The following is a 56,920-nucleotide window of genomic DNA, read 5'->3' as shown; positions in this document are numbered from 1 at the left end:
TGGGTCCCCACCCGAGCATCAGTGCGACGACCGCTCCGGGCGCGGCGTTGAGGACGGCGTCGACGACACCGGCCATCCACGACCGCCGCAGGCCGGTGACGAGTTCCGACGCGGTGTACTCGAGCCCCAGCAGCAGCAGGAGGAGGACCACCCCGATCTCGCTCGCCAGGTGGCTGAACTCGCTGATGTCGCCGAGGTTGACGAATCCGCCGCTGCCGAAGCACAGGCCTCCGAGGAGATAGAACGGGATCGGCGACATCCCGAATTGAGCTGCCAGACGGCCCAGCAGGCCGAGCGCGAAGAACACCGCGCCCAGTTCGATGAGCGCGAGCGTGGTGGTGTTCACGGGTCTGTCAGCCGTTGGCCAGGAGCTTGGCTGACGCGTCCAGTCCGTCTGTGGTTCCGACGGCGACCAGCAGGTCGCCGGAGGTGAGCAGGAAGTCGGGCTTCGGCGACGGGTACACCTGGCCCGCCCGCATGACCGCGACGATCGAGACACCGGTGCGCGTGCGCATCGCGGTGTCGCCGAGCGGGCGGCCGTCGAACCGGGAGTCTTCCTTGATGTACAGCTGCTTGGTGCGGATGCCGGGCAGGTCCCGGTGTTCCTCTTCCAGCTGCGCCACCAGTTGCGGTGCGCCGAGCAGATTGCTGAGCACGGCCGCTTCCTCGGTGGTGAGCGGCACCGACGCGGCACAGGCGTCGGGGTCGTCGGCCTTCGACACGATGAGGTCCGTGCGGCCGTCGCGATGGGTGATGACACCGATGCGGCGACCGGCGGCGAGTTCGAAGTCCTTACGCACCCCGATACCGGGTAGTGGCGTCACTTCAACGTTCATGCCTCCACGGTAGTCCGATGGGGGTGACCAACCGCGGAAGGCTCGCGTCAGTGCCGGGCGGGGAACGTTCCGTCGGCCTCGGGGCGGTACTCCTCGACGGCGGTGACCGCCGCGACGGGCAGCGGCCCGTACAGGTGCGGGAACAGCATCGACGCCGGATCGGCCGGCACGCCCGGCTCCCACGTCACCGGCGAACCGAGGGCGTCGGGGTCGAGTCTGAGGAGGACGAGGTCCGTGCGTCCGGCGAACAATCGGTTGGCGGGCAGGTGCACCTGGGCGGGTGTGGACAGGTGCACGAATCCGTCCGCGGCGTACGTGGCGGGCACGCGAGCGCCTTCGCGTTCCGCGGTGCGCCATTCGTCGCGGCTGCAGATGTGAACGAGCTGGTCTTCGGATTTCACAGGGCGAGACTAGCGTCACGCCCGAAATCGAATCAGCTGTCAGCGAACTCGGACCGATCGGTCTGTTCGCATCGGTGCTCGTCACGTCGTTGTCCGCACGTTTCGGGCCGATTTCGTGTGTGATGCAACACTGAGAAACGCCGTCGGGAACAACGCGTAAACCCCAAACGTCTGACAGAGTAGATCCACCGCGCCACCCCCGACGCGGCGGACCAAGGCCCCAGGCACTCGGCATCAGTCGAAAAGCCAGTACGGAGGAGTCATGCCCGGAACACTGACCAGCCCCCCGTTGACCGCAGCCGACCGGTGCGACCGGTGCGGTGCGGGAGCCCGCGTTCGCGCGGTCCTTCCGACCGGAGGAGAGTTGCTCTTCTGCGGTCACCACGCCAACGAGCACGCAGACCGTCTTCGCGAGATGAACGCCACGATCGTGTCCGAAGCCGAAGCTGCAATCTGATACGTCAGCCCGGGTGACCCGTCCCAGGCTCACCTCTTTCAGCACCAAGAGACCGGCGAGTGCACCGCACTCGCCGGTCTCTTGCGTCTCGCATCATGCGGTGACGGCGGTCACCACTGCCGCAGGGTGGAAATCCGCTCGGTGAGCTGCTCGACGGTGGCGATGGCCGTCGGCGGTCCCCCGCAGACCCGGCGGAGTTCGCCGTGGATGGTGCCGTGCGGCTTGCCCGTCCGGTGGTGGTGCATCGCGACGAGACTGTTCAGTTCGCGGCGCAGTTGCGCGAGCTGACCGGCGGCCGCCACCCGGTCCGCGACCTGCGGAACCGGCGTGTGCACGGGCGCCGGAGCGGGCTCCTGCTTGTCCAGCTGCTCCGACTGACGCTGACGCAGCAGGGCGCGCATCTGGTCGGCGTCGAGGAGACCGGGCAGACCCAGGTAGTCGGCCTCCTCGTCGGAGCCCGAGAACGTGGCCGTCCCGAAGGACGAGCCGTCGTAGATCACCTGGTCGAGCTCGGCGTCGGCACCGAGCGAGGTGAACGCCTTCTCCTCCTCGCCGAGTTCGTCCTTCTGCTTGTTCGCGTCCGCGAGCAGGTCGTCGTCGAAGCCGTCCTTCTCCCGGTGCGGCTTGCCCAGCACATGGTCGCGCTGCGCCTCCAGCTGGCTGGCGAGGTCGAGCAGCACCGGCACCGACGGCAGGAACACGCTCGCCGTCTCACCCTTGCGGCGGGACCGCACGAAACGACCGATCGCCTGCGCAAAGTAGAGCGGGGTGGACGCACTGGTGGCGTACACGCCGACAGCCAGGCGGGGGACGTCGACGCCTTCCGACACCATGCGGACGGCGACCATCCACTTCTGGGTGCTCGCGCCGAACTCGGCGATCCGCTTGGAGGCCGTCGGGTCGTCGGAGAGGACCACGACCGGGTCTTCGCCGGTGACCGCCTTCAGGGTCTGCGCGTAGGCGCGGGCGACGGTCTGGTCGGTGGCGATCACGAGGCCGCCCGCGTCGGGCATGCCGCCGGTGCGCAACTGGCCGAGACGGGTGTCGGCGGCGTGCAGGACCGCGGGAATCCAGTCGCCCGACGGGTCCAGGGCCGTGCGCCACGCCCGGGCCGTCTGTTCCGCACTGAGCGGCTCGCCGAGCCGCGCGGAGAACTCCTCGCCGGCGTTGTTCCGCCAGCGTGCCTCGCCGGAGTACGCGAGGAACACGACGGGCCGGACGACGCCGTCCGCGAGCGCGTCGGAGTACCCGTACGAGTGATCCGCCTTCGAGCGCATCAGACCCTCGCGGTCGGGTTCGTACGTCACGAACGGGATCGCGCTGTCGTCGCTGCGGAACGGCGTACCCGTCAGGGCGAGGCGGCGGGTGGCGTCACCGAACGCCTCCCGGATGGCGTCACCCCAGCTCTTCGCGTCGCCACCGTGGTGGATCTCGTCGAGGATGACCAGCGTGCGCCGGCTCTCGGTGCGGACCCGGTGCTTGAACGGGTGGGAGGCGACCTGCGCGTACGTCACCACCACACCCTGGTAGTCGCTGGACGTCTGCCCGGTCGAGTTCGAGAAGTACGAGTCCAGCGCGATGCCGTTGCGCGCCGCGGACTCGGCCCACTGGTGCTTGAGGTGCTCGGTCGGTGCGACCACCGTCACCTGGTCGACGGTGCGGTCGCGCAGCAACTCGGACGCGACCCGCAGCGCGAACGTGGTCTTACCGGCGCCCGGCGTCGCGACCGCGAGGAAATCCTGGGGTCCGGTGGACAGGTACTTGGTCAGCGCACGACGCTGCCAGGCACGCAGTGACCCCGCGGGCCTGGCTGGTTCGGTCTGTGCGAGGTAGGCCTCGGTGCCCACGATCTGCGCGGCCTCGGTTTCCACTGTCGGCGCCGACTGGGAGCCCACTGTCTCAGCACTCACGGGCTGCCCTCCGCTGGCATGGCACTGTTTGCTCGCACTCCTCGGTATCGATCGACACGTCCGGTCCACACCCGAAGGCGCTGTCCGTCAAGGAGCCTAGCGCCCGGATCCGACGCGAACCGCATTCGCGAGTTCCGATAGTGACAGATTTGTCGCGACACGAGGACAGCAGCGGTGGGCAACCGGGCGTGTCGTCAGGGATGCTGGAAACATCATGACCGAAACACCCTCGACAACACCGCAGAGTGGCGGTGATCCGCCCCGGTCCGGGTGGCATCCGCTACGTCGCGCACTGAGCGTGATCGGTCGCACAGCAAGCAAGGCGTGGGACGATTCGATCTTCGGGAAGGCGGCCACGGCGGCGTTCTGGCAGACGCTGTCGCTGCCCCCGCTCCTACTCGGACTGCTCGGCATGCTCGGCTACGTCGGCGGGTGGTTCGGACCCGACACCGTCGACATCATCCAGTCGAAGATCGTCAACTTCAGCGGGACCGTGTTCAGCGACAGCGTGGTCGAACAGATCATCCGCCCGACGGTCGGGGACGTCCTCGAACGGGGACGTCCCGAGATCGTGTCCCTGAGCTTTCTGCTGTCGCTCTGGGCGGGTTCGTCGGCCATCTCCACGTTCGTGGACTCGATCGTCGAGGCCCACGGCCAGCAGGAGGCGCGGCACCCGGTGTGGCAACGCGTGTTCGCGTTGCTGCTCTACGTGATGTTCCTGATTCTCGCCGTGTTCACCCTGCCGCTGGTCGCGCTGGGGCCGACGCTCGTCGGGAGGGTGCTTCCGGAGGCGTGGCGCACCATCGGGACGGAGATCGTCGACACGTTCTACTACCCCGGTGTGGGACTGCTGCTCATCGTCGGCCTGACGACGCTGTACAAGGTGGCGCTCCCCCGGTCGCTGCCCTGGCATCGGCTGCTCGGCGGCGCGCTCGTCGCGGGAGTGTTCTTCCTCGGAGCGAGCACCTGTCTGCGCCGCTACCTCTCGTGGGTCGCGGGAACCGGATACACGTACGGGGCGCTGGCCACGCCGATCGCGTTCCTGCTGTTCACGTTCTTCCTGGGTTTCGCGGTGGTGCTCGGCGCCGAGTTCAACGCCACCGTGCAGGAGTTCTGGCCTGCCCGGGCGACCCGGATCGACCAGATGCGGGACTGGATCGCCGCGCAGGCCGAGAGTTCACCGTCGACGGGTCCGGTGACCAGCCTCACGCGTCGCATCGCCACCGGCCCGATCAAGGTCGTCGGCGACCGTGCCCGGCCGGAGCCGACCGCACCGGGGTCGGGGAACGACGAAAAGCCCGACGGCCCGGTACGCGAATCTCCCGAGCCACCGGGTGTGCGACGAGCGCCGGCGAAGCCTCAGTCGCCCTTGCGCAATCCTTCGTAGATCTTCTTGCAGTCGGGGCAGACCGGCGATCCCGGCTTCGCGGATTTCGTCACCGGAAACACCTCGCCGCACAACGCGACGACGTGAGTGCCCATGACGGCGCTCTCCGCGATCTTGTTCTTCTTCACGTAATGGAAGACCTTGGGAGTGTCGTCATCGGTCGACTCGTCGGTGGTGACGTCGGGCCGTTCCTTGGTTTGAGTGCTCACCCCTCAATAATGCCGCAACCGGCCGGCGATCCCACCCCCCGTGTGCATTTGCCGGCCGACAGTGGAACAGTGGAGACATGGCACGAAGTGCAGGGTTCGGTGGGTCCCACGACGCCGGCTCACCGAGTAATCCGGTTCTCATCACCGAGGCAGCGCGATCCATCGAGGATCAACACCGTGCCCGTGTCCGCAAGTACCTGCTCATCATGTCGTTCCGGTTCCCGGCGCTGATCTTCGCGGCGGTGGCGTACGGCATCTGGGAGAACCCGTGGATCTCGATGGCAATCATCGGCGTGTCGATCCCGCTGCCCTGGATCGCGGTCCTCATCGCGAACGACCGGCCGCCGCGCACCAAGGACGAGCCCAGCCGGTACGACCACCGCGAGTCGCCGTCGACCGCCCTGCCCGCGCCGCCGCACCACACGATCGAGGGCTGACGCCGTCGGGCGTCCTGCAACAATGCACGGGTGAACCGTGACGAACTGCTGTCGATCTGCCCGTCTCTGCGTGCGGCCCTCCTCCGCAATCGGTACGACACGGACACCTTGCTCGATGTGCTGGGCCCCGAGGTCCATGCGGCGTTGAGCCGCAACGAGCCGGTCCCGGTGCGCCGGGCCAGCGCGTCCTGCGGCGAACTCGGCACCCTGATCCGGCTGTTCCTGCTCACCGACGACTGCCCCGCCGGCGAGGTGGCAGCGGCGCTGTCCCCGCTCGCGGTCGACGACGCCGTCGCCGCAGGACTGCTCGAATCCGACGGCGACGTCGTCCGGGCCGCCCTCGACCTGCGGCCGCTGCACATCGGCGGCGGCAACCGCTGGGTGCTCTCCGACCTCGACGGTTCCCTCCGCCCCCGCGAGACCCCCGTCGATCACGTCATCGGCGTCGGGCACGCGTCGCTGTCGCTGCTGCAGGCCACCCCGACCGCACCGGTCGGGACGTTGCTCGACATCGGGACGGGGTGCGGCATCCAGGCCCTGCACGGCGCCTCCTACGCCGACTCGATCACGGCGACGGACCTGAACGTCCGGGCGGTGGACCTGGCGGCCGTCACGGCAGCGCTCAACGAGCAGGAGGTGGAACTGCTCGCCGGGTCGTGGTTCGAGCCGGTCGAGGGCCGCACGTTCGATCAGGTGGTGGCCAATCCGCCGTTCGTCGTGAGCCGCGCCGCAGTGGGCCACACCTACCGCGACTCCGGCCTCGACCTCGACGGCGCGAGCGAACTGATGATCTCCCGGGTGGCCGGCTACCTCGCGCCCGGCGGCACCGCGGCGCTGCTGGCTTCTTGGATCCACGTCGAGGGCGAGGACTGGCGTGCCCGGGTGGCGTCCTGGCTGCCCGCCCACGGGATCGACGCGTGGGTGGTGCAACGGGACGTCGCGGACCCGGCCCTGTACGTCGGCACCTGGATGCGGGACGGCGGCCTCGACACCCGGGATCCGGCCACCGCGACGGTCGCCGAGGACTGGCTGGACCACCTCGCGAGCGCGGACGTGGAGGGAGTCGGTTTCGGGTTCGTCTACCTGCGCCGGACCGGCGCACCCACCGACCTCATGGCGGAGGACCTCACGCACGGCTTCACCGATCCGCTCGGCGCGGAGGCTCTCGCGTACTTCGAGCGGGTGGCGTGGCTGCGCGACCACGACGTGCTCACCTCCCGGTTCCGGGTCGAGGAGAGCACCGCCCTGGAGCGGGTGTTCCTGCCCGGCGACGAGGGATGGACGCAGGTGGTCGCCCGGTTGCACCGGGGGAACGGCCCGGCGTGGCAGCACGAGGTCGACGATCTCGTCGCCTCGCTCGTCGCGGGCATGCGCGGCGACGGCCTGGTGCTGGGCGAACTGATCGAACTCCTCGCCGCCGCGCACGGGGTCGACGCCGAAGAACTCGCGCAGTCGGCGGTGCCGCTCGTGCACGCCCTCGTCCGGCACGGACTGGTGCTCCCCGCGTAGCCGCCGGGTTCCCGATCCGTCCCCCTTATACGTGTTCTCAGCAACTTCTCAGGACCGAATCGAGAAACCCGCAGGTCACAGCCTCTTCGTAAATTACCGGCCGGGAACTTTCCCGGGCCGTCGGTGCGTTGATCCATATGAGACACCACCGATGAGGAGGCAAGTCATGACAAGCCCCAGCACCACTACTCGCATTCGCCCCAGCGCCGCCGATCTGGACGCCCAGAGCCCCGCTGCCGACCTGGTCCGCGTCTACCTGAACGGAATCGGCCGCACAGCTCTGCTGACGGCCGCAGACGAGGTGGAACTGTCCAAGCGAATCGAGGCTGGGCTGTACGCCGCGCACATCCTGGAGACCGGGAAGCGCCTCTCCCCCGCCAAGAAGCGCGACCTCGCGACGATCGTCCGGGAAGGACAGTCCGCCCGCGCGCACCTCCTCGAGGCCAACCTGCGGCTCGTCGTGTCGCTCGCGAAGCGGTACACCGGACGCGGCATGCCCCTGCTGGACCTCATCCAGGAGGGCAACCTCGGCCTGATCCGCGCGATGGAGAAGTTCGACTACGCGAAGGGGTTCAAGTTCTCGACGTACGCCACCTGGTGGATCCGTCAGGCGATCACCCGTGGCATGGCCGACCAGAGCCGCACGATCCGGCTGCCAGTGCACCTCGTGGAGCAGGTCAACAAGCTGGCCCGCATCAAGCGGGAGCTGCATCAGCAACTCGGGCGTGAGGCGACCGACGACGAACTGGCCGAGGAGTCGGGGATCCCGGCGCACAAGATCGCGGATCTGCTCGACCACAGCCGCGACCCGGTGAGCCTCGACATGCCGGTCGGCAACGACGAGGAGGCCCCGCTGGGCGACTTCATCGAGGATTCCGAGGCCACGTCCGCGGAGAACGCCGTGATCGCCGGTCTCCTGCACAGCGACGTGCGCACCGTGCTCGCCACCCTCGACGAACGTGAGCAGCAGGTCATCCGCCTGCGGTACGGCCTCGACGACGGCCAGCCCCGCACCCTCGACCAGATCGGCAAGCTCTTCGGGCTCTCCCGCGAGCGCGTCCGGCAGATCGAGCGCGAGGTGATGGGCAAGCTGCGTCAGGGCGACCGCGCCGAGCGGCTGCGTTCCTACGCGAGCTGACCCCCAAGTCCACCACCGATTCAGCGCCGGTGCCGGTCGTACGCGACCGGCACCGGCGTTGTGCTCTGCGGGGACCTTCCGTCTGCGGGACCGTGAGACGGGTCAGCGCAGCCGGCGGGGTCCGAGGTCGGCGACGCTGGGCTCCGGGCCGATCCGCACGCGCGAATCGGTGACCTGCGCACCCTCGGCGGACGCGAGCACCGGTTCGCAGGCCAGTTCCCGTACCTCCGGGAGGTCGTCGGCGAGAGCGGAGATCCGCTGCACGAGGTCGACGAGGGCCGACTTGTTCACCGGCACCGCGCTGCGGTATCCGGACAGCAGCGGCGCGGCCTTCGGTGCGTCGATCAGCTCCGCTGCGGCGTCCTCGGTGAGGGGCAGCACCCGATAGGCGCGGTCGCCGAGCAGGTCGGAGATCACGCCGGCGAGCCCGAACGAGATGAGCGAACCGAACGACGGGTCGTCCTGCACGCCGACGACGCAGCCGATCCCCTTGGTGGCCATCCGCTGCACGTGCAGCAGGGGTTCACCGGATGCGGCGGCGAGGTCGCGGTAGGCCCGGCGGACCGAGTCCGGTGCGACCAGGTCGAGGCGGACCCCGCCGAGGTCGGGCCGGTGCCGCCACTGTTCCCCCGTCGCCTTCACCGCGACCGGGTATCCCAATTCCTCCGCGGCCTGCACGGCCTCCTCCTCGGTGGTGGCGGACCGGAATTCCACGACGTCCACGCCGTAGCACGCGAGGAGTTGCGACGCCTCGAAGTCCGACAGCCAGCGTCCGGACGACGCCCCGAGCCAGCCGTCGACCAGCGCTTTCGCCCGCTCCGGATCGATCCCGTTGGGGCGCAACACTTTCGAAGACGGCTTGCTCTTCCAGGCCGAGTACCGCCAGGCCCGTGCCAGGGCCAGCGCCGCCCGTTCCGGACCGGGATAGGACGGCACCGAACCGCGCGTCGGATGCCCGTCCTCACCGCGGACCGCCAGGACGTCGGGCACGCCCTCCGCCGCGAGGAACGTCGTGAGCACGGGTTTGTCGGCGTCCCGCACCGCTTCCCGCAGCGCCTGGGCATAGGGTTCGGCGGGGACGGCGACCGGGGGAACGAACACGGCGATCACCGAATCGACGTCGAAGGACGCCAGTGCCGTCCGCACGGCCGTCGCGAATTCCTCGGGACCGGCCTGCGGGCCGAGGTCGACGGGGTCGCCGACCTGCAAACCCTCGCTGCGGGCCGCGTCGGCGGCGAGGACACCGAGCGCGGTGGAGTTCCCGACCACGGCCAGTCGCGGGCCCGCGGGCAGCGGCTGGTACCCGAACAGCAGCGCACAGTCGAACAGCTGGGAGATCGACCCGACCTGCACCACTCCGGCCTGCTCGAAGAGGGCCCGCACGATCGAGTCGTCCATCTCGCCGCCGCTGGCCGCCAGCGCGGGCGGGACGGCGTGCCGCCCGCTCTTGACCGCGACGATCGGCTTGTTCCTCGCCACCCTGCGCGCGATGCGCGAGAACTTGCGGGGATTGCCGAAGCTCTCCAGATACAGCAGCACCACCTCGGTGGCCGGGTCCGAATCCCAGTACTGCAGCAGGTCGTTGCCGGAGACGTCGGCGCGGTTGCCCGCGGAGACGAACGCGGACAACCCTATTCGGCTCCGCGCGGCCTCGTCGAGGATGGCGATGCCGAGTGCGCCGGACTGGCAGAAGAATCCGACGTTGCCGGGACTCGGCAGCACCGGCGCGAGGGTGGCGTTCAACGACACGTCGCGGTCGTTGTTGGCCACGCCGAGCGCGTTGGGACCGATCAGCCGCATCCCGTGCGCGCGGGCGGCGTGGACGAGGCGGCGCTCGGACTGCCGTCCGTCCGTTCCGGTTTCACTGAATCCCGAGGACACGACGACGAGGGCCTTGACTCCCTTGTCCAGGCAGTCGTCGAGGACGGCGTTGATCGATTCGGCGGGGACGGCGACGACCGCGAGGTCCACCTCGTCGGGAATGTCTCGGACCGTCGGGTACGCCCGCACCCCGTGGACCGAACGGTGCTCCGCGTTGACCGGATACACCGGGCCGGTGAATCCCGCCCGCAGCAGGTTGGTCAGGACGGCGTTGCCGACCTTCGCCCGGTCGGTGGACGCGCCGATCACCGCGACCGACCGCGGGCTGAGCACGTTGCGCATGCTCCGCGCCTCGGCGGCACGCTCGCGGGAATTGCGCACGGACACCATCGCTTCGGTGGGGTCGATCGCGAACTCGAGCCTGAGGACGCCGCCCTCGAAGCTGCGGCTCACCTGATATCCGGCCTCGCGGAATACGGTCACCATGTTCCGGTTCTCCGCGAGGACCTCGGCGACGAACATCGTCAGACCGCTCTCCGCGGCCGCCGCGGCCAGGTGCTCGAGCAGGATCGGCCCGAGTCCGCGGCCCTGGTGTGCGTCGGCGACGACGAATGCCACTTCCGCGGATTTGCCGTCCCCCTCGCCGGTGAGCCGCTCGTACCGGCCGACGGCGATGATCTCGTCCCCGAGCAGCACCACGAACGCCACCCGGTCGTGGTGGTCGACGGTGGTGAAGTGCACGACGTCCCGTTGCGACATGGTCGGGTAGGGACCGAAATACCGCAGGTAGCGGGTGCGTTCGGACAGCTTGGAGTGGAACGTCACGAGTTTGTCGGCGTCCTCGGGCACGATCGGCCGCAGCGCGACCGCCCCGCCGTCCGCGGCGAGCACGTCGGCGACCCAGTGCCGCGGGTAGTTGTGCGCGGGGTCGGGTTTCCCCGTCGCCCCGGCATTGGCCGACGACTCAGTGCTGCCCGTCTCTGCACTGCCCGACGACTCAGTGCTGCCCGTCTCTGCACTGCCCGACGACTCCGTGGCACCGGTGGTTTCGTTGCCGTCCGCCTGCTCAGTCACGGGGATCCTCCGGGTCGAGTCCGAGTAGGGGGAAGCAGGCACGCCGGGTGGCGATGACGGCGGAGTCGATCCGCGTCAACGCGCGGTCGACCGACGGAATCCCGGTTTCCGGTGTGCCACCGGGACCGTCCCAGGGCAGGTAGTCGACTTCCCCGCCGTCGCCCATCGTGTCCGGCAGGTCGACGCTGGGCGCGAGGGCGTGAGCCCGCTCCTGCCAGGCCTCGGGTACCGCACGGGCGGTGTCGATCTCGCGGTCGAGCGCCGCGGCGATCAGGTGGGTCCACGCCCGCGGGACGACGCGGACGAGGCCGTACCCGCCGCCGCCGACGGCGAGCCAGCGTCCCTCGGCGTACCGGTCGGCGAGGTCGCGCATCGCGAGGAACGCGGCCCGCTGGCCGTCGACGGTCAGCGCGAGGTCGGCCAGCGGGTCCTCCCGATGGCTGTCGACACCGCACTGGCTGATCACGATCTGCGGCCGGAACGCGGCGAGGGCTCCGGGCACGACGGCGTGGAAACCGCGCAGCCACAACGCATCGACGGTGCCGGGCAGCACGGGGAGGTTGATCGCCGTGCCCTCCCCCGATCCCTCGCCGACTTCGCTCGACCACCCCGTGTTGGGCCAGAGCGTTGCCGGGTGCTGGTGCAGGGAGATCGTCAGGACCCGCGGGTCGCCCGCGAATGCGTGCTGGACGCCGTCGCCGTGGTGTGCGTCGACGTCGATGTAGGCGATCCGGTCGAAACCGTTGTCCAGCAGCCAGGACACGGCAATGGCGACGTCGTTGTACACACAGAAGCCGGAGGCCCAGTCGGGCATGGCGTGATGCATGCCGCCGCCGATGCTGACGGCGCGGCGGGTGCGGCCCGCCGCGATTTCCTGCGCCGCGGCGAGGGAACCGCCGGCGAGGATCGCGCTCGCCTCGTGCATCTGGGGAAAGACGGGATTGTCCTCGGTGCCGAGCCCGTGCGGCGCCTCCGCGCCGAGCACGCCCGACGTCGCGGAGTGACCGGCCTGTTTGACCGCTTCGACGTACGCGGGAGTGTGGATCCGCAACAGATCTGCGTCCGAGGCGGCGGCGGGCCGCAGCAGTTCGACCCCCTCCAGCGTCCCGAGGCTGCGCGCGAGCGACATGGTCAGCTCGAGCCGCGTGGGATTCATCGGGTGGTCCGCACTCCACCGATAACTGAGATAGTCCGGACTCCACACGACTGCACGGTTCGATACCAGTGCAGCCGAATCCTCCCCGGAACTGAACGACGCGGTCATGGACTCACGCTACTGGTCCCCCGTGGAGGGTGTCAGCAGACCCCGCCGGACCGTCACCGACGCGCGGCGGGGACGGACGGCGCCGGTGCCGGGCAATCACCGGTAGAATCAACCGAGACGAAGGGGTGTGAGTGTGAAGGATCTGGTCGACACCACGGAGATGTACCTCCGGACGATCTACGACTTGGAAGAAGAGGGCGTCGTCCCACTTCGAGCACGTATTGCCGAACGACTCGAGCAGAGCGGTCCGACGGTCAGCCAGACCGTTGCCCGGATGGAACGCGACGGCCTCCTCCTGGTCGCCGGTGACCGCCACCTGGAACTGACGGAGAAGGGCCGCGAACTCGCGGTGTCCGTGATGCGGAAGCACCGCCTGGCCGAACGACTCCTCGTGGACGTCATCGGTCTCCGGTGGGAAGAGGTTCACGCCGAGGCGTGCCGGTGGGAGCACGTCATGAGCGAGGAAGTGGAGCGGCGCCTGGTGGAGGTGCTCAACAATCCCACCACCTCGCCGTACGGCAACCCGATTCCGGGACTGGCTCTGCTCGGGCTGGACCGCCCGGTCGACCCCCCGGAGACGCTCATCCGCCTCACGGACGTGCCGCCCGGCAAGCCGACCGCGGTCGTCGTCCGCCGTCTCGCCGAGCACGTGCAGTCGGATCCGGACGTCATCGGACAGTTGCGGGAGGCGGGCGTCGTACCGGACGCGCGCGTCACCGTGGAGACCAAGCCCGGGTCGGTCACGATCACGGTGCCCGGCCACAGCGGGTTCGATCTGTCCGAGGAGATGGCGCATGCCGTCCAGGTGAAGCAGGTTCAGGGATAGTCGATGAAACTTCTGGTCACCGGCGGCGCCGGCTATGTCGGCAGCGTCTGCAGCACGGTCCTGCTCGAACGAGGACACGACGTCGTCGTCATCGACGACCTGTCGACGGGTAACGCCGACGCGGTGCCGCTCGGTGCCGAGTTCATCGACGGCGACGTCGCGGACGTGGCGGCAGACGTGCTCGGTACGAGCGGCACTCCCCGGTTCGACGGGGTCCTGCACTTCGCGGCGCAGTCGCTCGTCGGCGAGTCGGTCCAGTACCCGGAGAAGTACTGGCGCGGCAACGTCGTCACCACGCTCGAACTCCTCGAGGCCATGCGGCATTCGGGGACGCGGAAACTCGTGTTCTCGTCGACGGCCGCCACGTACGGCGAACCCGAGCACTCGCCGATCACGGAGGCCGATCCGACGCGTCCCACCAATCCGTACGGGGCGACGAAACTCGCGATCGACCATGCCATCACGTCCTACTCGATGGCACATTCGCTCGCGGCGACCAGCCTGCGGTATTTCAACGTCGCGGGAGCGTACAAGTCGGCCGGCGAGAACCGGGTCGTCGAAACGCATTTGATTCCTCTCGTGCTCCAGGTGGCGCTCGGCCAGCGGGAGAAGATCTCGATCTTCGGCACCGACTGGCCGACTCCGGACGGAACGGCGATCCGCGATTACATCCATGTGCTCGACCTCGCCGAGGCGCACGTGCTGGCCTTGGAGTCGTCGATCGAGGGCAGGCACCGCATTTACAATCTCGGTAGCGGCGCGGGTTTCAGTGTGCGCGAAGTCATCTCGGCGTGCGCGCGGGTCACCGGGCTGCCCATCGCGGTCGAGGACGCACCGCGCCGGGCCGGCGACCCCGCCGTGCTGGTCGCGTCGAGTGATCGTGCGATCGCGGAACTCGGGTGGCGACCGGAACACACGGACCTCGACGAGATCGTCGCCGACGCCTGGACGTACCTGCAGGAGCTGGGCGACCGGTCGCACGCGGCGCGTCGCTGACGCAGGCTCAGCCGGCGAGGGGCGGGGGCAGCACGACACCGACCGCGCTCGCGCGTTCGTAACCGACGTCGGCCAGTCCCCGCACCTCGCCGGGCCGCATTCCGCTGTGCAGTGCACCGTCCAGCAGGGTGGCCAGCCTGTGTCCCGGCTCCGAGTCCAGGGCGGCGGCCAACGCGATGCCGGCGAACGGCCCGTCCCCCCGCAGGTAGGCGCTGTAGCCGAGCAACGCCGCCGGGTTCGCGCGTTCCGGGTCGGGGAGGTTGCGGGCCAGGAGAATCCACAGTTGCTCGGCATCCTCGGCGTACGGGCCCACGGCGAGTGCGAGCACGCTGTCCCGGACGGTGACGTTGTCCAGTGCGAGCGCGAGTTCCGCGTACTCGGGCGCGAGGAGCCTCTCGCCGGACGAGACCCGGGCCACGTGTGTCAGCACCAGTTCGAGCTCGAGCCGGTGGCAGCGATCGGGCACGGTCGACCGCTCGGCCAGCTGCCTTCGCAGTAGCGAGGAGGGGCGGCCACGTTCGATGAGGGCGGCAATCTGCAGGCGCTCGAGCACCGGCCCGACCTCGATGGTGGCCTCCATCTCCTCGCGCGAGGCGCGGATGGGTTTGCCCTCGAGGACCCGCGCGAGCGCGACGCGGGACGATGCCGGATCGGACTGGACACCGTAATTGCCGCCGAAGAGGCTGAACCATGCACCGCCCGACGCGATCTCCGCCGTGAGGAAGACGTCGAGAAGGTCGGTGGGCGTGAATTCGAGAAGGTCCTCGAATTCTTCGACGATCGCGGACATTTCGTCGACACAGAGCGCGGTAGGGCTGGTGACACGGTCGTCGACGAGAACCAGGATCACCCCGCCGGCACGGTCACGCTCACAGACGGTGGCGAACTGGCCCAGCGCCGCGCACATCGTCGGGGTCGGCCCAGTGGCACCTCCGAGGATCAGGTCGTGTCTCATGACGGCGCCGACCGACGGGTTGCGCTTCCCGGTCAGGCACACCGCCACGATCGACCGGGCGGGCCGGAATCCGAGCAGTGCGGGTATCGACGCGAGCAGGTCGTCCGGAGCGGACAGCGTGACCGTGTGCTGCTGCGGGGGCGGTTCCCCGCCGGGATCGTCGGAGAAGCCGGAACCGTGGGGGAATGCGGGTGTCGTCATGCCCCAGACTCTGTCCGGTCGGCGTCGCGGGGGTCGGCGAGCGAACTGGGGAAACACAGAGGGCTGTGGATGAGCCACGGGTTGTGGACAACCCGGCCGCCGCGCCGGGCGGACGCGCCGTTCGGCCGAGAGGCGGTCGGAGCCCTGTGCTAGGGCCCGCTCAGCTGTTCTGGACCTTCTGCACCGCGGCGGTGAACACTTCGTCGAGCGCGACGGTGTCGGCCTTCGCGTCGCCGAACGACATGAAGGTCGCGGACACCCGCACGTCGCCCACCTGCGCGATCAACGTCACCATCGACCGGGTGACCTGTTCGCTCCCGGCGCCGGACCTGACGGTTCGCCGGAGGGCGAGGGTGTCGTCCGCCCGGACCGGAGGTGCCGGCGTGATCTCGGTGGTGACGGTGGATTCGGCGCCGCTGTCCGTCACGGTGACCTCACCGCACGTCTTCGTCTGTTCGGCCAGTTCGCCGAGGGGTGTGTCGGTCCTGGTGAGCTCGACCGAGATCGTCGAACGGCTCGCGTTGTCGGTACCGACCGCCATGACGGTGCCGGTCGGTCCGTAGTCCTGCGCAGGCGGCGCACAGTCCGCGGGGTCGACCACCGCACCCTGCGGAACCCCCGTCAGGTCGGGCGCCGCCATCGACACGGCCTGGGCGGGCAACACGATCGCCGCGTACCGGGCGGGGAAGTCTGCCGGATCGACCAGCAGCTTCGACAGTCCCTTTCCGGACGGCGAACCCGCCGCGACGGTGGTGCTCGGCTGCGCGACACCGGAGACCGTCGAGGTACACCCGGCGAGAATCGCCGCCGCGGCCAGCGCGACCACCGGTGCGACGGCCGTCCGTACCGCTGTGCGCCGAGATGTCACCGTCGTCCTCCCGTGTCGGATGTGCCCTTTCCGCCACTCTGCCACGCCGACGCACCGACGGCGGGGAGGCTGCGGCTCAGCTGCCGCGGGCGATCCATTCCTCCAGATGCGGGGCCTCGGTTCCGACGGTGGTGCCGTCGCCGTGCCCGGTGCGGACCGTCGTCGACGCCGGCAGCGCGAACAGGCGGTCGCGAATGGATCCGATGATCGTCGGGAAGTCCGAGTAGGAGCGCCCGGTGGCTCCCGGACCGCCCGAGAACAGGGTGTCGCCGCTGAACAACTCCTCCGCCTCCGACAGATACAGGCAGCAGGAACCGGGGGAATGCCCGGGCGTGTGGAGCACGCGGAGGTCGGTCCCCGCCACCGCGATCTCCTGACCGTCCTCGATCGGCGTGTAGGCGACGGCGGGGTGCGTCTGCTGCCACAACACGTCGTCGGCCGGATGGAGGAAGAGCGGGGCGTCCAGAGCCGCGGACAGTTCGGGAGCGACGGTGACGTGGTCGTTGTGACCGTGTGTGCACACGATCGCCCGGACACGCCTGCCGCCGACGGCCTCGACGATCGGTGCCGCGGTGTGAGCGGCGTCGATCACCACGACTTCGGCGTCGTCACCGACGATCCACACGTTGTTGTCGACGTCCCAGGTGCCACCGTCGAGGCTGAAGGTGCCGGAGGTGACCACCCGGTCGATGCGCACGCTCACGACTCGACCTCCGATCGCCGTGTCGCTCGGATCCGTGTCGACATCGCGCACCTCCAGGGTCGTCCGTCTCGGATCGTGCCGTTCCTCACATTGCCACAGACCGTGCGCGGGATCTCGCTGTGGGCGAACACCGGAGGCCGTCCGGCGGGAATTATCGGTCGCGCGTGTCGCGTTCCCCCAGAGCAGGGCCTCCGAGAGCAAAGTCCGACGTATCGATGCCGGAGACGATAGGGGACACTGGAGGCCAGGCACGAAGGAGAAGAGGTCTGTAATGGACGAACAGTCGAAGATGTACGAGCTGGAGTTCCCGGCACCGCAGCTGTCCTCCGCGGACGGGCAGGGGCCTGTGCTGATCCATGGACTCGAGGGCTTCTCCGACGCAGGCCACGCCGTCAAACTCGCCACGACGCATCTCCGGGAGAGTCTCGAGAGCGAGCTGGTTGCCTCCTTCGCGGTCGACGAGCTCGTGGACTACCGCTCCCGTCGGCCCACGATGACGTTCAAGGCCGATCACTTCTCGGATTACGACCAGCCCGAGCTGAACCTGTATGCACTGAAGGACACGGCAGGTACCCCGTTCCTGCTGCTGGCCGGCATGGAGCCCGATCTGCGCTGGGAGCGGTTCACCACGGCGGTGCGCCTGCTGGCCGAGCAGCTCGGTGTGCGCCGGACCGTGGGCATCAACGCCATCCCGATGGCCATCCCGCACACGCGTCCGCTGGGCGTGACGGCGCATTCCACCAACAAGGACCTGATCAAGGACCACCAGCGCTGGTCGGGCGAACTGCAGGTGCCGGGCAGCGCGTCCTCGCTGATCGAGTTGCGGATGGCGCAGCACGGCCACGAGTCGGTGGGATTCTCGGTGCACGTTCCCCACTACCTGGCTCAGACGGACTATCCGGGGGCGGCGGAGACCCTCCTCGAGAATGTGAGTGACGTCACCGACCTGGATCTGCCGCTGGCCGCGCTCGGCGAGGCCGCCGCCCGCGTCCGCGAACAGGTCGACGAGCACATCGCAGGTAACGAGGAGGTACAAACCGTCGTCCACGCCCTGGAACGTCAGTACGATGCCTACGTAACGGCTCAAGAACAGCAGTCCACGCTCCTGGCCAGCGAAGAAGACCTGCCGAGTGGCGACGAACTCGGCGCGGAATTCGAGCGTTTCCTGGCCGAACAGGCGATGCAGGACGGTGAGAGCGGCAACTCCGAGGAGGAGGGGGGATCACAGGGCGGGGCCTGACCGGGTAGCGGTTGTGCGGTCGCCCTCCCGGCACTGTGCGACCGCACTGTCCAGTTGTTCGGCCGGGACCGGTGCAATAGCGTCGAGACCAAGCGGATGATTGAGCTGTCAACATTCGGGAAATGCACCTAGTTCAGGAGGCGACATGAGCGACAACCGCATTCGTAAGCTCAGGCCTGTTCCGAACGCCGAAACCCGCATGATGTTCCGCACCATCCACGGCTACCGTCGCGCATTCCGCATGGCGGGCGAGGGTCCCGCGCTGCTGCTGATCCACGGCATCGGCGACAACTCGTCCACGTGGACCGAGATCATCCCCCATCTCGCCAAGAACTACACCGTCATCGCCCCCGACCTGCTGGGTCACGGACGCTCCGACAAACCGCGGGCCGACTACTCGGTCGCGGCGTACGCCAACGGCATGCGCGATCTGCTGTCCACCCTGGGCATCGACAAGGTCACCGTCGTCGGTCACTCGCTCGGCGGCGGCGTCGCCATGCAGTTCGCCTACCAGTTCCCGCAGATGGTCGACCGCCTCGTCCTGGTGTCGGCCGGCGGCGTCACCAAGGACGTCCACCCGCTGCTGCGGCTCGCGTCCGTCCCGGTGGTCAACGAGGCGCTGAAGCTGCTGCGCATTCCCGGGGCGATGCCCACCGTGCGACTGGTCGGGAACGTGCTGAGTCAGCTGAACGGCACGCGCCTGCGCCCCGGCGCGATGCTGCACGACACTCCCGACCTGGTGCGGGTACTCGCGGAGCTCTACGACCCCACCGCCTACGAGGCATACCTGCGTACCCTTCGCGCGGTCGTCGACTGGCGCGGACAGGTCGTCACGATGCTCGATCGATGTTATCTGACCGAGAACCTCCCGGTGCAGCTCATCTGGGGTGATCAGGACGCCGTCATTCCGGTGAGCCACGCCCACCTCGCGCACGCGGCGATGCCCGGATCTCACCTCGAGATCTTCCGCGGCGCAGGACATTTCCCGTTCCGCGACGACCCGATGCGGTTCCTGCGCACCATCGAGAAGTTTCTGTCCGGAACTCATCCCCTGCAGTTCGACGAAGCGAAGTGGCGGCAGATGCTCGTCACCGGCGTCGGTGAGAGCACCATCACGGGCAGCGCGTCCACCCGCATGGCGGTTCTCGACGCGATGGGATCGGACGAACGCAGCGCGACGTAGGCCCGGCAGCGGCGCACGGCCGTCCGGCTAGCCTGTAGCAGTGCTTCTCTCCGACCTGCTCCCCGAGAACGCGGATTCCGATTCCGTTTTCGACGCCTTCACCTCCTGGACCGAAGAACGAGGACTGACGCTCTATCCCGCCCAGGAAGAATCCGTCATGGAGCTGGTGTCCGGGGCCAACGTGATCCTGGCAACGCCCACCGGATCCGGTAAGTCGATGGTGGCGGTCGGCGCCCACTTCTACGCCATGGCCACCGGCAAGCGCACGTTCTACACGGCCCCGATCAAAGCCCTTGTCAGCGAGAAGTTCTTCGCCCTGTGCGAAGTGTTCGGCGCGGAGAACGTCGGCATGATGACCGGCGACGCCGCCGTGAACTCGCGGGCACCGATCATCTGCGCGACCGCCGAGATCGTCGCGAACCTCGCGCTGCGCGAGGGCCCCGACTCCGACATCGGCCAGGTCGTGATGGACGAGTTCCATTTCTACTCCGAACCCGACCGCGGCTGGGCGTGGCAGGTCCCGCTCGTCGAACTCCCCCACGCCCAGTTCCTGCTCATGTCGGCCACGCTCGGCGAGGTCGACTTCTTCTCGTCCGACCTCACCCGCCGGACCGGCCGGCCCACGACCGTCGTGGCGGGCACCGAGCGCCCCGTGCCGCTGATGTTCTCGTACGCGACGACACCGGTGAGCGAGACGATCGAGGAACTGGTGACCACCAACCAGGCCCCGGTGTACGTCGTCCACTTCACCCAGGCCGCCGCTCTGGAGCGTGCGCAGGCACTGACCAGTGTCAACTTCTGCTCACGCGAGGAGAAGGACGCCATCGCCGACGCCCTCGGCGGTTTCCGGTTCACCACCGGGTTCGGCAAGACGCTCTCGCGTCTGGTCCGGCACGGGATCGGCGTCCACCACGCCGGCATGCTGCCGAAGTACCGGCGCCTCATCGAGAAACTGGCGCAGGACGGTCTGCTGAAGGTCATCTGCGGCACCGACACGCTCGGCGTGGGGATCAACGTGCCCATCCGCACCGTGCTCCTGACCGGGCTGACCAAGTTCGACGGCACCCGCACGCGGCACCTGCGGGCACGCGAGTTCCACCAGATCGCGGGACGCGCGGGACGCGCCGGCTACGACACCCTGGGCACGGTGGTGGTGCAGGCCCCCGAACACGAGGTCGAGAATCTGCGCGCGCTGGCCAAGGCGGGCGACGACCCGAAGAAACGCCGCAAGGTACAGCGCAAGAAGGCGCCGGACGGGTTCGTGTCGTGGGGCGAGGCCACATTCGATCGCCTCGTCGCCGCCTCGCCGGAACCGCTCGTCTCCCGGTTCTCCGTGTCGAACTCCATGCTGCTCAACGTCATCGCACGACCGGGCAACTGCTTCGAGTCCATGCGGCACCTCCTCGAGGACAACCACGAATCGCGGCCCGCGCAGCGCAAGCACATCCTCAAGGCGCTGTCGCTGTACCGGGGGCTGATCGACGCCGGTGTGGTGCAGCGACTCGACGAACCCGACGCCGACGGCCGCATGGCCCGGCTCACGATGGAACTCCAGCGGGACTTCGCACTCAACCAGCCGCTGTCCCCGTTCGCGCTGGCCGCCCTCGAACTCCTCGACGCCGAATCCGATTCCTATGCGCTGGATGTGGTCTCGGTCATCGAGTCGACCCTCGACGACCCGCGGCAGGTGCTGATGGCACAGCAGCACTTCGCGCGCGGCGAGGCGGTCTCGCAGATGAAGGCCGACGGCATCGAATACGAGGAACGCATGGAGTTGCTCGAGGAGGTCACCTGGCCCAAGCCACTCGCGGACCTGCTGTTTCCGGCGTTCGAGATGTACCGGGGCGGGCATCCGTGGATCACGGAGTTCGCGCTGTCACCCAAGTCGGTCGTGCGGGACATGGTCGAGCGTGCCATGACTTTCGCCGAAATGGTCAGCCACTACGGTCTGGCCCGTTCGGAAGGGCTCGTGCTGCGGTATCTCGCGGACGCGTATCGCGCGCTGCGCCAGACCGTTCCGACCGAGGCCCGGACGGAGGAACTCGACGATCTCATCGAGTGGCTGGGTGAGCTGATCCGGCAGGTCGATTCGAGCCTGCTCGACGAATGGGAATCACTCACCGACCCCGGCGCCGAGGGCGACGACCAGCAGGTGGCGTTCGGCGCCGACGTGCCGCGCCCGATCTCGGCGAACACGCGGGCATTCCGGGTGATGGTGCGCAACGCCATGTTCCGGCGCATCGAACTCGCGTCGCGGCGGCGGTGGGCCGAACTGGAGGGGCTGGACGACGGCATCGACGCCGAGGAGTGGCAGGACCAGCTCCAGCCGTACTTCGACGAGTACGCCTCGCTCGGCACCGGACCCTCGGCGCGCGGCCCCCAGCTGTTCCAGGTGGAGACCGCGCCCGAGCTGTGGCGGGTCCGGCAGGTCCTCGAGGACCCGCAGGGCGATCACGGGTGGGCGTTGACGGCGGTCGTGGACCTCCCCGAGTCCGACGCGGCCGGTGAAGTGATCTTCGACGAGCTCAGCATCGTCGAGGGCTAGCGGTCAGGAACGCGGCCGGCGGGGCTGATCCCGCCGCGCCGCGTTCTTCTCCTTGATCCGGACGGTCTCCTTGCGGACCTCGGCCTGGGTGGCGCGCTCCTGCTGCAGCCATTCGGGGCGATCCGCCATGAGAGCGTCGATCTGCTCGGTGGTGAGCGCCTCGGTGATGCCACCGCGCGCGAGGCCCGCGATGGACACCCCCAGCTTCGCCGCGACCACCGGACGCGGGTGCGGGCCGTTGCGGCGCAGCTCGAGCAGCCACTCCGGCGGATCGCTCTGCAATGCGCCGAGCTCGTCGCGGGAGACGACACCCTCCTGGAACTCCGCAGGGGTGGCCTCGAGGTACACACCCAGCTTCTTCGCCGCGGTGGCGGGCTTCATAGTCTGAGGGCTCTTGTGCGACGTCATGGTGTCAAGAGTAACGAGCGTGTGCGGTGCCGTTGACCACGCCCGGTAGCCTGACGGAGTGACAGACGCGGATGCATCCCCTCCCTTCCGGCTCGCGTATGTCCCGGGCGTGACCCCCACCAAGTGGGTACGGATCTGGACCGAACGGCTGCCCGACGTTCCCCTCACCCTCGTCCCGGTGTCCGTCGCGGACGCGCCCGATCAGCTGCGTGCCCGCAGTGCGGACGTGGGCCTGGTGCGGCTTCCGATCGACCGGACGGGACTCAGCGCCATCCCCCTGTACACCGAGATCCCGGTGGTCGTGGCACCGAAGGACCACGTCGTGGCGGCGGTGGACGAGGTGTCGATCGCGGATCTGGCCGACGAGATCATCCAGCACCCTCTCGACGACGTCCTCGTGTGGGACCGCATGCCGGGGCTGCCCGCCGCGGACCGGCCGGCCACGACGGCCGACGCGATCGAACTGGTCGCGGCAGGTGTCGGGCTGCTCGTCGTCCCGCAGTCACTGGCCCGGCTCCACCACCGCAAAGATCTCGTCTACCGGACGGTGTCGGACGGCCCGGAGTCGCGGATCGCGCTGTCGTGGCCCGAGGACGAGACCACCGACCTGGTGGAGGAGTTCATCGGCATCGTCCGGGGTCGCACCGTCAACAGCTCCCGGGGCCGCGCCCCGGCGGCGGAGCCGAAGAAGAAACGTCCCGCCGCGACCGCCGCACGCCAGAAACCGGCCGCCGGGACGCGGACGCCGCGCTCCGGCACCGGAGCCAAGGGCGGCAGTCCCAAAGGCGGAAGGAAGGGCAAACCGCGGCGGCGGTCCTGACCGCCGACCTTCAGACGGGTGCGCCGACCGGTGCCGACTTCGTGAACAGGCGCGCGAGTTGCCCGTAATCGTCCGCGCGGGCACTCGACGACCGGAACACGAGGCCGATCGTGCGACCGGGCGCGGGGGCGGCGAAGCGGGCGGTCGCGAGCGGACCCCGTCCGGTCTCCACCTGGACGGCGGATTCCGGCACCAGGGTCACGCCGAGCCCACCGGCGACGCATTGCACCACCGTCGACAGCGACGTGGCGCGGGTGTCGCCCGCCACCGGATGCGCGTCCACCGAGCGGCACAGATCGAGGGTCTGATCGCGCAGGCAGTGCCCCTCGTCGAGCAGCAGGAGGGGAAGCTCGTCCAGCATCGGCGGCGAGATGTCGGTGCGACCGGCCAGCGGGTGCCCCTTCGGGACGACCATCACGAAATCTTCTGTGTACAAGGGGATGTCGACGAGACCACCGACACCGCTCGGCAGGGCGAGCACCGCGACGTCGAGTGAGCCCACACGCAGCGCCTCGAGGAGTCGCGCCGTCTGGTCCTCGACGACCTGCGGCTCCAGTGCCGGCATCTCCTCGCGCAGCGCCGGCAGCAGGGCAGGGAGCACGTAGGGGGCGACGGTGGGAATGAGTCCGATCCGCAGGGGGCCGGCCAATCGGTCGCCGACACCCGCAGCCGTCGCGACGAAACCGTCCGCGGCCTCGAGGATGACCTTGGCCTGGCCGAGGAGCCGCTCCCCCGCCGCGGTGACGAGGACGCGCCGGGTACTGCGCTCGATGAGCTGCACACCGAGCCCGTTCTCCAGGGCGGCCAGCGACTGCGACAGTGTCGGTTGACTCACACTCAAACGTGCTGCCGCCGTGCCGAAGTGGCGGTACTCCGCGACTGCCACGAACGCACGCAGCTGCGACAGTGTGGGTTGATAACTCTGATCGGCCATACCTATCAGCCTAATGCTGTCCATCGCCTCGGCCTTTCGGGCGGGTTCCTGCACGATGCTGGAACGCCGGGAGCGATAGGGTGCGTCAATGCCCATCCATGTAGACGTCGTCCGGGTGTTCACCGACGACAAAGGACGCCACGGCAATCCGCTCGGCATCGTCGACTCCTCGGCCGTCCCGCCCGAGGACCGGCAGTCCGTCGCCCGCGCACTCGGATACAGCGAGACGATCTTCGTCGACATCCCCGGGCCCGACGACGCGCACGCGCGCGCCCAGATCTTCACCCCCGCCACCGAACTGCCCTTCGCCGGGCATCCCACCGTCGGACTGTCCTGGTGGTTGCACGAGCGCGGCGCCGCCGTCACGACGCTCGACGTCCCCGCGGGCCCCGTCGCCACCCGGCGTTCCGGCGCGATCACCTGGGTGCGGGCCCGGCCCGAGTGGGCGCCGGAGTTCTCGTTGTACCCCATGGACAGCGTGCGCGAGGTCCAGGCCGCCGACCCGAAGAAGTTCGGGGCCGGGCACCACTATCTGTGGGCCTGGACCGACAAGGTCGAACATTCGATCCGGTCGCGAATGTTCGCCCCCGACATGGGCATCACCGAGGACGAGGCCACCGGAGCCGCCGCCGTCCGGATCACCGCGCACCTGCGACACGCCCTCCTGATCACCCAGGGCAAAGGGTCCGAACTGCGCACCACCTACGACCCGGCCGGCTGGGTCGAGGTCGGCGGACGGGTGCACCCCGAGAAGTCACGCACCCTCTGACGACGGCCGCCTGCCCCGCCCCGCGGCCAGGTCGGCCTCGCTCAGGCTCACCTCGATCTCCCGGCCCAGCGTCACCCCGGGAGCGAGGGGAAGCCGGTCGCCGCTCCAGAACTTGCCGGGGTCGTACCAGTTGGTGCGCCTGCGACCGCTGATCAGACCCATCTCCTCGTACGTCTGCGCGACCACTTCGGCGCAATAGGCGCTTTCGAGGCTCCCCCGCCGCTCCTGCCGGCGCCGTGACCCGGGCAACCGCCCGCCGAACCACCGCGACGCGAGTTTCGCGGTCGACGGGAACGGGGTTCCGTCGAGGCGCGCGATGGCCCGCAGCAACGCGTCCTCCTGCTGCGGCGTCGCCGGTTCGGCGAGTTGACGCAGCCATCCCCGCTGCCCGTACCGCGCACCCCACACCTGGACCGCGGCACGGAGGTCGTGGAGCTGCACACCACGCTGGAAGCGGCCCGTCCACATGTCCTGCAACGAATGCCCGAGTTCGGCGTGCCACATCAGCGGCGGAAGGTCCTCGAGCACCACCGACATGCCGACGTGGTTGACCGGGCTGTTCGTCAGCGTCTGGATTGCCCTGTCGGCCGGGGATTCTCCGCGGAAGATCCAGATGTCGCCGGTGCGGGTGACCTCGACCGCGGTGTCGAGGTCGATGGTGGAGCCGTGTCGTCGTGCGTCCGTGTGCCGTTGCGGGTCCATGGGCCCTAGCCTAGAAGGATGCGACCGCATGGCAGGCAATGGTGGAAACTTCTCGGACTCGCCGGTGTGGTGGGTGTCGCCGCGACCGGGGTCGTCGCGGTCCGGGCGGATCGGCAACGCAAGGCGTACACACCCGACGAGGTGCGGGCGCGTCTGCACGAGCGCTACACCCGCGCCTACGCCGCGCACGACGGGCGGCAGGAAATCGTGTTGGCGCCGTCGACGTGGCGGGACCGGGTCACCGGCGCCCTGCACCGCCTCCGCAGGCGGGGCGCCGGCTCCGATCAGCCCAGCGCCCGGCGGAACCCGTCCGCGAGCTGAGCGACCTGATCGTCCGTCATCACGAACGACGGCGAGATCTGCATGGCGCCCTGCCCGGCGGCGCGGCCCGAGATCCCGAACTCGCGCAGCGTGTTCACGAACGGGAGCGCCTCCGCCGGATCGGCCAACTGCACGGCCGCGACCGCGCCGAGACCGCTGCGCACTTCCTCGACCCGCGGGTGGTCGGCGAGGGGCGTGAGGTGCTCGTGCAGCGAGGACTCGAGCCGCTTCGACTCCGCCAGCAGGTTTTCGCGCTCGATGATGTCGAGGTTGGCGAGCGCCGCCGCAGCGGCACCCGCGTGCCCACCGTAGGTGTAGCCGTGGCGCCACCACACCCCACCGGCGAAGAACGGCTCGGCCACCCGCGGGGCGATGAACACCGCACCCATCGGGACGTACCCGGAGGTGAGACCCTTCGCCGTCGTCATCATGTCGGGCTGCAGATCGAATCGGGTCGACGCGAACCACTCGCCGCCGATGCGGCCGAATCCCGTCACCACTTCGTCGACCACGAACAGGATGTCGTGCTCGCGGCAGATGTCGCGAACCTCCGCGAGATACCCCTCCGGCGGCAGGTACACGCCGCCCGCGCCGATGACGGGCTCGCAGAAGAACGCGGCGATCGTGTCCGCCCCGACCTTCTCGATCAGCTCGAGCAGACTCTTGGCGTCGTTCCACGCCACGGTGGCACTGTCGGGCATCAACTCGCCGTAGCCCTCGCGGTTGGCCGGGATACCCGCCAGCGCGGTGCCCGCCACGTGCATCCCGTGGTAAGCCTTCTGACGGCCGACGACGATCGTCTTGGACGGTTTGCCCATTTCGTGCCAGTAGCGGCGGGCGAGCTTGGCCGCCGTGTCCACGGAGTCCGAACCACCGGAGGTGAGGAAGATCTTGCTGCCCGGCACCGGTGCGATGGCCGCGAGCCGGTCGGCCAGGGTCGCGGTGGTCTCGGGAACGAAGTCACCGAAATTCGAGAAATGGGCCACGGTCCGCAATTGATCCGCGACGGCGTCCGCGATCTCCGCGCGGCCGTGACCCACGTTGGTGAACCACAGACCCGCCGTCGCATCCAGGTAACGGTTGCCGCGATCGTCCCAGATGTACGCACCCTCGCCGCGGGACACCACGAAGGCGCCCTTCTGTTCCACCGCGCCCATGTCCGCGAATCCGTGCCACAGTGCCGACGCCATGCTGATCCCTTCGTGAAACCCCGCCCGAGGCGACTATGCCACGGCGCGCCGGGAAGGATCGTGGCGCATCACTTGTGCGCCAGCGCGGTGGGGTGGGGCTCCGTGTCGATGCCTGGGATCCCACGACCGCGGATGGACGCGCCCGCGGTCTCCGCCACGAAGTACAGCGCGACGAGGCCGATCCCGCACGCGGCCATCATGTAGAACGCCGGCATGAGGGTGTTGCCGGTCCATTCGATGAGCAGTTCGTTCACTGCGGGCGCCGTGCCACCGAACAGCGACGTCGACACGTTGTACGCGATCGCGAACCCGGCGAACCGCACGTGCGTCGGGAACATCGCCGGGAACGTCGCCGAGATCGTGGACAACTGCAGGACGTACAGCAACCCGAGCACCGCGAACGCGAGGATCGCCCACCCGAAACCCTGACGCATCAGCAGGTACATGGGGACGGCGAGCACGATCAGTCCCACCAGCGAGCCGTACCACAACGGCTTTCGGCCCACCCGGTCCGACAACCCGCCCGCGAACGGGATGACCGCCATCATCGCGATCTGCCCGACGATGAACAGGGTCAGCGACGCGGTGGACGTCAGCCCGATCTGTGTCTCCAGATACGTCGGCATGTAACTGAGCAGGGTGTAGTTGGTGACGTTCAACGCGATGACGAGTCCGCCGAGCAGCAGGAGCGGCTTCCAGTACTCGGTGATCAGATCCTTGAACTCGTGGGTCGTCCCCGACTCCACCGCGCCTTCCGCGTCCAGTTCCCGGAAGACGGGTGTCTCCTCGAGCTTGGTCCGCAGGTACAGGCCGATCAGGCCCATCGGCCCGGCGATCAGGAACGGGATGCGCCAACCCCAGGTGGACATGAACGGATCGCTGGAGAACAACTCCACCACCAGAACCACGATCGCGCCGAGCGCGTACCCGCCGAGGGTGCCGAACTCGAGGAAACTTCCGCAGAAGCCGCGCTTGCGGTCCGGCGAGTACTCGGCCATGAACGTTGCCGCGCCACCGTACTCGCCACCGGTCGAGAAGCCCTGAATCATGCGCAGCAGCACCAGCAGCAGGGGCGCCCAGAAACCGATGACGTCGTAGCTCGGCACGAGGCCGACGCAGAACGTCGCCCCCGCCATCAGGATGATCGTCAGCGCCAGCACCTGGCGGCGTCCGAGCCGGTCGCCCAGCGGACCCCACACCAGGCCGCCGAGCGGTCGCACGACGAAGGACACCGCGAACACGAGCAGTGCGTAAAGGGTGGCGGAACCGGTGTCGCCGGGGAAGAACGCTGCCGAGATGTACGACACCGTGAACGCGTACACACCGTAGTCGAACCATTCGGTGGCGTTTCCCATCGCCGACGCCGCGATCGCGCGTCGGAGAACACCTGGTGGGAGGGTTTCCTGCTCGTCCGGAGAACTCGCAGATGCCATAGATCCCGCCTCCTCGGGCCGGTTTTCGCGTTCCCTCATTGTGTCCCGAGTGGCACGTGTTGTCGCGAGTTTGCCATTTACGGACGCACCGACGGGGCCCACCCGCACCGTCACGGCGGCGGTGTGCGGCCGCCGTCACCCGGGTATCCGCAACCCATGACCAGCCGAATCATCGCCCTCGCCGTCGACTGCCGTGACGCGGATGCACTGGCACGATTCTGGTGCGAGGCCCTGGGTTATCCGGCGACGCGCCGGTGGACGGACGCGTACGGGCGCGAATACGTCGAAGCGGGCGCGCCGGGGTCCACGTCGCTGGTGTTCCAGCCGGTCGACGACCGGAAGTCCGGGAAGAACCGCCTGCACCTCGACATCGCACCGTCCTCCGGCACCCGGGACGAGGAGGTGCAGCGACTTCTCGCACTCGGCGCCCGGAGACTCGGCGACGACCCGAAGGTTCCCTGGGTGATCCTCGCCGATCCCGAGGGCAACGAATTCTGCGTGTTACCGGAACGTGGGGCCGACGACGGGACGCCCGCGTAGCCCGCGCCACCACGCGGCGGGCCCGCCGTGAGCGACCCAGTGCCGCATGTGATCCACGTAGTCGGTGGCCACCTGCACCCACTCGCTCCAGGCACTCGGGGTGGGCAGGGTTTCGACGGAACGGATCAGGAGACGATCGATCGCGTCCGTGACCAGCTGCGCCCGCTCCAGCTGCACCATGTGTCCCGCACCGGGCACCTTCACCAGTTCCACGTCCGGCAGATGGCCGGCGATGGCCTTCGAATACCGGAACGGGGTCAGCAGATCGCGGTCGCCGCACACGACGAGCGTCTCGATCGGCGCGAGCAGCGGCACCGCCGCCGTCTCGTCGTGATTCTTGAACGACGGGAGGAAGTCGACGAGCGTCTTGAGGGACGTGTCGTTGATCATCTGCTCGGAATGCCACACGATCGCCGGGCTGATGGTGCGGTCACCGAAGGACGCCGACCTCAGGATCGGCGCCAGCACCCGCTTGCTCGCGCCGCGGCCGCTCTGGACCACCCGGGGCAGGTGACGGGCCGCGGTGCTGAATCCGGCGACGACGGGCGTGTTGAGGGTGCGCGCGAGCCCGACGTCACCGAGCTTCTCGGCCGCGGTGGCGATCAGACCCACCCCGACGATCCGGGAACCGATCAGATCGGGATTCCGGCCGACGTACGAAAGGACGGCCATACCGCCCATCGAGTGGCCGACCAGCACGATCGGCCCCTCCGGCACCAGCGCCCGGATGACCGCGTCGACGTCCTGAGCGAGATGCGGAATCGTGCACGTGTCCCGCCGCGGCACCCCGGAGTTGCCGTGGCCCCTCAGGTCGAAGAACACCATCCGGATCGTCGGACCCCACGCCTCCTCGAGCTGAACCCGCTGGAAGTGCCAGCCCGTCATCCGGTTGCAGAAGCCGTGGACGAACACCACGGTCAGCGGGGCGAACGCCGGACCCACCTCGCGCACCGCGAGGGGTACCCCGTCGTCGGCGGCGACGACACTGCCGCGGTCGCGGGTGAGCAGGTCGAAGGTCTCCCCTGCGAACTCGTCGAACATAGTCTCCCAGCCGTTGCCGAAGTCACGGATGATCGCGTGGACGCGTGTCGTGTGGAGGATAGCGCGGTCCGCGATTCGCCTGCGCGCAGCTTCGCCGGCAGCAACACGACCGCGGTGACGGCCGACCGCCGATATTCGCACACGGGCGGGCGCGGCACAGGGCGATCCACCGGGTTGGCTAGGCTGGGTCCAGCATGTCCACCACAGCACCCAGCCGACGGGAACTGAAGAACAGCCTCGGCGAACTCACTCTGCGCGACGAACACCGGCTCCGCCGGCGACTCGACCGTGCCCGCACGCCCGACGCCCTCGCCTCGCTGTCCGAGGAGATCGACGCCGCACGCGGCCGCATCACCCGAAGACTCGCGAGCGTCCCCGCCATCGAGTACCCCGACGCACTGCCGGTCAGCCGGCGCCGCGACGACATCGCGAAGGCGATCGCCGAGAATCAGGTCGTCATCGTGGCCGGCGAGACGGGATCCGGCAAGACCACGCAGATCCCGAAGATCTGCCTCGAACTCGGCCGCGGCGTCCGCGGACTCATCGGACACACCCAGCCCCGCCGTCTGGCGGCGCGGACAGTCGCCGAGCGCATCGCCGAGGAACTCCACAGCGAACTCGGTGAGACCGTCGGCTACACCGTGCGATTCACCGACCAGGTGTCGGACGGCACGCTGGTGAAGCTGATGACCGACGGAATCCTGCTCGCCGAGATCCAGCGCGACCGGATGCTTCGCCGGTACGACACCCTCATCATCGACGAGGCGCACGAACGCAGCCTCAACATCGACTTCATCCTCGGATACCTGCGCCAGCTCCTCCCCCGCAGGCCCGATCTGAAAGTGATCATCACGTCGGCGACGATCGACCCGGAACGCTTCGCCGAACATTTCGCCGCCGACGGCGTGCCCGCGCCGATCGTCGAGGTGTCCGGGCGCACGTTCCCCGTCGAGATGCGGTACCGCCCGCTCACGGTGGAAGTCGGCGAGCAGACATTCGACCGCGACCCCGTCGACGCGGTGTGCGAGGCCGTCGAAGAACTCTCCGGCGAAGGCGACGGCGACATCCTCGTCTTCCTCTCCGGCGAACGGGAGATCCGCGACACCGCCGACGCCCTCCGCGACCGCAGACTGCGCGGCACCGAGATCGTGCCCCTGTACGCGCGACTGTCGGCTGCGGAACAGCACAAGGTGTTCACCCCCCACACCGGGCGGCGGGTCGTGCTGTCGACGAACGTCGCGGAAACGTCGCTCACCGTGCCCGGCATCCGGTACGTCGTCGACCCGGGCACCGCCCGCATCTCCCGCTACTCTGTGCGCACCAAGGTGCAGCGCCTGCCGATCGAACCGATCTCGCAGGCCTCCGCCCGCCAGCGTTCCGGTCGGTGCGGCCGTGTCGCCGAAGGCATCTGCATCCGCCTCTACTCCGAGGAGGACTTCGAGTCGAGGCCCGCGTTCACCGAGCCGGAGATCCTGCGCACCAACCTCGCGTCCGTCATCCTGCAGATGACGGCGCTCGGCCTCGGCGACGTCGCCGCGTTCCCGTTCGTGCAGCCGCCGGACCCGCGGGCCGTCCGCGACGGCATCGGTCTGCTCGAGGAACTCGGCGCGATCGAACGGAAAGCCCAGAACGAGCAGCCCGTCCTCACGCCGGTCGGACGCGAACTCGCGCAGATCCCCGTCGATCCGCGCATGGCCCGGATGCTCGTCGAGGCGCACCGCAACGGCTGCCTGTCCGAGGTGCTCGTGATCGTCGCCGCACTGTCCATCCAGGACGTGCGCGAACGTCCCGCCGAGTTCCAGCAGGCGGCCGACGAGAAGCACGCCCGGTTCGCCGTGGAGAATTCCGACTTCCTCGCGTTCCTCGAACTGTGGAAGTACCTGCGCGAGCAGCGGAACGAGTTGTCGTCCAACCAGTTCCGCAAGATGTGCCGAAACGAGTTCCTGCACTGGCTGCGCATCCGCGAATGGCAGGACCTGCACGGTCAACTCCGCCAGATCACCCGCGGACTCGGCTGGGACACCACCGACACCCCGGCGGGCGAAGCGGCCATCCACCAGTCGCTCCTCGCCGGTCTGCTGTCACACATCGGGCTGCGCGAGGGCGACAAACGAGACTTCCTCGGCGCGCGCGGAAGCCGATTCGCGGTCTTCCCCGGCTCGAGCCTGTTCAAGAAGCCGCCGCGATGGGTGATGGCCGCCGAACTGGTAGAGACCTCCCGGCTGTGGGCGCGGATGTCGGCCAGGATCGAACCCGAGTGGGCCGAGAAACTGGCGCCGCACCTCGTGAAACGCACGTACTCCGAACCGCACTGGTCGTCGAGACGCGGCGCCGCGATGGCCTACGAACGTGTGACGCTGTACGGGATCCCCCTCGTCGCCCGGCGTGCGGTCACGTACAGCACCATCGACCCCGAGACGTCCCGGGACCTGTTCATCCGCCATGCCCTGGTGCAGGGCGAATGGCAGACCCAGCACAAGTTCTTCCACGCCAACCGCGCACTCCTCGAAGACGTCGAGGAACTCGAGCACCGCGCCCGCAGGCGCGACATCCTCGTCGACGACGACACCCTCTACGACTTCTACGACCAGCGCGTCGGCCCGGAGGCGGTCTCCGCCCGGCATTTCGACTCCTGGTGGAAGGTCGCCCGCCGCAAGAATCCGGACCTGCTCACGTTCACCCAGTCGACGGTCGTCAACGCCGATTCGGCCGCGGTGCTCGGCGGCGAATACCCCGACGCCTGGCGCCAGGGCGACATACAGGTCCCGCTCACCTACCAGTTCGAACCCGGCAACGAAGACGACGGCGTCACCGCCCGCATCCCGATCGCCTTGCTCGCGGGGCTGCGCGCCGTCGGCTTCGACTGGCTGGTCCCCGGCATGCGCGTCGAACTGGTCACCGCACTGATCAAGACGCTCCCGAAGACCCTTCGCCGACAGGTGGTTCCGGCACCGGACTTCGCGGCCGCCGCACTGGCCGCGGTGAAACCGCGCTCCGAACCGCTCACCACGGCGATGGCACGCGAACTGTCGCGGCTCGGTGCCTGCCGCATCGACCCCAAGGATTTCGACGTCACCGCCCTCCCCGACCACCTGCGCATGACGTTCGTCGCCGTGGACGAGAAGGGTGCCGCCCTCGGGCGGAACAAGGACCTCGTGTCGCTGCGCAAGTCGCTCGCACCCCGCGTCCAGGTGGAAGTGGCGAAGGCGGCGTCGAACTCGGAGCGGCCTCCCGCACTCACGTGGACGCCCGCGACCCTCGGTTCCCTGGAGGCCACCGTCACACGCGAACTCGGCGGTCAGAAGGTCACCGGCTACCCCGCGCTGGTCCCGGAGGGTGACGGTGTCGCCGTCCGCGTCCTCAGCACCGCCGCCGCCCAGCGAGCCGCGATGCGCGACGGAACGCGCCGGTTACTGCTGGCCGCCGTTCCCACCCAGGCGAAGACGGTGACATCCGGTCTGGGCAACGCACAGCGGCTGGCGCTCGGGCAGAACCCCGACGGCAGCCTCGACGCCCTGATCGACGACTGCCGCACCGCCGCCGCCAACCAGTTGATCGCCGCACACGGCACCCCGGTGCGCACGCCGCAGGAATTCGACGCCCTCGTCGCGAAGGCACGCGCGGAGATGGCCCGGAACGTGGCGGTACTCGTGCGACTCGTGTCGCCGGTGCTCGAAGCGGACCACCGGCTCGCCGTCGTGCTGGATCGCGCCACCGGCGAGGCCGCCGACGACGTGCGGGAACAACGGCAGTCGCTGCTGTTTCCCGGATTCGTCGCCGACATCGGCGCCACTCGCCTCCGCGAGGTGCCCCGCTACCTCGCCGCCGCCATCGCACGACTCGAAGCCCTCCCCGGCAGCGCACCGCGCGACCAGAAGGGAATGGACACCCTCGACCGGGTGTACGCCGGATACGAACGCATGCTCGCCGGCCTGCCGGAAGAACGGCAGCACTCACCCGAGGTCGACGCGATTCACTGGATGATCGAGGAACTGCGGGTCAGCCTGTTCGCTCAAACACTCGGAACCCCGATCCCGGTCTCCGAGAAGCGGGTACTGAGTGCCATGGAGAAGGTGCGCTGACGCACAGGGCCACGCAGAGGTTGCGGTTGCGCGCAGGCTCAGGCGTCGTCCCGGGATTCGCGGTGTTCGCGTAGCTCTTTGATCTCCCGCGCAAAATCCTCGGCGGAGCTGAACGACCGGTACACCGACGCGAACCGCAGATACGCGACCTCGTCGAGGTCACGAAGCGGACCGAGGATCGCGAGGCCCACCTCGTTGCTCGGAATCTCCGCGGAACCCGATGCGCGGACCGCGTCCTCGACCTGCTGGGCAAGCAGATTCAGTGCGTCGTTGTCGACCTGCCGGCCCTGGCAGGCGCGGCGGACGCCCCGCACCACCTTCTCACGGCTGAACGGTTCGGTGACCCCACTGCGCTTGACCACCGACAGGACTGCGGTCTCGACGGTGGTGAATCGTCGACCACATTCGGGGCACGAACGGCGGCGGCGGATGGCCTGTCCCTCGTCGGCTTCGCGCGAATCGACCACACGTGAATCGGGGTGCCGGCAGAACGGGCAGTGCATGGCGATTCCTTCGTCGTAGCCGTCGTGGCCGCAACTGTTCGCCTCCCCCGATGGCGAACCGACGAAAACGGATTCACGCAGCGGATGCACGATCTCGACGCGACCACACGCGGTGGTGGGACTGACAGCCTCCGAGACTACTCGGCCGCCCGACGGGACAGTCATGCAGAGCCACCCCCGTCACCGGGTCGCGGACGACGGGACGATCAGACTCTGGCCCGGATGCAACGCCGAATTGGACATGGCATTGAGCTCCATGATCCGCTCGACCACCTGTGCCACCGGCATGTCCGGTGCGATCCGCGCAGCGACCGCGGCCAGGCTCTCGCCCTGCTGCACCTGTACGACCTCGGTGGCCGCCGTGTTGCTCACACCGCCGCCGGTGGCCAGCTGGGCCACCCCGACGAGTCCGCACAACACGCCGGCGGTGATCACGACGCTCGCGAGGATCGTGCGCCAGCCGACGTCGTTCGCCCCACGTTCGTGGTCCGCGCGCGACACGCCGGTGTGGGTGGGCCGGTACGCCACGGCGCCGGACGACGGACGACGCAGCTCCCCGTCGGTGCGCCGGCGACGCGGTTCGATGCGGTACGACCGTGCGGCGCCGGAACGGACGACACCCCGCTCGAGTGCCTGCCGGTTCAGCACTACCTGCCGATGGAGAACTGCGTTGCTCATCGGTACCTCCGCTGCTCGTGACGTTCGATCACGCGTTCGAAAGAACACATGTTCGATTTCTACCACGGCCCTCCGACAATGTCTCCACTTCTCGCGACACGTGTCGAACAGATGTTTGAAACTCCGAGGAAAGCGGGATAGATTCGTGTCACGCGGCACAGCAGTCACATGCGACCCATACCGAGAAGATCCACACACACAGACGGAGGCACCTCGCCATGAAGGACGACAGCTCGACCGACGGTTCGACTCCACGTGTGAGCGGTGGCTCCGCCGCCGGGTTGACCGACCGGCAGCGCCGTGTCCTCGAGGTGATCCGCACGTCGGTCAACGAGCGCGGTTACCCGCCGAGCATCCGTGAGATCGGCGACGCCGTGGGGCTCACCTCCACGTCGTCCGTCGCCCATCAGCTACGGACGCTGGAGCGGAAGGGGTTCCTCCGCCGGGACCCGAACCGTCCGCGCGCCGTCGACGTGCGCGGTCTCGACGAGGTCGCGGCGGGTGCCGCAGCGAACGCCGGCACCACCGCCGAGTTGGCCGCGGTCAAGTCCGGCACCGCTGGCGCCCCCCTGCCGGAGCCCACGTTCGTCCCGGTCCTCGGCCGGATCGCGGCCGGTGGCCCGATTCTCGCCGAGGAAGCCGTCGAGGACGTCTTCCCACTCCCCCGCGAACTCGTCGGCCAGGGTTCACTGTTCCTGCTCAAGGTCGTCGGCGAATCGATGATCGACGCCGCGATCTGCGACGGCGACTGGGTGGTGGTCCGGCAGCAGAACGTGGCCGACAACGGCGACATCGTGGCAGCGATGATCGACGGCGAAGCCACCGTGAAGACGTTCAAGCGCACCGACAGCGACGTGTGGCTGATGCCTCACAATCCGCTGTTCGATCCGATCCCCGGCAACGACGCCGTCATTCTGGGCAAGGTCGTCACCGTCATGCGCAAGATCTAGTCACTGCCGTCGGCAGACACGAGTGGGCCCCACGGCGATTCGCCGTGGGGCCCACTCGCATCCACCCCGGTACGGCCGGAGGCCGGAGTTCGTTGCAGATACGCAGGTCGCGCCTCGTCAGAGATCGAGTCCGCGTCCGATGATTTCCTTCATGATCTCGGTGGTCCCGCCGTAGATGGTCTGAACCCGAGAATCCATGTACGCCTTCGCGATCGGATACTCCTTCATGTACCCGTAGCCGCCGTGCAGCTGCAGGCACCGGTCGATCAGCCGGACCTGCGCCTCGGTGGTCCACCACTTGGCCATCGCCGCTTCCTGCACCGACAGCTTCTCGTCGTTGAGCAGCTCGATGAACTTGTCGACGAGTACGCGGACGGCCGTCGACTCCGTGGCGAGTTCGGCGAGCACGAAGCGCGTGTTCTGGAAGCTGCCGATCGACTTTCCGAAGGCCTTCCGGTCGCGGCAGTACTGGATCGTCATGTCCAGCGCCGATTCCATTGCGGCGGCGGCCACCACGGCGATCGACAGCCGTTCCTGCGGGAGGTTCTTCATCAGGTAGAGGAATCCCATGCCCTCCTCACCGAGAAGGTTGGCGGCGGGGACGCGAACGTCGGTGAAGCTCAACTCCGCGGTGTCCTGCGCCTTCATTCCGATCTTGTCGAGGTTGCGGCCGCGTTCGAAGCCCGGCATGTCCCGTTCGACCACCAGGAGGCTGAATCCCTGCGCCCCCTTGTCGGGATCGGTACACGCGACGACGATCACGAGGTCGGCGTTGATGCCGTTGGTGATGAACGTCTTGGAACCGTTGAGGACCCAGTCGTCGCCGTCGCGCACGGCGCGTGTCTTGATGCCCTGCAGGTCGCTGCCGGTCCCCGGCTCGGTCATCGCGATCGCCGTGATCAGCTCACCCGACGCGAAGCCGGGCAGCCACCGCTGCTTCTGCTCCTCGTTGCTCAGGTCGAGCAGATACGGTGCGACGACATCGTTGTGCAGGGTGAAGCCGATGCCGCTGTAGCCACCTCGGGTCGTCTCCTCGGTGATGATCGCGTTGTACCGGAAGTCGCGCACGCCACCGCCGCCGAACTCCTCCGGCACGGCCATGCCGAGGAAACCCTGTTTTCCGGCCTCGACCCACAGGCTGCGGTCGACGATGTTCTGCTCTTCCCACTTGGCGTGGTTCGGCTCGGCGTGCTGTGCGAGAAACTTGCGGTACGACTCCCGGAACAGTTCGTGCTCCGGTTCGAACAGGGTGCGCTCCACGCCGACTCCTCGTATCAACTGTCTGTTACGTCTCGTTCGAGATACGTCTCGTTCGACGGTAGAGGCGAGAACCTACAGGGTGAATGACCCAGGTGATCGGGATTCGTGACCCATCCGGTCACCGGGGTCAGGGCCTGCGGAACCGCGCGAGCCAGCGCATCACCGGGTAGGCGACGAGGATGCCCACCGAACCCCACGCGATGCCGCCCAGTTCCACCGATCCGATCGTCAGAGTCAGGTCGCCGATGCCGGCGACGAGCGCCGCGGCGACCACGGTGAGGTTCACGGGATCGGTGAAGTCGACGTCGGCGTCCATCCAGATGCGCACACCGAGGACGCCGATCAGCCCGTACAGCACGAGGGTGGCGCCGCCGATGACACCGTTCGGCACCGTGAACACGAGGGCCCCGAACTTCGGCGAGAACGCGAGAACCACGGCCGTGGCGGCGGCAACCCAGTAGGCAGCGGTGGAGTACACCCGCGTCGCGGCCATGACGCCGATGTTCTCGGCGTAGGTGGTGGTTCCGGAACCACCACCGAATCCGGCGAGGGTGGTGGCCAGTCCGTCCGCGACGAGGGCGTCGCCGGCGACGTCGTCGAGGGAACGACCCGTCATGGCCGACACCGCCTTGACGTGGCCGACGTTCTCGGCGATCAGGACGATCACCACCGGCAGGGTCAGCGCGATGACGGACCATTCGAACGTCGGTCCCCGCAGTTCGGGCACACCGAACCAGGCCGCGTCCCGCAACGCCGTCACCCGCTCCTCCGCGAGACCGCCGATCACGGCGGCGAACACCCAGCCGACGACGACGCCGACGAGGATGCCGAGGCGGCCCAGCAACCCCGGGCCGAGGACGGTCACGAGCAGGATCGCGAGCAGGGTGACCCCGGCGATCAGCGGTTGCGACTCGAACGAATCCACCGCGGTGGGTGCGAGATTGAGCCCGATCAGCGCCACCACCGCGCCGGTGACGACGGGCGGCATCACCGCGTCGATGACCCGCGACCCGGCCAGCTTCACCGCGACACCGATGACGAGCAGCAGCAGTCCCGCGGCCGCGACACCGCCGAGTTGCGCTGCGGGACCGGAACTCTGCGACGCCGTCAGCGGCGCGATGAATGCGAACGACGACCCCAGATAGCTCGGGATGCGACCGCGGGTGATGAGCAGGAACAGAACCGTCCCGATACCCGAGAACAGCAGCGTCGTGGTGACCGGGAACCCGGTGATCGTCGGCACCAGGAGGGTGGCGCCGAACATCGCGATGACGTGCTGCATCCCGATTCCGACCGTGCGCGGCCAGGTGAGGCGCTCGCCGGGAGCGACCACCTCACCCTCGCCGATCCGCCTGCCGTCGCCGTGCAGTGTCCACCCGAACGCGCGCGTGGTAGACGACGGGCCGTCAGCGCCGCCGACCGGACCGTCGGGGGTGTCGGGTGCGCCGGTTTCTCGTTTCGTCACAGTTGGCCAATCGTAGGCACGATCTGCGAGTGTCGCGCCCTCGGGACCGGATCCGGACGACAATCGTGACCGGAAACCGGGACTACGCGCCCAGCACCCGCACCGCCGCGGCTCGTGCCTCCGCGGGATCGCTGGTGGCGAGCACGTCCTCGGCGGCCCGGCGGCAGTCGTCCAGCGTGACCGATCCCACCTTCGCCCCCACACCGGACACGGCAGCACCGGCGCAGGACAGCGACGTGACACCGAGTCCGATCAGGACGCAGGCGAGCAGCGGATCGGCGGCGGCCTCGCCGCAGACACCGACCGGTTTGCCCGCCGCGACGCCGGCCTCGGCCGTGCGCGCGACGAGCGCGAGAACGGCCGGTTGCCAGGGATCGGTGAGCGAGGCCAGATCGGACGACATCCGGTCGGCGGCCATCGTGTACTGCGCGAGGTCGTTCGTGCCGATGGACAGGAAGTCGACGTGACGCAGAAGGCGGTCGGCCAGCAACGCCGCGGCAGGCACCTCGACCATCACCCCGGGCACGAGACCGCGGGCGCGGACCTCGGCCGCGAAGGATTCGGCCTCGGCGGGAGTCGAAATCATCGGCGCCATCACCCACGGCTGCGACTGCGTCTGCTTCGCCGCGGCGGCGACGGCGTCGAGTTGCCTGCTGAGGATGCCCGGGTTCTGTTCGGCGATGCGGATGCCGCGGACCCCGAGCGCGGGGTTCGCCTCGTCGGCGTGATTGGCGAAGCGCAGCGGCTTGTCCGACCCCGCGTCGAGGGTCCGGATCACCACTTTCCGGCCCGCGAACGCGTCGAGCACCTCGCCGTAGATCTCGGCCTGCTCGTCGACGCCGGGCTCGGAATCGCGGTCCAGGAAGCACAACTCGGTGCGGAACAGTCCGACGCCCTCGGCGGCGGTCCCGGACGCCGACCGCGCCCCGGCCCCGTCCTGCACGTTGGCCAGAATCGAGACGGCGTGCCCGTCGTTGGTGCGGCCCGGCCCTTCCCAGGACTGGATGCGGAGCCGCTCGGCGCGCCCGTGCTCCACGGCGGCGCGGGCCTCGACGGGGTCCGGTTCCATCACGAGTTCGCCCGCCGAGCCGTCGAGGAGCACGGGCGTGCCCGAGACGACGGATTCGAGATCACGCACCGCGACGACACACGGGATGCCCAGCTGCCGCGAGATGATCGCGGTGTGGCTCGTCGGGCCGCCGAGAACGGTCACGAGTCCGACGATCAGCTCCGGATCGAGACCGGCGGTGTCGGCGGGCGCGAGGTCCTGGGCGCAGAGGATCGACGGGGTCGTGGGCACGGGGATGCCCGGCTCGGGCAGGCCGAGGAGTTCGGAGACGACGCGGTCGCGGATGTCACGCAGGTCGGTCACGCGTTCGGCCATCAGCCCACCCATCTTGGTGAACAGGGTGACGAACTGCTCGGTGGCCTCCGCTGCCGCCTCCCCGGCCGGGGTTCCGCCGGCGATCAGCTTCTGCGCCGCACCGAGCCAGCCGCGGTCTGCGGCCATCGCCGCGTTCGCCTGCAGCACCTCGGCCGCGGCGCCGGAGACGCTCGCCGCGCGGTCGCGGAGTCGCTGCGACACCACGGCTGCCGCCTCCTCGAAGCGGACCTTCTCCGCGTCGCGCGACGCCTCGTCGATCCGGGCGGATCCGGGTGCGACCTCCGGCCGCGGGGCCGGCCAGATCACCGGCGCGTAGGCAATGCCCGGTACCACCGGCGTACCTCGCACGATTTCACGGTCTTCGGTCATCGGGTCCTCCTGGCCGGCTCGTTCTGTCGTCACACAGTCGGAAATGCGAATCGACTATGTGACGGAGATTACTCTCAACTCTTGACATGTCAACACACTCGGGCGTAAAACAACATGACACAACATTTCGTGTGATGCAGACCATAACGGATCTCGTCACCGAACACTTCATCGACGAGAACAGGAACGGGGTCACGGTGTATCCGGAAGAACGCCAGCAAGCGGTCACCACGCTGATCTCGCAGCGGGGGCGCATGTCGGTCGCCGACCTCTCCGACACATTCGGCGTCACCACCGAGACCGTGCGCCGCGACCTCGCGCTGCTCGAGCGCCTCGGCCACATCCGTCGCGTGCACGGCGGCGCGGTGCCCGCGAGTTCCCTCACCGTCACCGAACCCGGCATGACGGAGCGCGATCACACCCGCGCCGAGCAGAAGGACCGGATCGCCAAGCGCGCCGCCGCCTACCTGCCGCCGTCCGGTGGCAGCGTGCTGTTCGACGCGGGAACCACCACCGGGCGCATCATCCCCGAACTGCCGTCCGATCTGGACCTCACCGTGATCACCAACTCGGTGCCGATCGCGGCCCGGCTCGCCGGACTCAATTCGGTGACCCTCCACATGCTCGGCGGCCGCGTTCGCGGGATCACGCAGGCCGCCGTCGGCGAGGAGGCGCTGCGCATCCTCGACGTCCTCCGCGTCGACGTCGCGTTCATCGGCACCAATGCGCTCAGCGTCGGCCACGGTCTGTCCACACCGGACACCGAGGAGGCCGCCGTGAAGCGTGCGATGGTCCGCTGCGCCAACCACGTCGTCGTGGTCGCCGACTCGTCGAAGGTCGGCCGTGAGCACCTCGTGAGCTTCGCCCCCATCCACAGCGTCGACATCCTCGTCACCGACGCCGACATCACGCCCGCAGACCGAGCCCACTTCCACGACCAGGGAATCGAGGTGGTGATCGCATGATCGTCACGCTGACCGCCAATCCGAGCATCGACCGCACCGTCAACCTGCTCGGGCGCCTCGAACGGGGAACCGTCCTGCGCGCAGCCGCGACCCACAACGACCCGGGAGGCAAGGGTGTCAACGTCGCCCGCGCGCTCACGTCCGCCGGTGTCGACGCTGTCGCGGTGCTGCCCGGCAACGACGGCGACCCGCTGCTCACAGCCCTGTCCGAGCACGGGATCGAGCACGTGACCGTCGCGACGTCCGGTTCGGCACGCACCAACATCACGATCACCGAACCCGACGGCACCACCACCAAGATCAACGAACCCGGTGTCACGATGTCGGCCCGGTCCCTCGCCGACCTGCAGTCGGAGATCATCGAACGCGGGTCCCGGGCCGAATGGGTGGTGCTGTCCGGCTCCCTTCCGCCGGGCATCCCGGCCGACTGGTACGCCACGCTCGTCGAGGCGCTGCGCTCGGCATCGTGCCGGGTGGCCGTCGACACGTCGGACGCCCCGCTGCTGGCACTCGCGGACCGGTTCCCGGCAGCCTGCCCCGACCTCGTGAAGCCGAACAGCGAGGAACTCGCGCAACTCACCGGCGCCGACGGGCACCTGCTCGAGGAGTCCGCGCTGCGGGGAGACCCGACGGCCACCGCCCACGCGGGCAGGCAACTCGTGGACCGTGGGGTCGAAGCCGTCCTCGCCACGCTCGGCGCCGCGGGCGCCGTGCTCGTGACCGAGGCCGGCGCCTGGTGGGCGACGCCACCGCCGATCGTCGCCCGCAGCACCGTCGGCGCCGGCGACTCCTCACTGGCGGGCTACCTGGCAGCGCACCTGTCCGGCGCATCGCCTGCGGACTGCCTCCGATCCGCCGTCGCCTACGGCAGCGCGGCGGCCGCCCTCCCGGGCACCACCCTGCCGACCCCCGAACACGTCGACCTCGACGCCGTCACCGTCACCGCCCTCAGCTCCCCCGCCCCCGATCCGGCCTGAACCAGAAGGAAACACCATGTCTCACTCGACACCCGACCGCGATTCGGGGCCGCAGATCATCAGCGAAGATCTGATCTCCCTGGACACCGACCTCGGAGTCTCCAAGGAGGACGTGATCTCCGCGCTCTCCCAGCGTCTGGCGGACGCCGGTCGCGCCACCGAGGCGGACTCGCTCCGCGACGCCGCGCTCGCGCGCGAATCGCAATCGGCGACAGGACTTCCCGGCGGGATCGCGATCCCGCACTGCCGCTCGGAGGCTGTCGTCGCGGCGTCCCTCGGATTCGCCCGGCTCGCCCCGAAGGTCGACTTCGGCGCCCCCGACGGACCCGCCGATCTGGTGTTCCTCATCGCCGCGCCCGAGGGTGCGGGCGCGGAGCACATGAAGCTGCTGTCCTCGCTCGCCCGGGCGCTGGTGCGTCCGGCCTTCGTCGGGTCGCTGCGTGATGCGACGACCCCCGCCGAAATCGTCACCCTGGTCAACGACGTCCTGGCACCCGCGCCCGCAGCCGCACCTGCTGCCGCGACGGCCGCTGCAGCACCCGCCGCCGCTGCGGCCCCGGCTGCTGCCCCGGCTCCGGCCACGACACCCGAACCGGTCGCCCCGGAGAAGGAACCGGAGCCCGAGGCGGGACCGAAGCACATCGTCGCGGTCACGGCCTGCCCGACGGGCATCGCCCACACCTACATGGCCGCCGACTCCCTCGTCGCCGCCGGCGAACGCGCAGGCGTCGTCGTCCACGTGGAGACGCAGGGGTCGAGCGGCAGCACACCGCTGGCAGCCGGCGTGATCGCCGGCGCATCCGCCGTCATCTTCGCCACCGACGTCGGCGTGAAGGGCAAGGAGCGTTTCGCGGGCAAGCCGGTGGTGGCGTCGGGCGTCAAGCGCGCGATCAACGAGCCCGACACCATGATCACCGAGGCACTGCGCGCGGGGATGAACCCGTCCGCGGCGACCGTGGACGCGGGGAGCGCGGGCAGCGCGGCGGACGAGCCTGCCGGATCGGTCGGCTGGGGCACCCACCTGCGTCAGGTGCTGCTCACCGGTGTCAGCTACATGATCCCGTTCGTCGCCGCGGGTGGACTGCTGATCGCCCTCGGATTCCTGCTCGGCGGCTACGAGATCTCCGGTCCCGCGGAGGACATCGTCCTCAACAACTCCCTCGGCCAACTCCCCGACGGCGGCCTGACGACGTACCTGGGCGCCGTACTGTTCCAGCTGGGTTCGCTGGCGTTCAGCTTCCTCGTCCCCGCACTGGCCGGTTACATCGCCTTCGCGATCGCCGACCGGCCCGGTCTGGCACCGGGCTTCACCGCCGGTGCGGTGGCCGTCTTCGTCGGCGGCGGATTCATCGGAGGCCTCGTCGGCGGTCTGATCGCCGGTGCGGTCGCGCTGTGGATCAGCCGGATCCCGGTGCCCCAGTGGTTGCGCGGCCTGATGCCCGTGGTGATCATCCCGCTGTTCGCGACGCTGATCGTCGGCGCACTCATGTTCCTGGTCCTCGGCCGGCCCCTCGCCGCGATCACGAACGGCCTGACGGACTGGCTCAACGGACTGTCCGGCAGCTCCGTCATCTTCCTCGGCATCATTCTCGGACTGATGATGTGCTTCGACCTCGGCGGCCCGGTCAACAAGGCCGCGTACGCGTTCGCCGTGGCAGGCCTCAACGTCAACGACCCCGCCTCGCTGCGGATCATGGCGGCCGTGATGGCCGCGGGTATGGTCCCGCCGCTGGCGATGGCCCTCGCGTCGACCGTCCTGCGTCCCAGCCTGTTCAGCGAGGCGGAACGGGAGAACGGCAAGGCGGCCTGGCTCCTCGGCTCGGCGTTCATCTCGGAAGGCGCCATCCCGTTCGCCGCCGCCGACCCGCTGCGCGTCATCCCTTCGATGATGGCCGGCGGCGCCGTCACCGGCGCCCTGATCATGGCGTTCGACGTCACCCTCAGCGCGCCGCACGGCGGAATCTTCGTCTTCTTCGCCATCGGCAACCTGCTGTGGTTCCTGGTGTCGCTGGCCGCCGGTGTCGTCGTCGCCTCCCTGTGCGTCGTCGGCGCGAAGGAATTCATCAAGCCCGGCGCGTCCGACGCCGAACTCGACCCCGACGTTGCGACAGTCGCAGCGTAAGAGAAACAGATCGACCCGCACCACCCCCACCGACAGAGGAGAGAGTCCATGCCCAGCACCACAGTCGCCGTCGGTTCGTCCATCGGCCTGCACGCCCGTCCCGCCGCCGTCATCGCCGAAGCGGTAGCAGCCGCCGGTGTGCCAGTCACGCTGGCCGTGGCCGACGGTGAGCCCGTGGACGCCGGTTCCGCACTGCTCATCATGACGCTCGGCGCCACCAAGGGCACCGACGTCACGGTCACCAGCGACGACGCCGACGCCGTCGAGAAGGTCGCGCAGCTCGTGGCGGCCGACCTCGACGCCTGACCGGTACCCGGCCCGTCAGCTGGTGAGCCCCAGCTGACGGCCGGTCCAGTCCATCTCGCGTTCGAGTGCCGCACTCCAGGTGGCGCCCTCATGGCCACCGGGAAGTTCGTAGTACCGCACGTTCAGACCGGCCGCCCGCGCGGCAGCGAACATCCGCTGCTGCTGCGGGCGGTATTCGTCGTCCGCGGCCCCGGCCACGAACACCCCGGTCAACTCCGGGAACCGCCGTGTCTTCAGCACGTCCGCCGGATTGACCGCCGCGAACGCCCGCTCGTCGCCGCCGAACGTCGCCGCCACCGTCCCCGCGTGATCGCCGAGCGACGGCTCGTCTTGACCGAGGAAATCGAGGAACGTCGGGAAGGTCCCCGGATAGTTCACCGCCAGCTGGATCGAGCAGGTGCCACCGTAGGAGAATCCACCGATCGCCCACTGCGCCGGATCGTGCGACACCTGCAGGGACGTCTCGATCCAGGCGGGCACGTCGCGGGCCACGTAGGTGGCTGCGTTGCCGAGCGCCGAATCGAGGCACAGCGGATTCGCGTCCTGTGCCCCCAGCGCGTCGACCACCACGACGACCGGTGCGAGTCCGTCGTGCCGTGCGGCATACGCGTCCACGGTGGATCCCAGCCGTCCACTGCTGAACCAGTCCTGGGGCCGCCCCGGCTGTCCCGCGATCATCACCAGCACGGGGAGCACCGCCCGGGGTGACGTCAGGTACGCCGGCGGCAGGTACAGCACGGCCGGCCGGGCACCGAATCCGGACTCGGTGCCCGGAATCTCCACTTCGGTCACCACGCCGGAGCCGGGTGTGCGCACCGGGCGTCGCCACACCGAGTCCATCGGGGTCCCCGACTGCACGGCATTCTCGAACCCGGAGACGTCACCGAACGACACCGGCTCCACGACCGCCGGCGCGCGACGCCCCACCAGCGAACCCACGGTCGGGAAGACGCCGACCTCCGCGTTGACCTGACCCACCGCCGCGGCCGCGACCACGGCACCCGCCACAGCGATCACCCCGGACCGCCGGACTCCGGGCTTCCGGAGCAGGAGCGCCGCGGCGAGGACCAGGATGCCGACGGCGAGCCAGATCCAGGCATACCCGGTGAGGGGGATCTGGTTGGGCAGCGGACGGTACGCCGCCCACACGAAGCCTCCGATCACGGCGGTCACGGGCACCGCGACCGCGGCGGCGCCCACGATCGGGGGCCTCGGGGAACGAGACACCGCCAGCAGCACGACGACGCCCACCACCGCGGCCGCCGTCGACGCGCACTGAGCGCGCCCGTGCTCGAGCGACAGGTGGGCGATACGCGACAACAACTCGTGGGCCTGCACAACGCCCAGTATTCACATCGTGCCGCGCACCGAAAGAATCAGGCTCGCAACATTTCTCGCAAATCCGACCTATCGGGCACGACGGCGGACGAAGTAGCCGGCGACCACGACGAGCACGACCGCACCGCCGGCGATGCCGATCCCCCACTGCGTTCCCGGTGACTGCGCCGACGACTCGTCCGAGACGGCCTGGGCACGGGCCTGCTCCTGCACCCTCGACACCGCCCCGGGCAGCACCCGAATCGGTGGGACAGGCCCCTCCCGGGCCTCGGAGGCGATCAGAAGGTCGCCGTTGTCGGCGAACGCGACCGACTCCCCCTGCGGCTGTTCCGGCACGTGAGCGCGCACGGCGGGTCCGGCCGCGAACGCCGCGGCCAGGTCGCCGTCCGGAGCGGAGAACAGGAACACGTCGGAATAGTTGCGCACGGCGGCGACCGTCCCGTCGGCGGACACGGCCCCGCCGGTGAACATCGTCGAATGCACGGCCGGGGCCGTGGTGCCGCTGCCGGTGGTCGCGTCGTCGACGCCGTTCGTCGCGGAGACGTCCAGCGTTCCGACCTTCTCCAGCGGGGTCGGGCCGGGGCTCGCGAGATCGCCGACGGCGACACCCCCGACGGGCCGGTACACGTTGCCCGCCCCGAACACTTCCTTCGTGACGATCAGCGGGGTGCCGTCGCGTTGGACGAGGACCGTCTCGGCGTCGTGGGGGCCGTCCGGATACGTCAGCCGATGCAGTTCTCCGGCGCCCGTGTCACGGTCCATCGCGATCAACGCCACCGTCTCGCGCCTGCGTCCGTTGTCGCCGATGTCGGCCAGCCACAGCCGGCCGTCGGGGCCGGACGCCATGTCCTCCACGTCGTACGGGTCGACCGGCAGCGGCAGCCAGCGCTGCACGGCGCAATTCCCGTCCATCACGGCGACCGCGCGATCGGACCCGCTGTCGCCGACCGCGTAGAGCAGCCCGCCCGCCGACACGAGCCCCGACAGCTCTGCGAGCGAGGCCTCGTCCGGGGTGCCGGCCGCGGAATCGTCGGGAGTGCACAGCGGACCGAACTCCGACGCGTCGACCGCGGTCTGGTCGCGGAAGAACGGCTCGGCGAATCCGGTTCCCGCCGCGGCGAGCGGTGCGCACGCGGCGAACACGGCGACCGCCACGCGGGCGGACCACCGTGAGAGGTCAGGCACTGCCGCTGTACTCGACCAGTGCCGACGCCAGCGCTTCGGGCACCCGCGCGTGGACGCGCGTGCCGTCCTCCTCGTGGGAGGAGTCGAGGATCTGACCGTCCGAGTGGATCCGGGCCATCAGATCTCCCCGGTTGTACGGGAGGAGGACACTGACCTCGATCTCCGGGCGGACCAGGACGTCGCTCAGATGTGCCCGCAACTCGGCGATGCCCTCCCCGGTCCGGGCGGAGACGAACGACGCACCGGGCAGCAGACCACGCAGCTGGGTCAACGTGACGGGGTCGGCGGCGTCGATCTTGTTCACCACGATCAGCTCGGGCGGTGCCGCGGCGTCGTTCTCCCGGATCACCTCGGTGATCACCTCGTGGACGGCCTTGATCTGATCCGTGGGCAGCGGATCGGAACCGTCGACGACGTGCAGCAGCAGATCCGCGTCCGTCACTTCCTCGAGCGTCGAGCGGAACGCCTCGATCAGCTGCGTCGGCAGATGCCGCACGAAGCCGACGGTGTCGGTGAGGACGTATTCGCGGCCGTCGTCCAGAGCCGCCCGCCGGGTGGTGGGATCGAGGGTGGCGAACAGCGCGTTCTGCACCAGCACCCCGGATCCGGTCAACGCATTGAGCAGGCTCGACTTGCCGGCGTTCGTGTATCCGACGATCGCGATGGACGGGGTCTCGCTGCGCAGACGCCGGGTGCGTTTGGTGTCGCGGGCGGCCTTCATGCCCTTGATCTCGCGACGCAGCTTCGCCATCCGCTCACGGATACGACGGCGGTCCGTCTCGATCTTGGTCTCACCGGGACCACGCAGACCCACACCGCCGTTGCTGCCGGCGCGACCACCCGCCTGCCGGGACATCGATTCACCCCAGCCGCGCAGTCGGGGCAGCATGTATTCCATCTGGGCCAGCGCCACCTGCGCCTTGCCCTCCCTGGACGTGGCGTGCTGGGCGAAGATGTCGAGGATGAGGGCGGTCCGGTCGATGACCTTGACCTTGACGACCTTCTCCAGCGCGGTCAGCTGCGCCGGGGTGAGTTCACCGTCGCAGATGACGGTGTCGGCGCCGGTGGAGAGGACGACCTCGCGGAGCTCCTCGGCCTTGCCGGACCCGATGTAGGTGGCCGCGTCGGGTTTGTCCCGCCGCTGGACGAGGCCCTCGAGGACCTCCGATCCGGCGGTCTCGGCCAGCGCGGCGAGCTCGGCCATGCTGGATTCGGCCTGCGCGGCGGTTCCCTGGGTCCAGACACCGACGAGCACCACGCGTTCGAGGCGCAGCTGCCGGTATTCGACCTCGGTGACGTCGGTGAGCTCGGTGGAGAGCCCGGCAACTCGGCGCAGCGCGCTGCGGTCCTCGAGTTGCATCTCGCCGACCGAAGGGCGCCCGTCGTCGTAGGCGAACTCAGTGGAGTCGGAGATCGGCGATTCTTCTGTGCGATGTGTTTTCGTCATACACCCTCATGATCCCACGGAATGTCGAGGGCGTGCACGCGCATTTCGCGCAGGGCGATCAGGCGAGACCGTTCCACCAGTTGTCGTCGAGGTTCCCGGACGCCACCAGGACGGACGGTCCGCGCAACGTCGACCGTCCGCCGGACAGCGCCACCATGACCTGACCACCGGGAATGCGGACGTTCACCTCCCCGGACTCTGCGCCGTCGAAGCGCAGTGCGGCGGTGGCCGCGGCCACCGTGCCGGTACCGCACGACCGGGTCTCGCCGACCCCGCGCTCGTGCACCCGCATGTCCACGGCGCCGGAATCGATGCGGGTGAGGATCTCCACGTTGACGCCGTGCGGGAAGAACCCGGGGTCGAACCCGGGTGCTGCGGTCAGATCGAGGGCGGACAGCGACGCCGCCGTGAGGTGCGCGTCGACACACGCCAGGTGCGGATTGCCGACGTCGATGCCGATGCCGTTGAACACCTTGCCGTCGATGGTCGCGGCGCTGGTTCCGAGGTCCCGCACCACCCCCATGTCGACGGTGACCTCGCCGACGGAGCCGTCGGCCGAGTGCACGATCACCGGTTTGCCGCCGGCCCGGCTGCCGACCACGAACTCGTCGCGCGTCTCGAGACCGGTCGAGCGGAGGTAGTGGGCGAAGACGCGGACACCGTTGCCGCACATTTCCGCGATCGACCCGTCGGCGTTGCGGTAGTCCATGAACCAGTCGTCCTCGGACGTGCCGTCCGGGAGTTCGGCGAGCACGCCGGCAGCGGCCAGCGCACCGGCCTTGGCGACGCGCAAGATTCCGTCGGCGCCGAGTCCGCGCCTGCGATCGCACAGCGCCGACACCCGAGGGGCGGACAGATCGATGCGGACGTCGGGATCCGGGAGGACCACGAAGTCGTTCTCGGTGCCGTGTCCCTTGCTGAAATCCATGCGCACCACTCTAACCAACCGCCGAGGGGGGTCCGGTTCATCTGCGCTGCCGGGCGATTTCGTAGAGGGCGACGGCGCCGGCGGAGGGGGCGCCGAGGGAACTGGCCGCGCCCCCGATCGGGATGTTGACGACCGTGTCGCACGCGCTGCGCCACGCGGCGCTCATCCCGCGGGTCTCGTTGCCGATCACGAGCACGGTGCCGCCGCCGAAGTCGTGGGCGTCGATGGTGACGGAACCGGTCTCGTCCGTCCCGACGATGTGCAGTTCGGTTCCGGACGCTCTCCTCGCTTCGCGGAAGGCGAGGATCTCGTCGACGGACGACACGGTGACGACCGGCATCGCGAAGAGCGATCCGGTGGAGGCGCGGACGCTGCGGGGGTCGAACGGGTCGGCGCCGTGGCCGACCACGACGACCGCGTCGGCGCCGAACGCGTTGGCGGAGCGGACGAGGGTGCCCAGATTTCCGGGTGAGGTGGGCCGGTCGAACACGACGATCAGGGGGACGGACTGCAGCCGCAGGTCCTTCAGTCGCGGGGCGCGGGTCTTCGCGACCGCGATCAGTTCCGGCGCGGTGTCGGTCTTCTCGCCGAGTTCGGTCATCAGTTCGGCGCTGACACCGATCTGTTCGACGGATCGGGTCGCGAGCAGTTCCCGCGCCCAGTCGGACAGCGGTGGGCCGTCGATGCGGTGCAGCAGCGATTCGATGGGCCAGTGGTGTTCCAGGGCGAGGTTGAGGGGGCGCACACCCTGGATCAGGAAGCGTCCCGCCTTCGTCCGCTTGGCGCGGTTGGTGAGGTACGACTGCCATTGCTGGAAGCGGGCGTTGCGGGTGGTCACCAGCACGGACGAGGCCGGACGGTGCCGTGCGGACGGTGTTCGGCTCATCGTTCTCCCAGTGTTCGCGTCTCGTCGAGGGTGCGGATCGTGGCGTCCGCGAGGTCGGGGGTGTTTCCGTCGACCCAGTGGATGCGGGGGTCGCGGCGGAACCAGGACCGTTGCCTGCGCACGTAGCGCCGGGTGCCGATGAACGTGCGTTCCTCGGCCTCGGCCAGGTCGTATTCGCCGTCGAGCCAGGCGAGGACCTGCGCGTACCCGATGGCCCGGGGTGCGGTGACGCCCTCGCGCAGTCCGACGTCGATCAGCCCGCGCACCTCGTCGACGAGTCCCTGTTCGAACATCAGCCGGGTGCGGAGCCTGATCCGGTCGTCGAGTGCGGCGGTGTCGCGGTCGACGCCGACGATGTGTGTGCCCCAGCGCGGTTGGCCGATGCGCGGGGCGGACGCCGCGAACGGCCTGCCGGTGATCTCGACGACCTCGAGGGCCCGGACCAGGCGCCTGCCGTCGGTGGGGAGGATCGACGCGGCGGCGTCGGGATCCACCCGGCTCAGCTCTGCGTGGACGGCCGCGACGCCCTTCTCGGCGAGGACGGCTTCCCACCGCGCCCGTACCGACGCATCGGTGGCGGGAAATCTCCACTCGTCGAGCAGCGACTGCACGTACATCATCGATCCGCCGACGATGACCGGCACGGCGCCGCGAGCGGCGATGGCCTCCACGTCGCGGACCGCGGCCTGCTGATAACTCGCGACGGTGGCCGTCTGCGTCACGTCGAGCACGTCGAGTTGGTGATGCGGAATTCCGCGGCGTTCGGCCGGGGCGAGTTTGGCGGTGCCGATGTCCATGCCCCGGTACAGCTGCATGGCGTCGATGTTGACGATCTCGCCGCCGAGGCGTTCGGCCAGCTCCAGCGCGAGATCCGACTTTCCGGTGGCGGTCGGTCCGACGACGGCGATCGGCACGGGTGAGGTCACGGACGCCACTCCCCCACGTGGTAGCCCACTCCGTAGGGAGCCGCGCTGTACAGCGTCCGGCAGGCGGCGGGTGCAGCGTCGAACACGCCGGCGAGGACCTGCCACGGGACGCGCCCACCGATGCCGAGGGCGGCGCACTCGGCGGGGTCGAGGGCGAGCAGCGCCTCCCGGTCGCCGGTGTCGAGGGCCGCGTCGACGCGGGCCTGCACGCCTTCCGCGCGGGGGTCGAACGCGCCCGGCGCCTTCGCGGTGAGTGTGTTCGCCCCGTCCGCGACGATCACCAGTCCGCGCGGCTCGGGGTCCCGGTCCAGGTACGCGCGCAGTTCCGCGCCGTAGGCGGCGCACTGCTGCGGCGAGAGGTCGGCGGCGAGGACCCTCGCGTCGACGACGGCGTCCGGCGCGCACGTTCCCCGGATCCACCCGGCCGTCAGCACCGCGAGCGGCAGGTCCGGGTCGGGCTCGCCGGCGGGACCGGGCCGCAGTGTGACCCGCACGTCGACGCCGTAGCCGCGGTAGGTGCCCTGCGCGTCGGCTCGCACCTCCGCCGCGGCGGGCGCCGCGCCGACCGCCACCCATTCGGTGGCGATCGCGGACAGTGCCTTCGCCGCCGCCTGGACCGCGTCCCGCAGCGGCGCCGTCTCCGCAGCGGCCGCCCCGGTCAGTTCGGGTACCAGCAACGGTGGGGACGGCACGAGGATGGCAGCGGTGAACACACAGTCACGCTAGTCGACCGCTGGCACGGACCCGACATCCGATTCGGGCACTGCCGTCAATCGGTACCAACACGGACCGTCCGACCTGATTCAATAGTCCACAGGGCCCGTACCGGGTTGAATGGAGCCAGCACCCGTCCCGGGTCGTATGGAGCCAGTATTGCGTTCAGGCAGCCGTGACGCGCGGCAGAGATGAGGAACCGATGACCGACAGCAGCGACGCGAAGCCCGCCGTGGAGCCTGCCGCTCAGCAGCACGACACACCGAAGCCCAGCGTCCCGAAGCCGGGTGCCGCCGCAAAACCGGGTGCACCCAAGCCCCACCCCACACCGACGCACGCCCTCTCCGCACCCGCCGTCGCCGCCCCGGCCCACAGTGATCCGAGCGAGTTCGGCCGCGTCGACGACGACGGCACCGCGTGGGTCAAGACCGCGGACGGCGAACGGCAGATCGGGTCGTGGCAGGCCGGAGACGCGGCGGAGGGCCTGGCGCACTTCGGTCGGCGCTTCGACGATCTCGCCACCGAAGTGGCCCTCCTCGAGGCCCGGCTCAATTCCGGTGCGGGCGACGCGAAGAAGACGAAGGCGGCCGCTGTCGCGCTGGCCGACTCCCTCCCGACCGCCGCGGTGATCGGCGACATCGACTCCCTCTCCGCGCGACTCGACGTCATCATCGCCGGATCCGACGAGGCGGCCGCCCACGCCAAGCACGAGAAGGAACTGTCGCGGCAGGCGCACACCGAACGCAAGGAAGAACTGGCCGCCGAGGCGGAACAGATCGGTGCCGAGTCCACGCAGTGGAAGGCCGCCGGCGACCGGTTGCGCGAGATCCTGGACGAGTGGAAGACGATCCGCGGGATCGACCGGAAGGTCGACGACGCCCTGTGGAAGCGGTATTCCAAGGCGCGGGAGGCGTTCAACCGGCGACGCGGCGCGCATTTCGCCGAACTCGACCGTGAGCGCGCCGCTGCGAAGACCAAGAAGGAAGAACTCGTCCAGCGGGCGGAGGCACTGTCCGACTCCACCGACTGGGGGCCCACGGCCGGAGCCTTCCGCGATCTGCTCGCCGAATGGAAGGCCGCCGGACGCGCACCCCGGGAAGCCGACGACAACCTGTGGAAGCGGTTCAAGGGCGCTCAGGACGTGTTCTTCGCCGCCCGCAACGCCGCATCCTCCGAACGCGACGCCGAATTCGAGGAGAACGCGGTCGCCAAGGAGGAGTTGCTGAAGAACGCCGGCCACATCGATCCGTCCAAGGACATCGACGCGGCGCGGGCCGCACTGCGCGACCTGCAGGAGAAGTGGGACGCCATCGGGAAGGTGCCCCGCGAGCGGATGCACGACCTCGAGGGCAAGCTGCGGGCCATCGAGAAGCGCGTCCGCGACGCCGCCGACGAGGAATGGCGCCGCACCGACCCGGAGGCGCTCGCCCGGGCCGCGCAGTTCCGTGAGCGGGTCACGCAGTTCGAGGAGCAGGCCGCCAAGGCCACCGCGGCGGGCAAGACGAAGGACGCCGAGAGCGCCCTCGCGCAGGCCAAGCAGTGGCGCGAATGGGCCGAGGCGGCAGAGGGTGCCGTCAGCGGCCAGTAGGCACGATCAGCCGACGTTCCAGTCGCCGCGTCGCTCCGCTTCGGCGGCAGCGGCGCGGCGTTCCTCTTCCGCGGCCAGCTGCAGCGCGGTCCGGCTCCAGACCACCTTCAACCAGTGGAACGTCAGCACGATGACGGTGAGCCAGCCGATGACCAGCCCGATGCCCGGTCCGGCCGCTTCGACGCCGGGCGCCGGTGTCTGCCGCGACCAGATGGCGAGCATGCCGAACACGATGGACACGGCGGTTCCGGCGAGGGCCACCCACGCGAGCGCCCAGCGGCGGGTGACGAGCGCGAGCATCGACACGACGACCCCGAACACCACCTCGAACCACACGAACAGCCGCGACGGCAGCGCGATCGTCTCCGCGCGGGCGTCGTCCCCGTACACCAGCACCTCCCAGCCGTTGGCGATGCCGGAATGCGGCAACGTCAGCGAACCGAGCAGCACGACCACCGCGACGGCGACGACGAGCGCACGCGCCCCGGGGTCGATCTCACCGGCCACCTTCTTCTCGGCGGCGTCGAAATCCTTCAGGTAGCTCTCGATCGGCTCGTTCGCGTCACTCGGATCCTCGTGGCGCTGGTCGTCGAACTGCGGGGTCATGCGTTGCATCCCATCTGAGCGGGTAGTGGTGCGGGCGCACCGATCTGCGGCAGTCCGAGTCCCACGCCGATCGGCGGGGTCTTCGGGGTGACGCCCTTCTCGAACGAGTCGCCTGCGCGGGTGCGGCGGTGGGTCAGGACCGGGGTGTCCGCGACGAGGTGGTGCGGGGCGGCGGCGCTGATCACGATGGTGACGACGTCGCCGGGCCGGACGTGTCCGTCGAGGTTCCCCTCCGGCCGGAAGTGGACGAGCCGGCCGTCGCGGGCGCGCCCGCTCATCCGGGCGGTCTCCGCGTTCTTGCGGCCCTCCCCGGCAGCGACGAGCAGTTCCACCTCGGCGCCGACGAGCTTCTGGTTCTCCTCGAGTGTGATCTGTTCCTGCAACGCGATGAGACGTTCGTACCGTTCCTGCACGACGGCCTTGGGCAGCTGGTCGTCCATGTCCGCCGCCGGGGTGCCGGGCCGCTTGGAGTACTGGAAGGTGAACGCGCTCGTGAAGCGTGCCTGCCGGACGACGTCGAGCGTGTCCTGGAAGTCTTCCTCGGTCTCACCGGGGAAGCCCACGATGATGTCGGTGGTGATCGCCGCGTGCGGCATCGCGGTGCGGACCTTCTCGATGATCCCCAGGAACCGCGACTTCCGGTAGGAGCGGCGCATCGCCTTCAGGATCCGGTCCGAACCGGATTGCAGCGGCATGTGCAGCTGGGGGCACACATTGGGGGTCTCGGCCATCGCCTCGATGACGTCGTCGGTGAACTCGGCCGGGTGCGGCGACGTGAATCGGACGCGCTCGAGCCCGTCGATCTCGCCGCAGGCGCGCAGCAGCGCGGCGAAGGCGCCGCGGTCGCGGGGCTGGTCGGGGTCGGCGAAGGAGACGCCGTACGCGTTGACGTTCTGCCCGAGCAGCGTGACCTCCACGACGCCCTCGTTCACCAGTGCCTGCACCTCGGCCAGGATGTCGCCGGGACGCCGGTCGACCTCCTTGCCGCGCAGCGCGGGCACGATGCAGAACGTGCACGTGTTGTTACATCCCACCGAGATGGACACCCAGCCGGCGTACGCCGACTCCCGTTTGGCGGGCAGCGTCGACGGAAACGCCTCGAGCGCATCGAGGATCTCGACCTCGGCCCGATGATTGTGGCGTGCCCGGTCCAGGAGCGCCGGGAGCGAACCGATGTTGTGGGTGCCGAACACCACGTCCACCCACGGCGCCTTCTTCACGACCACGTCGCGGTCCTTCTGCGCCAGGCACCCGCCGACCGCGATCTGCATGTCGGGATTCAGTTCCTTCGCCGGCGCCAGATGGCTCAGGTTGCCGTACAGCTTGTTGTCGGCGTTCTCCCGCACCGCGCAGGTGTTGAAGACGACGAGGTCGGGCGACTGCCCGGCGGCCGCCTTCGTGTAGCCGGCGTCCTCGAGGAGCCCCGACAACCGCTCGGAGTCGTGCACGTTCATCTGGCAGCCGTACGTGCGCACCTCGTAGCTGCGGTGAGGGGTCTGGTCGATCGTGTCCACGTATGCCAGGGTACGGCCCGCGCCAAATCGCCTCGTCGCGGCCGGTGTGCGACAGGACACACGACCGACGCCGGACAGTAAAGTTTCCGTGACATCCCGAGGATTCTCGGAGCAAATGACAGGTGCTCCCGCTCCCAGCACATAGGGTCATCGACTATGACGCAAGCCGACGACGCGACGCCGACGCCCTCCACGGGCGCGGCCCCGTCCATGATCTCGATGAAATCGGTGAACAAACACTTCGGCGCCCTCCACGTCCTCCAGGAGATCGACCTCGAGGTTCCACGGGGACAGGTCGTGATCGTCCTGGGACCGTCGGGATCCGGGAAGTCGACGCTGTGCCGGACCATCAACCGCCTCGAACCCATCGACTCCGGTGAGATCGCGGTGGACGGCAAGGTGCTGCCCGCCGAGGGCAAGGCCCTGGCGGCGCTGCGCGCCGACGTGGGCATGGTGTTCCAGTCGTTCAACCTGTTCGCCCACAAGACGATCCTCGAGAACGTGATGCTCGCACCGGTGAAGGTGCGGAAGAAGAGCAGCGCCGACGCGAAGAAGACGGCCTACGAACTCCTCGAAAGGGTCGGCATCGCCAACCAGGCGGACAAGTAC

At 69.2% G+C, this 56,920-nt stretch carries 52 protein-coding genes (2 of these 52 cut by a window edge); 22 read left to right on the top strand and 30 right to left on the bottom strand.

Annotated elements, in window-relative coordinates:
- The 3 genes in view from ACFU5V_RS20430 to ACFU5V_RS20420 are tightly spaced (at most 47 nt apart) and all read right to left on the bottom strand, a layout consistent with a single transcriptional unit that may run on beyond the window.
- On the bottom strand, positions 1–346 hold the 5' portion of the coding sequence (locus ACFU5V_RS20430; RefSeq protein WP_378701462.1) for a cation:proton antiporter. Its footprint begins 827 nt before the window's first position; the window shows 346 of its 1,173 coding nt (coding positions 1–346); its start codon is at positions 344–346; its stop codon lies off the left edge, out of view.
- Between the two features lie 7 nt (positions 347–353).
- A complete protein-coding gene (locus tag ACFU5V_RS20425) occupies positions 354–836 on the bottom strand; it encodes a cation:proton antiporter regulatory subunit (protein ID WP_005240833.1) in 483 nt (160 codons plus the stop codon).
- A 47-nt stretch (positions 837–883) separates the two neighbouring features.
- Positions 884–1,237, bottom strand: a complete 354-nt coding sequence (locus tag ACFU5V_RS20420) for a DUF952 domain-containing protein (RefSeq protein ID WP_378701460.1) — start codon at positions 1,235–1,237, stop codon at positions 884–886.
- A gap of 262 nt (positions 1,238–1,499) precedes the next feature.
- On the opposite strand from ACFU5V_RS20420, the gene ACFU5V_RS20415 reads away from it, so the two are divergent.
- Entirely contained in the window at positions 1,500–1,694 is a 195-nt protein-coding gene (locus ACFU5V_RS20415) for a hypothetical protein (protein ID WP_005240831.1), read from the top strand.
- Positions 1,695–1,804: 110 nt separating this feature from the next.
- Here the strand turns inward: ACFU5V_RS20415 and ACFU5V_RS20410 are convergent, their stop codons facing one another.
- Positions 1,805–3,565, bottom strand: coding sequence for a DEAD/DEAH box helicase (locus ACFU5V_RS20410; protein ID WP_054246693.1), 1,761 nt, complete (start codon positions 3,563–3,565; stop codon positions 1,805–1,807).
- 253 nt (positions 3,566–3,818) lie between these two features.
- On the opposite strand from ACFU5V_RS20410, the gene ACFU5V_RS20405 reads away from it, so the two are divergent.
- Positions 3,819–4,991 (top strand): YihY/virulence factor BrkB family protein, encoded by a 1,173-nt coding sequence (locus tag ACFU5V_RS20405; RefSeq protein WP_378701458.1) that lies wholly within the window; start codon positions 3,819–3,821, stop codon positions 4,989–4,991.
- Here ACFU5V_RS20405 and ACFU5V_RS20400 read toward each other — a convergent pair.
- Positions 4,964–5,200 (bottom strand): DUF3039 domain-containing protein, encoded by a 237-nt coding sequence (locus ACFU5V_RS20400; RefSeq protein WP_185729341.1) that lies wholly within the window; start codon positions 5,198–5,200, stop codon positions 4,964–4,966. The genes ACFU5V_RS20405 and ACFU5V_RS20400 overlap by 28 nt on opposite strands.
- A 77-nt stretch (positions 5,201–5,277) precedes the next feature.
- On the opposite strand from ACFU5V_RS20400, the gene ACFU5V_RS20395 reads away from it, so the two are divergent.
- The 3 genes from ACFU5V_RS20395 to ACFU5V_RS20385 all read left to right on the top strand — a co-directional run bounded on the left by ACFU5V_RS20395 (position 5,278) and on the right by ACFU5V_RS20385 (position 8,284).
- Entirely contained in the window at positions 5,278–5,637 is a 360-nt protein-coding gene (locus ACFU5V_RS20395; protein WP_005261100.1) for a DUF3099 domain-containing protein, read from the top strand.
- A 30-nt stretch (positions 5,638–5,667) separates the two neighbouring features.
- Positions 5,668–7,146 (top strand): methyltransferase, encoded by a 1,479-nt coding sequence (locus tag ACFU5V_RS20390; protein WP_378701456.1) that lies wholly within the window; start codon positions 5,668–5,670, stop codon positions 7,144–7,146.
- A gap of 166 nt (positions 7,147–7,312) precedes the next feature.
- Positions 7,313–8,284 (top strand): sigma-70 family RNA polymerase sigma factor, encoded by a 972-nt coding sequence (locus ACFU5V_RS20385; RefSeq protein WP_378441133.1) that lies wholly within the window; start codon positions 7,313–7,315, stop codon positions 8,282–8,284.
- A gap of 102 nt (positions 8,285–8,386) precedes the next feature.
- Here ACFU5V_RS20385 and ACFU5V_RS20380 read toward each other — a convergent pair whose 3' ends face one another.
- Positions 8,387–11,179, bottom strand: coding sequence for a GNAT family N-acetyltransferase (locus tag ACFU5V_RS20380; RefSeq protein WP_378701454.1), 2,793 nt, complete (start codon positions 11,177–11,179; stop codon positions 8,387–8,389).
- The gene (locus ACFU5V_RS20375; protein WP_378433614.1) at positions 11,172–12,443 is read right to left on the bottom strand and encodes an acetoin utilization protein AcuC; all 1,272 of its coding nucleotides are present in this window, start codon (positions 12,441–12,443) and stop codon (positions 11,172–11,174) included. The genes ACFU5V_RS20380 and ACFU5V_RS20375 overlap by 8 nt, the downstream gene beginning before the upstream one ends.
- Positions 12,444–12,576: 133 nt before the next feature.
- Between ACFU5V_RS20375 and ACFU5V_RS20370 the strand changes: the two genes are divergently transcribed.
- Positions 12,577–13,269 carry a metal-dependent transcriptional regulator gene (locus ACFU5V_RS20370; protein ID WP_015890477.1) on the top strand — a complete coding sequence of 231 codons (693 nt, stop codon included), beginning with the start codon at positions 12,577–12,579 and terminating at the stop codon, positions 13,267–13,269.
- A 3-nt stretch (positions 13,270–13,272) separates the two neighbouring features.
- Positions 13,273–14,265: a UDP-glucose 4-epimerase GalE gene (galE, locus tag ACFU5V_RS20365; protein ID WP_378701452.1), complete on the top strand. Its 993-nt coding sequence runs from the start codon at positions 13,273–13,275 to the stop codon at positions 14,263–14,265.
- Between the two features lie 7 nt (positions 14,266–14,272).
- Here the strand turns inward: galE and ACFU5V_RS20360 are convergent, their stop codons facing one another.
- From ACFU5V_RS20360 to ACFU5V_RS20350, 3 genes are all read right to left on the bottom strand, one after another.
- Positions 14,273–15,421, bottom strand: coding sequence for a DUF4192 domain-containing protein (locus ACFU5V_RS20360; protein ID WP_378701449.1), 1,149 nt, complete (start codon positions 15,419–15,421; stop codon positions 14,273–14,275).
- Between the two features lie 160 nt (positions 15,422–15,581).
- Positions 15,582–16,247: a DUF5642 family protein gene (locus ACFU5V_RS20355; protein WP_378701522.1), complete on the bottom strand. Its 666-nt coding sequence runs from the start codon at positions 16,245–16,247 to the stop codon at positions 15,582–15,584.
- Between the two features lie 118 nt (positions 16,248–16,365).
- A complete protein-coding gene (locus ACFU5V_RS20350; RefSeq protein WP_378701447.1) occupies positions 16,366–16,992 on the bottom strand; it encodes an MBL fold metallo-hydrolase in 627 nt (208 codons plus the stop codon).
- Between the two features lie 271 nt (positions 16,993–17,263).
- Here ACFU5V_RS20350 and ACFU5V_RS20345 point away from each other — a divergent pair, with 271 nt between their 5' ends.
- The 3 genes from ACFU5V_RS20345 to ACFU5V_RS20335 all read left to right on the top strand — a co-directional run bounded on the left by ACFU5V_RS20345 (position 17,264) and on the right by ACFU5V_RS20335 (position 21,960).
- Positions 17,264–18,232, top strand: a complete 969-nt coding sequence (locus tag ACFU5V_RS20345) for a proteasome assembly chaperone family protein (protein ID WP_378433619.1) — start codon at positions 17,264–17,266, stop codon at positions 18,230–18,232.
- Between the two features lie 145 nt (positions 18,233–18,377).
- Positions 18,378–19,415, top strand: a complete 1,038-nt coding sequence (locus ACFU5V_RS20340) for an alpha/beta fold hydrolase (RefSeq protein WP_378433620.1) — start codon at positions 18,378–18,380, stop codon at positions 19,413–19,415.
- 40 nt (positions 19,416–19,455) lie between these two features.
- On the top strand, positions 19,456–21,960 hold the full coding sequence (locus tag ACFU5V_RS20335; RefSeq protein WP_378701445.1) for a DEAD/DEAH box helicase: 2,505 nt from the start codon (positions 19,456–19,458) through the stop codon (positions 21,958–21,960).
- A gap of 3 nt (positions 21,961–21,963) precedes the next feature.
- Here ACFU5V_RS20335 and ACFU5V_RS20330 read toward each other — a convergent pair whose 3' ends face one another.
- Positions 21,964–22,368, bottom strand: a complete 405-nt coding sequence (locus ACFU5V_RS20330; protein ID WP_072942367.1) for a DUF5997 family protein — start codon at positions 22,366–22,368, stop codon at positions 21,964–21,966.
- Between the two features lie 58 nt (positions 22,369–22,426).
- On the opposite strand from ACFU5V_RS20330, the gene ACFU5V_RS20325 reads away from it, so the two are divergent.
- On the top strand, positions 22,427–23,188 hold the full coding sequence (locus tag ACFU5V_RS20325) for a LysR family substrate-binding domain-containing protein (protein WP_378433622.1): 762 nt from the start codon (positions 22,427–22,429) through the stop codon (positions 23,186–23,188).
- 10 nt (positions 23,189–23,198) lie between these two features.
- Here the strand turns inward: ACFU5V_RS20325 and ACFU5V_RS20320 are convergent, their stop codons facing one another.
- Positions 23,199–24,122 carry a hydrogen peroxide-inducible genes activator gene (locus tag ACFU5V_RS20320; protein ID WP_378433623.1) on the bottom strand — a complete coding sequence of 308 codons (924 nt, stop codon included), beginning with the start codon at positions 24,120–24,122 and terminating at the stop codon, positions 23,199–23,201.
- A gap of 88 nt (positions 24,123–24,210) precedes the next feature.
- Here ACFU5V_RS20320 and ACFU5V_RS20315 point away from each other — a divergent pair, with 88 nt between their 5' ends.
- Entirely contained in the window at positions 24,211–24,891 is a 681-nt protein-coding gene (locus ACFU5V_RS20315; RefSeq protein WP_378433624.1) for a PhzF family phenazine biosynthesis protein, read from the top strand.
- Here ACFU5V_RS20315 and ACFU5V_RS20310 read toward each other — a convergent pair.
- Positions 24,877–25,593, bottom strand: a complete 717-nt coding sequence (locus ACFU5V_RS20310; RefSeq protein ID WP_378433625.1) for a hypothetical protein — start codon at positions 25,591–25,593, stop codon at positions 24,877–24,879. The genes ACFU5V_RS20315 and ACFU5V_RS20310 overlap by 15 nt on opposite strands.
- A gap of 18 nt (positions 25,594–25,611) precedes the next feature.
- On the opposite strand from ACFU5V_RS20310, the gene ACFU5V_RS20305 reads away from it, so the two are divergent.
- Positions 25,612–25,914, top strand: coding sequence for a hypothetical protein (locus ACFU5V_RS20305; RefSeq protein WP_378433626.1), 303 nt, complete (start codon positions 25,612–25,614; stop codon positions 25,912–25,914).
- Here the strand turns inward: ACFU5V_RS20305 and ACFU5V_RS20300 are convergent.
- Entirely contained in the window at positions 25,878–27,104 is a 1,227-nt protein-coding gene (locus ACFU5V_RS20300; RefSeq protein ID WP_378433627.1) for an aspartate aminotransferase family protein, read from the bottom strand. The two genes, ACFU5V_RS20305 and ACFU5V_RS20300, sit on opposite strands and share 37 nt — an antisense overlap.
- A gap of 68 nt (positions 27,105–27,172) precedes the next feature.
- Positions 27,173–28,537: an MFS transporter gene (locus ACFU5V_RS20295; protein ID WP_378701443.1), complete on the bottom strand. Its 1,365-nt coding sequence runs from the start codon at positions 28,535–28,537 to the stop codon at positions 27,173–27,175.
- A gap of 156 nt (positions 28,538–28,693) precedes the next feature.
- Here ACFU5V_RS20295 and ACFU5V_RS20290 point away from each other — a divergent pair, with 156 nt between their 5' ends.
- The gene (locus ACFU5V_RS20290; RefSeq protein WP_378433629.1) at positions 28,694–29,077 is read left to right on the top strand and encodes a VOC family protein; all 384 of its coding nucleotides are present in this window, start codon (positions 28,694–28,696) and stop codon (positions 29,075–29,077) included.
- Here the strand turns inward: ACFU5V_RS20290 and ACFU5V_RS20285 are convergent.
- Positions 29,039–30,118 (bottom strand): alpha/beta fold hydrolase, encoded by a 1,080-nt coding sequence (locus ACFU5V_RS20285; RefSeq protein ID WP_378701441.1) that lies wholly within the window; start codon positions 30,116–30,118, stop codon positions 29,039–29,041. The genes ACFU5V_RS20290 and ACFU5V_RS20285 overlap by 39 nt on opposite strands.
- Before the next feature lie 194 nt (positions 30,119–30,312).
- On the opposite strand from ACFU5V_RS20285, the gene hrpA reads away from it, so the two are divergent.
- The gene (hrpA, locus tag ACFU5V_RS20280; protein ID WP_378701439.1) at positions 30,313–34,200 is read left to right on the top strand and encodes an ATP-dependent RNA helicase HrpA; all 3,888 of its coding nucleotides are present in this window, start codon (positions 30,313–30,315) and stop codon (positions 34,198–34,200) included.
- 38 nt (positions 34,201–34,238) lie between these two features.
- Here the strand turns inward: hrpA and nrdR are convergent, their stop codons facing one another.
- Both nrdR and ACFU5V_RS20270 read right to left on the bottom strand, forming a co-directional pair.
- Positions 34,239–34,703 (bottom strand): transcriptional regulator NrdR, encoded by a 465-nt coding sequence (gene nrdR, locus ACFU5V_RS20275; protein WP_015890458.1) that lies wholly within the window; start codon positions 34,701–34,703, stop codon positions 34,239–34,241.
- Positions 34,704–34,883: 180 nt separating this feature from the next.
- Positions 34,884–35,381: a LysM peptidoglycan-binding domain-containing protein gene (locus ACFU5V_RS20270; RefSeq protein ID WP_378433632.1), complete on the bottom strand. Its 498-nt coding sequence runs from the start codon at positions 35,379–35,381 to the stop codon at positions 34,884–34,886.
- Positions 35,382–35,599: 218 nt separating this feature from the next.
- On the opposite strand from ACFU5V_RS20270, the gene lexA reads away from it, so the two are divergent.
- Positions 35,600–36,331, top strand: coding sequence for a transcriptional repressor LexA (lexA, locus tag ACFU5V_RS20265; protein WP_378433633.1), 732 nt, complete (start codon positions 35,600–35,602; stop codon positions 36,329–36,331).
- Between the two features lie 117 nt (positions 36,332–36,448).
- Here the strand turns inward: lexA and ACFU5V_RS20260 are convergent, their stop codons facing one another.
- The 3 genes from ACFU5V_RS20260 to ptsP all read right to left on the bottom strand — a co-directional run bounded on the left by ACFU5V_RS20260 (position 36,449) and on the right by ptsP (position 40,809).
- A complete protein-coding gene (locus tag ACFU5V_RS20260; protein ID WP_378440373.1) occupies positions 36,449–37,591 on the bottom strand; it encodes an acyl-CoA dehydrogenase family protein in 1,143 nt (380 codons plus the stop codon).
- Positions 37,592–37,718: 127 nt separating this feature from the next.
- Positions 37,719–39,056, bottom strand: coding sequence for a uracil-xanthine permease family protein (locus tag ACFU5V_RS20255; RefSeq protein ID WP_378701434.1), 1,338 nt, complete (start codon positions 39,054–39,056; stop codon positions 37,719–37,721).
- A gap of 82 nt (positions 39,057–39,138) precedes the next feature.
- Positions 39,139–40,809, bottom strand: coding sequence for a phosphoenolpyruvate--protein phosphotransferase (gene ptsP / locus ACFU5V_RS20250; protein ID WP_378701432.1), 1,671 nt, complete (start codon positions 40,807–40,809; stop codon positions 39,139–39,141).
- A gap of 197 nt (positions 40,810–41,006) precedes the next feature.
- Between ptsP and ACFU5V_RS20245 the strand changes: the two genes are divergently transcribed.
- The 4 genes from ACFU5V_RS20245 to ACFU5V_RS20230 are packed head-to-tail and all read left to right on the top strand — an operon-like array spanning position 41,007 to position 45,179.
- Complete coding sequence (locus ACFU5V_RS20245; RefSeq protein ID WP_378440375.1) at positions 41,007–41,774, top strand: DeoR/GlpR family DNA-binding transcription regulator; 768 nt, start codon at positions 41,007–41,009, stop codon at positions 41,772–41,774.
- Positions 41,771–42,751, top strand: coding sequence for a 1-phosphofructokinase (gene pfkB, locus ACFU5V_RS20240; RefSeq protein ID WP_378701430.1), 981 nt, complete (start codon positions 41,771–41,773; stop codon positions 42,749–42,751). The genes ACFU5V_RS20245 and pfkB overlap by 4 nt, the downstream gene beginning before the upstream one ends.
- 16 nt (positions 42,752–42,767) lie before the next feature.
- Entirely contained in the window at positions 42,768–44,873 is a 2,106-nt protein-coding gene (locus ACFU5V_RS20235; RefSeq protein WP_378701428.1) for a fructose-specific PTS transporter subunit EIIC, read from the top strand.
- Between the two features lie 48 nt (positions 44,874–44,921).
- Positions 44,922–45,179: an HPr family phosphocarrier protein gene (locus ACFU5V_RS20230; RefSeq protein WP_005261132.1), complete on the top strand. Its 258-nt coding sequence runs from the start codon at positions 44,922–44,924 to the stop codon at positions 45,177–45,179.
- A 15-nt stretch (positions 45,180–45,194) separates the two neighbouring features.
- On the opposite strand, the gene ACFU5V_RS20225 is transcribed toward ACFU5V_RS20230, so the two are convergent.
- The 7 genes from ACFU5V_RS20225 to ACFU5V_RS20195 form a co-directional block, all read right to left on the bottom strand.
- Entirely contained in the window at positions 45,195–46,517 is a 1,323-nt protein-coding gene (locus ACFU5V_RS20225) for an alpha/beta hydrolase (RefSeq protein ID WP_378701425.1), read from the bottom strand.
- Between the two features lie 69 nt (positions 46,518–46,586).
- Positions 46,587–47,702 (bottom strand): hypothetical protein, encoded by a 1,116-nt coding sequence (locus tag ACFU5V_RS20220; RefSeq protein ID WP_378701423.1) that lies wholly within the window; start codon positions 47,700–47,702, stop codon positions 46,587–46,589.
- A complete protein-coding gene (hflX, locus tag ACFU5V_RS20215) occupies positions 47,695–49,149 on the bottom strand; it encodes a GTPase HflX (RefSeq protein ID WP_072942400.1) in 1,455 nt (484 codons plus the stop codon). Before hflX ends, ACFU5V_RS20220 begins: the two co-directional genes overlap by 8 nt.
- A gap of 58 nt (positions 49,150–49,207) precedes the next feature.
- Positions 49,208–50,077, bottom strand: a complete 870-nt coding sequence (gene dapF, locus ACFU5V_RS20210) for a diaminopimelate epimerase (RefSeq protein WP_378701421.1) — start codon at positions 50,075–50,077, stop codon at positions 49,208–49,210.
- Between the two features lie 37 nt (positions 50,078–50,114).
- On the bottom strand, positions 50,115–50,963 hold the full coding sequence (locus tag ACFU5V_RS20205; protein ID WP_378701418.1) for a TrmH family RNA methyltransferase: 849 nt from the start codon (positions 50,961–50,963) through the stop codon (positions 50,115–50,117).
- A complete protein-coding gene (miaA, locus tag ACFU5V_RS20200; protein WP_378440596.1) occupies positions 50,960–51,889 on the bottom strand; it encodes a tRNA (adenosine(37)-N6)-dimethylallyltransferase MiaA in 930 nt (309 codons plus the stop codon). Before miaA ends, ACFU5V_RS20205 begins: the two co-directional genes overlap by 4 nt.
- Positions 51,886–52,602 carry a class III extradiol dioxygenase subunit B-like domain-containing protein gene (locus ACFU5V_RS20195; RefSeq protein ID WP_378440594.1) on the bottom strand — a complete coding sequence of 239 codons (717 nt, stop codon included), beginning with the start codon at positions 52,600–52,602 and terminating at the stop codon, positions 51,886–51,888. Before ACFU5V_RS20195 ends, miaA begins: the two co-directional genes overlap by 4 nt.
- A gap of 203 nt (positions 52,603–52,805) precedes the next feature.
- Here ACFU5V_RS20195 and ACFU5V_RS20190 point away from each other — a divergent pair, with 203 nt between their 5' ends.
- Positions 52,806–54,191, top strand: coding sequence for a DUF349 domain-containing protein (locus ACFU5V_RS20190; protein ID WP_378440592.1), 1,386 nt, complete (start codon positions 52,806–52,808; stop codon positions 54,189–54,191).
- 6 nt (positions 54,192–54,197) lie between these two features.
- Here ACFU5V_RS20190 and ACFU5V_RS20185 read toward each other — a convergent pair whose 3' ends face one another.
- Together ACFU5V_RS20185 and miaB are read right to left on the bottom strand one after the other, a co-directional pair.
- On the bottom strand, positions 54,198–54,797 hold the full coding sequence (locus ACFU5V_RS20185; RefSeq protein WP_378440590.1) for a hypothetical protein: 600 nt from the start codon (positions 54,795–54,797) through the stop codon (positions 54,198–54,200).
- Positions 54,794–56,311 (bottom strand): tRNA (N6-isopentenyl adenosine(37)-C2)-methylthiotransferase MiaB, encoded by a 1,518-nt coding sequence (gene miaB, locus ACFU5V_RS20180; RefSeq protein WP_378440588.1) that lies wholly within the window; start codon positions 56,309–56,311, stop codon positions 54,794–54,796. Before miaB ends, ACFU5V_RS20185 begins: the two co-directional genes overlap by 4 nt.
- A gap of 210 nt (positions 56,312–56,521) precedes the next feature.
- On the opposite strand from miaB, the gene gluA reads away from it, so the two are divergent.
- A protein-coding gene (gene gluA / locus ACFU5V_RS20175; protein WP_087555993.1) for a glutamate ABC transporter ATP-binding protein GluA crosses the window boundary here: on the top strand, positions 56,522–56,920 show its 5' portion. Its footprint extends 330 nt past the window's final position; the window shows 399 of its 729 coding nt (coding positions 1–399); the start codon lies at positions 56,522–56,524; the stop codon falls past the right edge of the window.

This window comes from Rhodococcus sp. NPDC057529, from assembly GCF_042802055.1.
In the GTDB taxonomy this organism is placed as follows: domain Bacteria; phylum Actinomycetota; class Actinomycetes; order Mycobacteriales; family Mycobacteriaceae; genus Rhodococcus_F.
The sequence above is the reverse complement of the archived record's forward strand: the minus strand, read 5'-3'. Positions and strand labels throughout refer to the sequence as shown.

Excerpts from the sequence above, each read along its gene's own strand:
- ACFU5V_RS20425 (WP_005240833.1), bottom strand. The coding sequence starts at position 836 with ATGAACGTTGAAGTGACGCCACTACCCGGTATCGGGGTGCGTAAGGAC.
- ACFU5V_RS20415 (WP_005240831.1), top strand. The coding sequence starts at position 1,500 with ATGCCCGGAACACTGACCAGCCCCCCGTTGACCGCAGCCGACCGGTGC.
- ACFU5V_RS20405 (WP_378701458.1), top strand. The coding sequence starts at position 3,819 with ATGACCGAAACACCCTCGACAACACCGCAGAGTGGCGGTGATCCGCCC.
- ACFU5V_RS20395 (WP_005261100.1), top strand. The coding sequence starts at position 5,278 with ATGGCACGAAGTGCAGGGTTCGGTGGGTCCCACGACGCCGGCTCACCG.
- ACFU5V_RS20385 (WP_378441133.1), top strand. The coding sequence starts at position 7,313 with ATGACAAGCCCCAGCACCACTACTCGCATTCGCCCCAGCGCCGCCGAT.
- ACFU5V_RS20375 (WP_378433614.1), bottom strand. The coding sequence starts at position 12,443 with ATGACCGCGTCGTTCAGTTCCGGGGAGGATTCGGCTGCACTGGTATCG.
- galE (WP_378701452.1), top strand. The coding sequence starts at position 13,273 with ATGAAACTTCTGGTCACCGGCGGCGCCGGCTATGTCGGCAGCGTCTGC.
- ACFU5V_RS20360 (WP_378701449.1), bottom strand. The coding sequence starts at position 15,421 with ATGACGACACCCGCATTCCCCCACGGTTCCGGCTTCTCCGACGATCCC.
- ACFU5V_RS20345 (WP_378433619.1), top strand. The coding sequence starts at position 17,264 with ATGGACGAACAGTCGAAGATGTACGAGCTGGAGTTCCCGGCACCGCAG.
- ACFU5V_RS20340 (WP_378433620.1), top strand. The coding sequence starts at position 18,378 with ATGAGCGACAACCGCATTCGTAAGCTCAGGCCTGTTCCGAACGCCGAA.
- ACFU5V_RS20330 (WP_072942367.1), bottom strand. The coding sequence starts at position 22,368 with ATGACGTCGCACAAGAGCCCTCAGACTATGAAGCCCGCCACCGCGGCG.
- ACFU5V_RS20320 (WP_378433623.1), bottom strand. The coding sequence starts at position 24,122 with ATGGCCGATCAGAGTTATCAACCCACACTGTCGCAGCTGCGTGCGTTC.
- ACFU5V_RS20315 (WP_378433624.1), top strand. The coding sequence starts at position 24,211 with ATGCCCATCCATGTAGACGTCGTCCGGGTGTTCACCGACGACAAAGGA.
- ACFU5V_RS20310 (WP_378433625.1), bottom strand. The coding sequence starts at position 25,593 with ATGGACCCGCAACGGCACACGGACGCACGACGACACGGCTCCACCATC.
- ACFU5V_RS20305 (WP_378433626.1), top strand. The coding sequence starts at position 25,612 with ATGCGACCGCATGGCAGGCAATGGTGGAAACTTCTCGGACTCGCCGGT.
- ACFU5V_RS20300 (WP_378433627.1), bottom strand. The coding sequence starts at position 27,104 with ATGGCGTCGGCACTGTGGCACGGATTCGCGGACATGGGCGCGGTGGAA.
- ACFU5V_RS20295 (WP_378701443.1), bottom strand. The coding sequence starts at position 28,537 with ATGGCATCTGCGAGTTCTCCGGACGAGCAGGAAACCCTCCCACCAGGT.
- ACFU5V_RS20290 (WP_378433629.1), top strand. The coding sequence starts at position 28,694 with ATGACCAGCCGAATCATCGCCCTCGCCGTCGACTGCCGTGACGCGGAT.
- ACFU5V_RS20285 (WP_378701441.1), bottom strand. The coding sequence starts at position 30,118 with ATGTTCGACGAGTTCGCAGGGGAGACCTTCGACCTGCTCACCCGCGAC.
- hrpA (WP_378701439.1), top strand. The coding sequence starts at position 30,313 with ATGTCCACCACAGCACCCAGCCGACGGGAACTGAAGAACAGCCTCGGC.
- nrdR (WP_015890458.1), bottom strand. The coding sequence starts at position 34,703 with ATGCACTGCCCGTTCTGCCGGCACCCCGATTCACGTGTGGTCGATTCG.
- ACFU5V_RS20270 (WP_378433632.1), bottom strand. The coding sequence starts at position 35,381 with ATGAGCAACGCAGTTCTCCATCGGCAGGTAGTGCTGAACCGGCAGGCA.
- lexA (WP_378433633.1), top strand. The coding sequence starts at position 35,600 with ATGAAGGACGACAGCTCGACCGACGGTTCGACTCCACGTGTGAGCGGT.
- ptsP (WP_378701432.1), bottom strand. The coding sequence starts at position 40,809 with ATGACCGAAGACCGTGAAATCGTGCGAGGTACGCCGGTGGTACCGGGC.
- pfkB (WP_378701430.1), top strand. The coding sequence starts at position 41,771 with ATGATCGTCACGCTGACCGCCAATCCGAGCATCGACCGCACCGTCAAC.
- ACFU5V_RS20235 (WP_378701428.1), top strand. The coding sequence starts at position 42,768 with ATGTCTCACTCGACACCCGACCGCGATTCGGGGCCGCAGATCATCAGC.
- ACFU5V_RS20230 (WP_005261132.1), top strand. The coding sequence starts at position 44,922 with ATGCCCAGCACCACAGTCGCCGTCGGTTCGTCCATCGGCCTGCACGCC.
- hflX (WP_072942400.1), bottom strand. The coding sequence starts at position 49,149 with ATGACGAAAACACATCGCACAGAAGAATCGCCGATCTCCGACTCCACT.
- dapF (WP_378701421.1), bottom strand. The coding sequence starts at position 50,077 with ATGGATTTCAGCAAGGGACACGGCACCGAGAACGACTTCGTGGTCCTC.
- ACFU5V_RS20205 (WP_378701418.1), bottom strand. The coding sequence starts at position 50,963 with ATGAGCCGAACACCGTCCGCACGGCACCGTCCGGCCTCGTCCGTGCTG.
- ACFU5V_RS20190 (WP_378440592.1), top strand. The coding sequence starts at position 52,806 with ATGACCGACAGCAGCGACGCGAAGCCCGCCGTGGAGCCTGCCGCTCAG.
- ACFU5V_RS20185 (WP_378440590.1), bottom strand. The coding sequence starts at position 54,797 with ATGACCCCGCAGTTCGACGACCAGCGCCACGAGGATCCGAGTGACGCG.